This window comes from Planctomycetota bacterium, assembly GCA_016207825.1.
Lineage (GTDB): Bacteria > Planctomycetota > MHYJ01 > JACQXL01 > JACQZI01 > JACQZI01.
Genome location: JACQZI010000026.1, coordinates 1 through 41,557, shown reverse-complemented (window position 1 = coordinate 41,557; position 41,557 = coordinate 1). Strand labels below are relative to the sequence as shown.

The window sequence follows — 41,557 nt, the reverse complement described above, 5'->3', positions numbered from 1 at the left end:
GCCGATTCACATAATAAATCAGGGGTCATAGACGGGTTCTCCTTATAAAAATACTGTTCTCTACAAGTATTTTCGTCTATGACCCTGTTTTACTTTAACTTTTATATCACTCCTCAAAATAATTATTCAACAAAGCAGGGTTGCCCCTACCCTACCTCCGTTTGGATTAAAGAATTTTAAGGGTAACGATTTATTTATGCGAAGGTAACAAGCCATTCTTTCAATGGCAATTCTTAATTCCATCAAAGGCTATGCGTCATTATTTCGCGGGTAATGCCTGATTATTTTAATGGCAACGAATTATTTATGGTCAGGCAACGAACCATTATTTTAGTGGTAACGGTTGATTGCTTCAGGGGCTATGCTTCATTAACCGAATAGCTACATCCCTACCCTACCCCCTATTATTTCCAAAGCCTGAATCTATCATATAGCGAAGAAATTTGGCTTATCTTCGTTATAACGCGCCTAATATTCGTTTATTTGCGCATATGGGGGAATTTGATAAACGAGTTACCTATTAATCTTGAACTTTAGGGCCGGAAATGTAATATAATGAAGATGTAGAAATCAATATAATCGAGTTCCGGGCGTTAAGTTCAAGATTCCACGGCTTAATCTTGAACTTAATAAGGGAGGGAAAATGTCCCGTTGCAACTTTTTTATCAAGCTTTCGCCTGAAGAATCCAAATCTTTAGACGGATTTTTAAAGGATGCCTTAAGCAAAAGAAACATGCGGGCGCGCCGCCGGGGGCAGGCAGTTTACTGGTCTAATTATGGCTGGACGGTTGCTAAGATTGCTCAGCAATTAAAGACAAGCGAACGCAGTGTCTGGAAATGGCTGGATGCCTACCGGAAAAAAGGCGTGGAAGGATTGAGGGGTAAACGGGTATTTAAGAGAATAAAATATTAATTCTATGTTAGATTTCGTAAAACGTGAGTTAAAGAGCCTTCGGCAGGCCGGATTAATCAGGGAATTCAAAGCCATTTCGGCAATCAAAGGAAGCCGGGTTAAGATTGGCGGAAAGTGGTATGTTTCTTTCTGCACGAATGATTACCTGGGCTTATCCCAGCACCCGCGGGTGATAGAAGCCGCCCGGCGCGCCTTAAAAGAGGTCGGCTGGGGTTCGGGCGCCTCGCGCCTGATGGCCGGGACATTCAGCTACCACAAAGAACTGGAAAAAGAAATCGCCCGCTTTAAAGGCGCCCAAAGCGCGCTTCTTTTCACCTCCGGCTACGCGGCAAATCTCGGCGTCATCACGACACTGGTAAAAAAGGATGATATCATCTTCTGCGACGAACTTAACCACGCGAGCCTCGTGGATTCCGCGCGCCTCACTAAGGCACGTCTATACATATATAAACATCGAGATGCTTCCCATCTTGAAGAGGGGCTAAAGAAACTATCTAACAACTATAAACTAAAATCTAATATCTATATTATAACCGACGCCATCTTCAGCATGGACGGAGACGCCGCGCCCTTAAAAGAGATAACCCGCCTGGCAAAGAAATACAAGGCAGTCACGATTGCGGATGAAGCACACGGGACAGGCGTTTTGGGGAAACACGGCCGCGGATTAGCCGAGCACTTAGGACTAGAAAAGCAGGTTGATATTTCCATCGGAACATTAAGCAAGGCGGCCGGAAATATCGGGGGCTTTGTCACCGGAAGCAGGAATTTTATAAGCTACCTTAAAAGCAAGAGCCGTCCGTTTATTTTCACAACCGCTCTTCCCATGCCCGCCTGTGCCGCCGGAATAGAAGGATTAAGAATAATCAGGGATATGCCGTCATTAAGAAAGAAACTCTGGTATAATACGAACTATGTCAAGGAACGATTAAAGAAGTTGAACTTCGATTTCAGGGGCTCGATAACCCCGATTATCCCGATAATGGTCGCCGCCCCGACGTTACGTCGGGGCGAGCCTCGCCACTCAATTAATATAAAAGGGCGGGGCAACGCCAAAAAGACATTAGCCATCTCACAATACCTCTGGAATAAAGGATTATTCATTCCGGCAATTCGCCCGCCGACGGTTCCGCACGGCGAAAGCCGACTGCGCATCACCATCACGGCGATGCATACGAGGAAAGAACTGGATTGGATGCTGGAATGCCTGGTTAAAAGTCTAAGAGACTAAAAGCCTAAGAGTTTAAGAGAGCGCTTTTTCAACTGACGAGAGAATTGTATCCAGGCACGCCAAGCGACCTTCGCCAACTTTCTGGCAGGCTAAGTAACCTTTTTCAGGCGGAATGAATTTGTAGCCTAGCTTTTGCAGTTTCTTTATATTTTCCTGAACTATCGGGTTTTTATACATCATATCGTTCATTGCCGGGGCAATCAAGACCGGGCACTTAACGCCCGCCTGCCGGCGAGGCAGGGACATGACTACGGTGGAAAGGAGGTCATCCGCAATGCCGTGGGCAATTTTGCCGATGATATTCGCGGTGGCAGGCGCTACCAGCAGTAAATCCGCTTCATCGGCTAACGAAATATGTTTCGGGTTAGCTTCGTATCCGCTAAACATTTCCGTATAGACTTGGTTATGGGAAAGCGTCTGGAAAGTAAGGGGAGTGACGAATTCCGCGGCGGATTTGGTCATAACGACCTTGACACTGGCGCCTTTCTGATGGAGCCGGGAAACGATTTCCGCGGCCTTATAGGCGGCAATCCCGCCGGTCACGCCTATCAATATGTTTTTGCCTTTTAATTTCATTTCCCTTTGCCTTTTTTCTCTTCTTCCTCTTTCTTAACGGTAATCTCGCCGGACAATATTTCATCCATTATGGTTTCAATTGACTCATCAACGCTTTTGTTCATCTTGGACATAATCCCGGCGCGCATCATTTCCTGAAGCCTTATCCGGACGACCGATGTCGCCTTAAAACGCCCGTGGGCACTTTCCGTAATTGCGTCTATTTTTTGTATATTCATGCGATTCTCCTTTTCATATCTAATTTATTTAAATAATTTACTGGCTAAAATACCTTTCATCTCTTTCAGGGCCTTTTCCAGATCATCATTTACCACCCGGAAATCGTATTCGCTACTGCGTTTCAATTCCTCGTCAACCCGCGCCAGGCGTTTTTTCATATCACCGGTTGCGGTTTTGCGTTTCATAAGCCTTTCTTTTAACGCCTGGACATTCGGCGGCATAATGAAAATAAAAACGCCTTTATACCCTTTATTCCTTAGGTTTTCCGCCCCGTCAACGTCTATTCTCAACAAAGGATAACACCCTTGGGCAAATATTTCATCTACCGATTTCTTTGGGGTTCCGTAAAACTCCCCGTATAATTCCGTATGCTCTATGATTTCGTCTTTTTCCAGCCAATTCTTAAAGGTTTCTTTGGAGACGAAATAATAATCTTTTCCATCTGTTTCCCCGGGCCGCGGCGCCCTGGTCGTTGCCGTGACGCAGGCTTTCACCCTCGGCTCATCCTTAAGCAACCGGTCGCACAAAGTGGTCTTGCCCACGCCCGAAGGCCCGGAAACAACCAGCACTTTATCGGGATTAGCCATTTTACTTATTCAACCCCGCTTCGATGGTTTCATTTCATTCAACCACCTTCGGAGATTTCGTTTCACTCAACCCGTCTACGAGGGTCTCATTTCATTCGATCCCGCTATGGGGATTTCATTTCATTCAATATTCTGAACCTGTTCCTTAAGCTTGTCTATCTCCGTTTTTAGCGCGATAGTATAATGGGCAATCTTGCTGTCATTACCCTTTGATGCCATGGTATTAACCTCGCGCAATATTTCCTGCGTCAGGAAATCCAGTTTCTTGCCGGATTCGCCATCCTGTTTTATGGTCTTACGGAATTCTTCCAGGTGCGATTCCAGCCGGTTGATTTCCTCGGTAATATCAATCTTCTGGGCGAAAAAGGCGACCTCCTCGGCAATGCGCTGGTTAATATTGTTTGCATCAGCGCATTGATTCGCCCCGACAATTTCCGGTTTTATTTTGGCAAGTATTTCGGCCACTCTTTTGGAAAGCGTCGCCTCATACTGGCTTTTCACTTCGGGAATCCGCTTTCTCACCTCTTCTTTTAAAGACCAGACCCTTTTAAGAATCGCTTCCAATGCTTTCTTCAGGCGGTTTCCCTCGCTTGAACGCATCTTCACCAGGTTTTTCAAAGCACTCCCGATAACTTTTTCCGTACCAGTCCAATCCGGTTTTATTTCCGCAGGTCTCAGTTGAATCAACTGCTGTATTCCTGGTAAGGCAAGCAGTGTGTTTATTGAAAGCGGGTCTTTCAACCCCAGCTTTTTCTGAAGCGCTTTTATCCGGTTATGGTATTCCCTGATAACCGGGATATTGAATTCGTAAACCGGTTTCTGGTTAACCGGCTCAAGTTTTATAGAAAGATTAATCGCCCCGCGCGGGATATACTGGCGTATAATTGCTTCGATACGCGCATTGGAGCCGGAAAATACTTCCGGCAGGTTCAGCTGGCAGTTAAAAAAACGATGATTGACCGAGCGCGCCTCGACCCGGATATTCATATCCTTGACTCGTGCGCTTGATTTTCCGTAACCGGTCATACTACGCATAGTTTATCCTCTATTTCAATCCTCTGGAGCCGGGCTTGGCTACCGGGATTCCTTTTTTACACAAAGGACACTCTTCAGGTTTATAGATAGGCGGATTAACTTTAAGCAGGGCATTGAATTTAACGTTAAAAGGAGATTCGGCTTTGCCGCTTCGGTCAACCAAAGACACCACGCCGACAACTTTACCCTTGTTTTCCTTTATCACCTCTACGACTTCCTGCGCCGAACCGCCGGTAGTTACGACATCTTCTATGACAAGGACGTTCTCTCCATTATTAATGGTAAACCCGCGCCTTAAAACGAGCTTGTTATCAACCCGTTCCAGGTAAATCGCACGGGCTTTGAGCGCCCGAGCCAGTTCGTACGCGCCGATAATCCCGCCCACGGCCGGCCCGGCCACAATATCCACCCGGCTTTTCATCCACGGCTGGGCAAGTTTTTTGCATAACCTGGCGTTAATCCGCGGGTTTTCCAGAATGCGCGCGCACTGGACGTAGGTATCGCTATGATTACCGGAAGTTAACATAAAATGTCCCGTCTGGACGGCACCCAGTCTTTTGAAAGTATTCAATATCGCATCATTATTATGCATGAAAGAATCCTTTTCACAAAATACTAATATTAGGACGGGGTTACCGGCTGTTGAGGCGCCGGTGCCGGAACAGGCTGTTCCGCCGGAGGCGTTGTCGCAGGCGGAGTATTCGGAGAGCTCGCCGGGGCTGGCGGTTTATAACCATCCATCCTTGAAGGGTTTTCATGGGGAATTTTATTAATAATGATAGCAAGTATGAAGAATATTATCGCCAGGATTACGGTAATACGCGTGGCAACGGTAATCGCCTTAGCGCCGAAAAACGAATCGCTTCCGCCGCCGCCAAATGCGCCTGCCAGGCCGCTTTCACTGTGGTGCGGCTGGATTAAAACAATCACGATAAGCAAAATGCTGACCAGCATGAAAATAGCCATCAAGACAGATAGTAGCACCCCCATGTCATTCCTCCTTTAAACAAACTATGATATTATAAATAAACTGTCGTAATGTCCAGTATTTTCCTCCATATTTTATAGTATATGTTGACAGAAACAAGCCCGTTTGATTTAATAACAGTTGTTGGTCTTACATAAAATACAGGCAAGGCATAAAAAATTTCTCTCTGATATTATTTTTTATAAAACTTTGGGGCTTTAAAATTGTATTATATATTAGAAAGGTTGCATCCAAGCTATAAAGAAGGGCTTTTTATATGAAAACAAGGATCGTTTCTGTATTAATACTATGTGTCACAGCAATTTATTTTTTAACGGATTATAGTAATGCTAATTGCCCAAGCGGAGGCAGCGGTGGCAACACCATCACCCCGATTACGCCTCAGGTGCCTCCGGCTCCCACCCGCCCGCCTGCGAATACAGGGCTGGAACCGCTTGTTTTCAACCCGCCTAACACAGGGCCTCTAGGCGCATGGGAAATGTGGTGGATCAGGAACAGGTTAAAACACCTGCCTTTTAAAGAACCTTTGGTGTGGAGAGAAGAAGTAAATGCGGGCGAAAACGAAACAATAGCCCAAAAAATGAACCAGACCAAAGAGATTATAGACGCCATTGCAAACGCCATGAAAAGCGACAAGTTTCCGCTAGCCCGCGGTATGGCGGCCTGGGCACTCGGTAAATTCAAGGATAAATACGGGCTTCAATACCTTAAAGAAGCCTTAAATGACCCTGATTATAACGTAAAGAATATGGCGTATTTATCCCTCGGCGTTTTCGGGGATGTTTCTTCTTTTGATACGATAAAACAATTCCTGTTTTCAAGCGAATCAACGGACATAACCAAAGCATACGCCGCTTTGGCACTCGGTTATATCAAGGATCCCAAATCAACCGAAGCGCTTAAGGAAATATTAAACCCGAATTCCAAAACACCCCAAAACGCAATGTGTTCGGCAATCCTTGCTTTAGGCAACCTTCAGGAAAAAGAATCAATCCCGCTCCTTTCCGGTATTCTTAATGACCAGAAACGGACTATGCAGGAACGCGCCTACGCCGCACTGGCTTTGGGCAGAATCAAAGCCCCGGAGTCCTTACCGGAACTAAAGAAATCCATGCAGGATAAAACAGGGGATATCCGCTCCAGCGTGGCAATCGCACTTGGACTAATCAAATCGCCCGATTCCAAAAACGACTTGCTTAACATGCTTCAAAATGATAAAGATTCCCGTGTTCGACAGTTTGCCGCCGTTTCATTGGCCCAGTTGGGCGATAAATCCGTTTGTGACGCCCTACGAAAAATGCTTACCGATAAAAAGCTGGACTATAACGTTAAAGGGGTTGTTATAATTGCACTCGGCATTATGGGAGATGAAAAATCGGCTGATCTCTTAAGGGAAACCGTTTCAAGCAAAAAAGACCCGTTCCTGCGCCCGGCATCCATTATAGGACTCGGGCTCCTTAAGGATAAAAAAGCCGTCCCGGTGCTGATTAACACCCTGAAAACAGAACAGATGTCAGACCCGGTCGCTTTTTTATATACTGTCCAGGCTTTGGGAATGATCGGGGATGAACAAGCCGTCCCAACGCTCGAAACCCTCTATAAAAAAGCGCAGGAAGATTTAAATATTGCCGTTCCTGTTTATAACAATCTGACGGTCGCGCTTGCCATGCTGGGTAAACGGAAAGAAGTCCTGGAAATATTGCACAAACACCTGAAGGATAAAAAAGCAACTTCCCAGATTCTGCTAAGAGCCATTCACGGAACGGCCTATGTCGGCACCAAGGAATCCGTTACAAACCTAATCAATTGTTATAAGGACGAAAAGAATCAGGATGTCCGGATGTATATCATGTTTGCATTAGGATTTATACTGGACCCCCAGAAAATTAATCCGCTTTATGATATTACTGCAGATAATAATTACTTTATCTGGCTTAATATCATGGATCATATTTCTCTCAATAAACCGGATTAACCAAATTCTTTAGTATAACGAAAAGGAGCGCCTTAATATGATAAGAAAAACCGTCTTACTTACGGCCATGCTGCTTGCCATGATATTGTTTTTGCAAAGCGATAATATCAATCAGGTTTTAGGCTGGTGCCCGAGTGCCGGTGACGAAGGCAATACTCTTCCGCCCCCGGGACCTCCTCCGGAACAAAAAATTACTCCAACGCCGACCCCAACGCCCGCAAGCAGGCCGGGCCCAAGCACAGGGCTCGAACCGAAAGTATTTAACCCTCCGACAAACACCCTTCTGGCCGCATGGGAAATATGGTGGATAAGAAACCGCCTGAATCATCTTCCCTTTAAAGAACCGGTGAAGCTTAAGGAAGAAATAGGTGACGGGAACGAAACCCAAAGCGTAAGCTTGAATGCCGTAAAAGAAATAATCGATACGTTAGCCGATGCGCTAAAAAACGATAAAAACCCGCTGGCGCAGGCAATGGCCGCTTTGGCGCTGGGAAAATTCAGGGAAAAAAACGGACTGCCCTATTTAAAAGAAGCCATGATGCATCCTAACTATGATGTCAAAAACACGGCGTATCTGGCTTTGGGCATATACGGAGATACGACTTCTATCGATGCGATCAAAACTTTCCTTTTTTCCTCTGATTCCACGGAAATAAGCAAATCTTACGCGGCTTTGGCGCTAGGTTATATCAAGGACCCGGCGGCTACGGAAGCCTTGAAAGACGTTTTAAAACAGGATAAAAAGACGCCCATAAACGTAACCTGCTCGGCCATTCTTTCCCTGGGCAATCTGCAGGAAAAATCTGCTATCGCGCTTTTATCGGGGATACTTACCGATACAAAAAAAACGCTGCAGGAACGAGCCTATGCCGCCTTAGCCTTGGGCCGGATTAAAGAACCTGAAGTCCTTCCCGAATTAAGAAAGGCCCTGTCCGATAAAACCGGCGCTATCAGGGCCTCTGTTGCAATAGCTTTAGGATTATTAAAAACTCCTGATGCCAAAAAAGATATCCTTAATCTTCTCCAAAGCGATAAAGACAGCTCGGTTCTTGAGTTTGCCTCCATCGCCCTGGCTCAATTAGGGGATAAAACGGCCTATGACCCTCTGGTCCAGCTTATCAGCTCCAAGAAAACCGATTACATGGTAAAAGGTTTTTGCATAATCGCGCTTGGAATCATCGGGGACGAAAAATCAGCCGCCAAGCTCAGGGAACTGCTCGCCGATAAAAAGGAACGCCTGGTCCGCCCGGCTGTTATTGTCGCGCTTGGGATTCTTAAGGACAAAAAATCCGTCCAGCCGCTTATTAACACGGTTAAAAACGAGCAATACGCCGACCCGGTCTCTTTCATATACGCCATCCAGGCTTTAGGGATGATTGGCGATGAACAGGCTGTGCCGCCGCTTGAAGCCCTTTATAAAAAGGCGCAGGAAGACCTGAATATCGCAAACCCGGTTTATAATAACCTGACCGTCGCTCTTTGCATGCTTGGCAAAAAGAAAGAGGTGCTGGAAATATTGCACAAGCACCTTAAGGAGAAAAAAGCGCCCATGCAGATACTGCAAAGGGCCGCTCACGGGCTGGCCTATGTCGGCAATAAAGAATCCGTGGATACCCTCATTAAAGCCTATAAAAACGAACAGAACATGGATTTAAGGATGTATATCATCTTCGCCCTGGGCTTTATCCTGGACGTCCAGAAAGTCAACCCGCTATACGCGTTGACCGCGGATACTAATTACAATATCTGGCTGAATATCATGGACCATATTGCCGTAAGCAAGCCGGATTAGCTGTTTCTGGAAGGTTGTTTTGAAAGGTCAAGGCGGGCAGCAATCAGTTATTCTTCCGCTGGGTCCATTCATCAAGGGTCATTACCACTTCGCGCGCCTTGCTGTTTTTGTATGCGCCGACGATTCCGACCCGCGCCATCATGTCAACCAATCTTGCCGCGCGCGTATAGCCGATTGCCAGGCGGCGCTGGATAAGCGAAACGCTTCCGCGCTGGGTCTCCAGCACTATCTTGGCGGCCTCTTCAAATAAGGGGTCGGCTTCGATTTCTTCCATGGCATCCTTATTTTCCAGCTCCAGCAATTCGTCGTCAAAGATGGGCTCGCGCTGTTTCTTAAGGAAGTTCATCACCTCGCGGCTTTCCTTCTCGCTCACAAATGTCCCCTGCGTGCGGATGAGGTCGGTTGACGAAGGCTGTAACATCAGCATATCGCCCTGTCCGAGCAGTTTCTCCGCGCCGTTCCGGTCAAGTATGGTGCGCGAATCTATTTTGGAGGCTACCTTAAAGGCAATCCTCGCCGGCATATTGGATTTAATCAGTCCGGTAATCACATCCACGCTCGGGCGCTGGGTCGCCATCACTAAATGAATCCCGACCGCCCTGGATTTCTGCGATATCCTCGTTATGGCCGTTTCCACATCGTCCGATGCCGCCATCATCAAATCAGCCAGTTCATCTATAAAGACCACGATATACGGCAGGCGTATCGGCACATCCACCGGCGCTTCGCCGTCTTCGGAAAGCTTTTCCCTGATTTTCTCCTCGCTCAACTGGTTATAACTTTCTATCTTCTTAACGCCTGTCCTTAAGAAAAGTTCATATCGCTCATCCATCGTCCGGACAATCCATTTGAGAACCAACGGCGCGCGGCGCATATCCGTCACCACCGGGCTGATTAAATGAGGGATATCCTTAAACGCCGAAAGCTCGACCATCTTCGGGTCTATCAAAAGCAACTTCATCTGCTCCGGCGTCTTGGTCATTAATAACGAAAGTATGATGCTGGAAACGCAGATGGATTTTCCCGAGCCGGTCGTCCCGGCAATCAATAGATGCGGCATATCCGCCAGGTCTTTAATCAAAGGCGCTCCCGAAGCGTCTTTCCCGATAAACAAAGGCAGCGCCGCTTTCTGGCTGGCTTCCGGATTGGCAAGCAGGAGCTCTTTGACGCGGACGATTCCCTTAAAGGCATTCGGCACTTCTATCCCGACGGTTGATTTCCCCGGAATCGGCGCGACGATCCGGACATTAGGCGCCTTAAGCGCTATCGCGAAATCATCCGCCATCCCGGCAATCTTGTGGACGCTGATTCCCGGCCCCAACTCTATTTCGTAGCTCGTCACGACCGGGCCCTTTTCCACGTGGGTCACCCGCGCCACCACGCCGAAGTTGCTCAAAGTGGATTCGATAACCAGAATGCAATCCCGTATGGCTTTCTCATCATTGGCGGTATCCAGCGCCTCGGCATCTTCCAATAAATCAATCGGCGGCAGGATAAACTCGGAAATCGGCTGCACTGCCTTAGGCGCCTTTTTGGGCTTCGGCCCTGCGGGAACATCTGCCGTTGCCGCTGGCGCTAATTCTCCCCCGAAAGTCACCCCTTCGGCCTCTTCGGAATCCTCATTCGTTTCTTCTTCCTCTATATTATTCTCTTCCTCATCCTCCGTAGCGACAGCGGAGTCATCCTTATCATCCGCACCTTCCGGTGCGGCTGTAATCACGGCCGTTCCGCCGCCCGAGCCGATAGTCGGAGCGGGGAAGTTAATCACGGGCTTAGGTTTAAAGCGATTGGCTATCTTCGCCATGAGTTTCACGCCCAAAGGCTTTAAGGCCGCCTGGTAGAACCAGAGCGCCACGTAATAAGCTATCCAATCGGTTGCCAGCGTCGCCGCAATCACCATCAGGAATAACGCCAGGATATAACTGCCGAAATATCCGAAATATGCTGTCGCAGTCGAGCTTAACGCCTGCCCGATAAACCCGCCGAAGCTTTCCATCTTAACGGATAAATTCCATGCCGTGAAGCTCTCCGGCGTCATCAAAGCCACCAGCATGCAAGACGAGAATATGAATATGGCCAGGCTGGCTATCTTAATGGCAAAGGAAGGTATTTCCCTTTTGGCAAAACGCAGGATTCCCCAGAACGAGATAAAGATTGCTGCGACAAACGCCACTATCCCGAAAAAGAGAAACGCGTAATACGCCAGAAACGCCCCGATGCTCCCGGCCTTGTTGGCAACGGTCTTATTGACCGGATACGCCACGTCGGCATAATCATGCGGAGAATACGTCACCAGCGAAAGCATCAGGAACAAGCCGAAGCAAAAGAGGAATACCCCTAATAGCCTTTGCTTGCCTACGGATTTCTTATTGTTCTCTTCTTTAGACATTTTTTACTTCAATACAAACCAGATTATCGTTGCCGCGCCCGCGAAAAAGCAATAGAAGCTGAAGTAATGCAGTTTGCTTTTCTGCACCACCCGCATCAAAATCTTTATGGCGATAATGCTGGTAATAAAGCAGGTTATCCCTGCCGTAATTATAGGTATCGGCTGGAAAGTCTCCTTAAATTTACCGAAATCTTTAAGCTCCAGGTATGCCGCGCCCAGAATCACCGGAATCGCCAGTAAAAACGAATATACCACCGCGTCCTTTTTCTTTAAGCCAAAGGCCAGCCCGCCTGAAACGGTCGAGCCGGAGCGCGAAATCCCCGGAATAATGGCGATTGCCTGCGCGATACCGATAAGCAGTGAATTCTTGAATCCGACCTTATCCACACTGGCTCCTTCTCCCCAGCCGCTAATCTCGCCTGCCAGGAGGATAAACCCGTTAATGATTAAGGCTATCCCGACCAGATAGAGATGCGCCGGGTCGAATAACTTATCCACCTTATCATTAAACAAGAGCCCGATAACGCCGGCCGGAATCGTCCCGACTATTACCCATAAAACCGCCTTGAACCTCATTCCAAAGATAATATCCTTTATCTCATCGAACAAGGCGACAAGGATTGCCAGGACGGAAACAAGATGGAGGAATACGATAAAGGCAAGGTTGGCCTCAGGGTCTTTCATACCGAAGACCGCCTCGCCGATAGCCAAATGGCCCGAACTGCTGATGGGCAGGAATTCGGCAATGCCCTGGATGAGGCCTAATATAAATGATTCGAAAAAGGACATATAAAAGTATCGAGTAGTGTGTAGCGTGTATTGAGGAAAGGCTCTCTACTCCATCCTCGCTACTCGCTACTTTTTTCTGCCAGCCTTATAATAAATCTGGCAATGGTTGCCTTGGAGGCTTGCCTGAACTGCTTGATAATACGGCCCTGGCTATCCAGGACCATGGCATCGCTTGAATCCCTGCCGATAACCGACGCCGGATTAGCCACGATATAATCCAGCCGTTTTTCCCGCGCCTTGGCGCGGGCGTATTTAAGGAGATTCTTTGTCTCCAGCGCAAACCCCACTAATATCTTATTTCGGGTTTTGGCGCCGATTTCTTTAAGTATATCGGGGTTGCGCACCAGTTTGAGGCTGATTTTATCCTGTGTTTTCTTCATTTTGCCTTGGAGTGTGTGAGCCGGGCGGTAATCGCTCACAGCCGCGGCCATTATCAGGCAATTCGCCTTTGGAATGTATTTAAGAACCGTCTTGCGCATCTGTTCTGTTGTTTCCACTTTTATTAAACTTACAGATGCTTTTCTCTGTGAGCTCTGTGTCTCCGTGGCTACAGGGCCGCTTATCAATATTACTTTATTCCCTCTCTTTACCGCCTCCTTTGCCAGCGCGTAGCCCATCTTGCCTGAGGAGAAGTTGGAGATATAGCGCACCGCGTCAATCGGCTCGCGTGTCGGCCCGGCTGTAATCAGGAATTTCATAATCTGTTATCAAACAGGATGAATTATATCATCCCTATAAAATCACTAAAAGGGAACGCTTTTACTTATGCCTTACTCATATTACCCTTTACTTGTATATTTGCAATTACAATGCAAACTTACAATAATAAACTTCAAATGTCAAGTAAAGCTTTAACAAGTCTGAACAGTCGTTTAACTGTTCCGGTGTCTTAATGCGTAGCGAAGCGACGTCCTAAGAGTTCGGGGATAGTATAGAATGGCACATAGTCAAGCATGGAAACAAACGATAACTCTTTGTTATATAAGATGTTGGAACTAAAGAGCCTGTTCATAAAATTCCCATTTAGGCCATATTAAAAGTGTCATTCTGAACCATAAGGGCGAACATAGGGGGAATGTTCCGGGCTACCCCCTCCATCATCCGGGCAAACCTTTGCAAGACAGCCCCCATAGGGAATAGGGCAAGGCAGGGAGCTTTATTTTTTAGGGGGTGTATTAGGTAAGATTATCAAGGTGCAGGAGTTAGGTTATCGAGGTTAATGGGTTAGGTTAGCAAGGTGTATGCCTTAGGTTAGCCAGGTGTAGGAGTTAGGTTAGCCAGGTTAAGGCCTTAGGTTAGCAGAGTGTAGGAATACTAATACAAGGGTGTAGGGGTAGCCCCCCTCTTTATAACAGCTTGTATTTATTGGTGTTAGGGGGAAAGCTAACAGCAGGATTCATGAGGGGATGTATTCTTGAGATACGCCAGGCAGAGCCGTCCCAGCATTTTCCTTTAAGTTCTATTTCTACGATTAAATATTAATATAAACGGATTTGAGATAAAAGAGGTCTATAATAAGCCTACATACCTACCTTTGCGTATAAAGTTTCTTAAGCATCAGGGCATCGCCTTCAAGGTTCGGGCTTTCGCAGATGGCGATACCGCCGATTTTATTCGCTTTCAAAGACTCGACAAAATCCTTATAATTAAAATCGCTATCTTTCAAGTTAAGGTGCTCTAACTCGCCCTTAGCCGAATACCTGATGCCGGAAATATGAATTCGTATGTCTTCCAGCCCCTTCGCGCCCAGCGACTTTTTAATCTGTTTCCAGACGCTGTCAAATTCCGCCCTGGTATTAAACGCGCCGCCGCTTCTGGCGTGCAGATGGGAGATATCCAGGCATAAGCCAACGCCAATGGATTCGGCTAGCTCACCACGAGCCAATTCACTTGCCAATCTCAATAACTCTTCAAGTGACCCGAACTGGCTACCCTTTCCGGTAAGTTCAGGAGTAAGCCTGATTTTGATTTTCTCTTTAGCCAAGCCATTCAGTATTTTCTCAAATCCGCCTTTAATCTTCTGATATACCGCTTCCGGTTCGCCCCCTTGGTAAAACCCGGCGTGGAAGGTAACGTTTTCCACTCCCGCTATAAAGCCGATTCTGGCGCTATCCATAATGCGCTTGATGCTGGCTTCGTATTTTGGCTTCTCGTCTGAATTTAGATTAATGAAATACGGAGCATGGCAGGTCAGGCGGATACCGAGGCGCTCTTTGGCTTCACGGACTTTTTCCGCAAGCTGAGATGAGAGATTTACCCCGTGGACAAATTCGAGCTCCATGGCATCGAGACCGAGCTCCTTGATGCGCTCGATACCGGAAATGGTATTTCCTTCTTTAGAGGAGCGGGGTACTCCTGCCGTTCCGAATAACAACATTGAATTTATTTCTTATCCTTACCTTTGCCGTGGTCTTTATCGTCCTTATCCGGTTTATCCTTACCTGGCTTGTCCTTACCGGGTTTATCCCGACCGTTGTCGGGACTGCCGGAATCATTCTTGGTAGGCTTGTCTTTGCCCGGCTCAACCTTATCCGATTTGCCTTGATGCGGTTTGTCCTTGTCAGGCTTATTTTCCCTGCCCGGCTTGTCTTTTCCGGGGCGATTATTGCCGTGCTTTTCTTTATCCTGTTCGTAAGAATGTTTATCCCATTCATGCCCCTTGACTGATTTTATTTTCCTGTCCGAATCAATCTCCCGCCGGACTATTCTATTGAAATCGTCACCACGTTCGTGATGCCTGATGACATCTACGGGTTGTATGTGGAACGCCTCGCAGGTTACCTTGAGGTGCACCAGGTTTATCATATCGTGTTCGGTCAGAACAATGGCGCGCGGATTCTTCCAGTAATGGCCGTATGCCTTCCCGTAAGGCGACCCGAGTTTTGTATCAGGAGGAATATGTGCGAAGAAAATCACCGGGTCAAGCCTCAGGCGGCGCGTGGTGATTTCCACCCAGGAAACGCCTTCCCTGTGCCAACCTATGATAAGCACCGGGTCGACGTGGCTGTGATACGCCAGGAAAAGAATCAGGTTGACATACTCCGGTGAATAGTTGTATGAATGGATTCTGACGACCGTATCGTAATCCCAATCGTAATAATTCCAGACGACCCATTCCATATCCGTGTAAACGAAGTGAGTGGTTGTCGGGTAGTGAGCCGGATGGGAATAAACCACGCAACCAGTCAAGAATAAGGCAATCATTCCCACAAACAGTATCGTGCATAAACGCTTCATAAAACATCCTCCTTAATCGTTATTGATTACTACATAATATCCTTATGAAGTGGGTTTGTCAATCTTTTTCCCTTAGCCACCAAGACACAAAGAGAAATTTAATTTTCTTCTTTATCTTCTTAGCACAGCAAATCATAAATAAGTATCCAAAAAGATCTATGCATGTCCTTACAAAGCAGCGCCCCGACGTTACGTCGGGACACAGATGCCCCGATATCCATCGGGACGCTACACTCTGATTTCGGGCACCTAATTATGATTTGCCGTACTTAGTGCCTTCGTGCCTTGGTGGCAACGAATTTCCTTGACCAGCAGAGAAATAGATAATATAAATTAATTCCATTATGAGTTTCCAAGAGGTTTTAGAATCCGTTAAAGAGAATGCTTTAAGGGAACTTGGCGCAGTGAAGGATTCCGCCGCGCTTGATTCCTTTAACACCAAATACCTGGGAAGGAAAGGTATCCTGCGCGACCTGACCGGCCGCATCCCGCAACTTTCTAACGAGGAAAAGGGGCAGGCCGGACGCCTGATTAACGAGTTTAAGAATCTCCTGACCCAAAAGATAGCGGAAACTGAACCAAGCTTAAAATCAGTTCCCCAGGCTTCCGGAGATTTGCCGGATTTTACCCTGCCCGGAGAGGATAAAAATATCGGACGGCAGCATCCGGTTTACCGCACGCTTGCCGATATCTGTGGGATTTTCTCCCGGATGGGATTTGAAATCGCTTACGGACCGGAAATAGAGGACGAATACCACAATTTCACGGCTTTGAATATTCCGCTTAACCATCCTTCACGGGATGCCTTTGACACTTTTTACCTTAATGTAAAAACCGATGACCCATCGGCCAAGCATGGGAAGTGGCTTTTAAGGAGCCACACCTCCCCTGTCCAGATAAGGGTGATGCAAAACAGGAAGCCGCCCATCAAGGTGCTTGTGCCTGGCAAGGTCTTCCGCCCGGATAAACCCAGCCCCAAGCATTTCCCGATGTTCCACCAGGTGGAAGGATTGATGGTCGGAGAAGGAATTGCCTTTACGCATCTTAAAGGGATTCTCGATGTATTCTGCAAAGAGGCTTTCGGGGCGGCAACCGAGATGCGCTTCCGTCCGTCGTTTTTCCCATTCACCGAGCCGAGCGCCGAGGTGGATATCACCTGTATTATATGTAGTGGCAAAAAAGTAAATGAGAAAAATGAACCCTGCCCTACCTGCCATGGCGAAGGCTGGATAGAAATACTGGGCTCCGGGATGGTCCATCCGAATGTCCTGGAAAATGTCGGCTATGATTCGGAAAAATACACCGGCTTTGCCTTCGGCATGGGAGTGGAAAGAATCGCCATGTTAAAGTATCATATCAACGATATCAGGCTTTTCACGGAGAACCACATCGGATTCCTGTCGCAGTTCTAGACCGCGCCGATCATATAGAAGCTGTCCACCGGTGTTTTATCTAATTCGCCCGAGGCGATTTTTTCGCAGCCGTCAAGCGTCTTTTCCAGAGGCACGTATTCGCCTTTTTTGCCGGTATACATTTCGCTGGTGAAAAACGGCTGGGTGAGGAAGTTAAGCAGTTTCCGGGCGCGCTCGTAAGTCAGGCGGTCTTCCTTGGAAATTTCTTCCAAGCCGATGACCGCGACGATACGTTTTAACTCTTCATATTTATTGAGAATCTTTAGGACATCCATGGCAATACGATAATGCCTCAAGCCCACGACTTCCGGGGAAAGCGAGAAACTGGAAGAAGCCAGGGGATCAACCGCCGGATAAAGGCCAGCCTGGACTTTTTCACGCGAGAGCACGATGATGGAATCAAGATAACCAAAGGTGCAGACCACGGCCTGGTCGGAAAGGTCGTCGCTGGGCACATAGACGGCTTCGATGGCGGTAATCGAACCCTGGGAAGTGGAACGGATACGTTCCTGGAAACTGCTCATCTCTGACAATAAAGTTGGCTGGTAGCCGGTTTCCGAAGGGGTGCGTCCCATCAGGGTGGAAAGTTCGCTCCCAGCCTGGACGAAACGGAAAATATTATCCACGAAGAAGAGGACATCTTTACCGCTTTCCAGAAAGTGTTCGGCAATAGTCACGCCGGTTTGAGATACTTCAAAACGGGCGCCGGGCGATTCGTTCATCTGCCCGAAAACCAGGATGACTTTATCCAGCATTTTACGGCTTTCGAATTCGTAATAAAGTTCGTTTCCTTCCCTGATGCGTTCGCCCACACCGGTAAATATGGCGATGGCTTCCTGTTTTTCCGTGATGTTATGGATGATTTCCAAAACGAGCTGGGTCTTGCCAAGGCCGGCGCCACCCAGAAGCCCGGATTTGCTGCCTTTAACCAGGGGGAACAAAAGGTCAATTACTTTCATGCCGGTTTCGATAAATTCGTTTTTAAGTCCTCGGTGGGTAACACGGACAGTCAGGTCTTTCTGTCGCCTGGCAGGGAGATACTCTTCCGTCTTAATCTCGCCGCGCTTATCAATCGGTTCACCCAGGACATTCATAAGGCGGCCGAATATGTTTTTGCCGACAGGGACTTTGATGGCCGCGCCGCTGGCTTTTACCGGGCTGTTACGTTGAAGGTCGTGGGTCTGCTTTAAGGCAATACATCGGGCGACATTTCCGGTAAGATGTTCTATGACTTCAAGCGGGACATTACGCTTGTCATAAGTTTCGGCGGCGAGCAATTCATAGATTTTCGGCAGGACGTCGTCTTCGCCGAATTTTACGTCAACCACCGGCCCCTGGACAGAAATTATTTTACCTTCATTCATAATATTTTATCTTTTTCAGTTATTTGTCTTTGCCCGGTTGACCGAAATCTTTCCGCCGAATATATCGCGCAAAGTCCGGTCTGTTATTTCACGCTTATTACGAAAATACTGGAAGGACAAAGCCTTTTTGATATCTTCAAGCTCTTTAATACTTCCTTCCAGATGGTTTGCCCGGGCGGCAAACTCGGAAAGCTTACTGTGCCAGAATATATCATAAAGACGGTGGACCAGCCACTTCCTTAAAAGATAATCCGCCGTCCGGTCGATAAACGGCTCATAAATAATCCTATTGTAAAAATCAGCAGCCATTTGTTTAGGTTCGGGCGAAGCAGTTTTATCTTTCTGCTCCTCTCCACTTGTTTTAGCGTCCGGAGATTCATTAACCGGCTCCGGTTTCTGGCGCGGCAATAATTGCAGGGTTTCTATCTCCTGATGGCCGAAAGAGAAAAACTTAGGGTAAGTAATAATCACACGGCCGATTTTATTCCTGATGCAGGTGGAAAAGATATATTGCCCGACCGTTTCCGCCTCGCTTAATTTTACCTCGTCGCTGATGGCCGGCAGAAAATCGTAATCCTTGCCTGAATCTAATAGGTAATCCCTGCCTTTTTCGCCCATGACAAAGAAAACAACTTTATCATTTCGCTTAATATTCCTCATGGCATCATCAATAATCGCCGAATTGACCCCGCCCAGAAATCCCATGTCTGAAGTAATGAGAATGGACATGACGTTTTCAACGGGGTTTACCAAGGCCGGGTGGTGTATCCGGGTGAAATTAATCATATCAAACATGCTTTCCATAAGATGCAAATAGCGTTCCGGAATAGTCAATGTTTTTTTCCTGCTAAACAAAGATTGGAACTGCGAAACGGCGGTTTTCTTTAAAATGTCAATCAACTCGCCCATTTCGCGGTTAAACAATATGTCTTTTTTCAGCTCTATAATGGAACGCATAATTATTTATTAGACCGCCTGCTCTTTTTTGGCTTTTAGGCGCTTCATTAATTCCATCAATGCCTTGTCCAGCTGTGTCGTAATTTCAGGGTTCAATTTCTTGTCTTTCTCAAGAGTCGCCACAAGATAAGGATAATTATCTTTAATCACCTGCAAGGCATTGGTTTTAAAAAGCTGTATGTCCTCAGGTGATAACAAATCCAACATGTGTATTTTGTAAGCATAAAACAGGATAATTTCCTCCACGACCGATAACGGCTTTGATTTATCCTGGGTTAAAAGCGTTGTCAATATCTGGCCCCGTTTTAGTTTGGCTTCCACTTCGGGCGAATAACGGGTCCGCAAACGCGTCATTTTAAGGAGATCGCGGTATTGCACATATTCCAGGCGCAACATCTTGCTGACGTCCCTTATTGCCGGGCACTGGGCCTTGCTGCCGATACGGGAAACCGATAGCCCCAAGTCTATAGCCGGCTTGAACCCTTCAAAGAAAAGCTGTGTGGAAAGGTAAACCTGCCCGTCGGTTATGGAAATAAGATTGGTCTGGATATATCCGGAAAAATCTCCCTGGAGGGTTTCAACAATGGGGAAAAAAGTCATCGAGCCTTCACCCATGGCTTTATTTAATTTACCGGCCCTTTCCAAAAGCGACGAATGCGTATAGAAAATATCTCCGGGATACGCCTCGCGCCCGGGAGAGCGGTCCATCAAAAGCGCCACCTGGCGCCATGCCCAGGCGTGGCGTGTTAAGTCGTCAAAGGTAACAAAAACGTGTTTACCATTGAACATGAAATATTCGCCCAGCGCCGCGGCCGTATACGGGGCGAGATATTGCGCATTGGCCGAATCAGCGCCGGTCGCCGCCACGACAATCGTATAATCCATGGCTTTGTGTTCCTGCAACAATTGTATAATCTTTAAAAGCGAGCTGTGGCTGCGGCCAATACAGCAATATATGCAAGTGACGTCTTTGCCTTTCTGGTTAAGAATCGTATCCAGTGAAATGGTGGTTTTACCGGACATGCGGTCACCGATAATTAATTCCCTTTGACCTCGGCCGATAGGCAAACAAGTATCTATTATTTTAATCCCTGTTTCCAATCCTTCTTCGATAGGCATCCTGTCAATGACACCGACTGCCTCGCGGAATAAGGGATAATAATCGGAAGATTCTATCGAGCCTCTGCGGTCTATGGGCTCGGCCAGGGCGTTTACCACGCGGCCGACAAAGTTTGTCCCGACCGGCACCCTGAAGGGCTCCACCTGGCTTGAGATTTCCTCACCTGAACGGACCGAAGTTCCATCGCCTAGAACCAGAACCATAACGTCCTTTTCATTAAAGCCAATAACAATACCCTTTGCGCCGCCGCTAAAACGGACTATCTGGCCGAAGATGCATGACGGAAACCCTTCAATACGGGCAATGCCCTGCCGGATATCTTTAACTATCCCGGTTTCCTTAATCTCTATAAGGCCATTATGCCTTAGCGCGTTTTGACTTGTTTCCATATTAATAAATTTATACCGGCCCTCAGCGGTCACTCCTAGATTGTGCCGTAACACCACCCTATTCTGGGACTCCCTGCCCCCATACTGCCGAAGGCCCCGATTATTTCCGCCTATGGCGGAAAACGCAGTGGAGCGGGGCCTTTTAATGAATCCACTGTTTGCCTGATTTTATTATAAAGCGTGCCGTCAATTACGACATCGCCGATTCTGATATAAAGCCCTGCCATATATTTTGGGTCAATCTCTTCCTTAAAATCCGTCTTGCGTTTTATCTTGGTCTCCAACTCCTGCTGAAGTTTTCTTTTCTGCTCGGCATCCAACGGATACGGAGAAGTAACATGTACCTCTTTGCCCAATAAATCCGGAGATAATTTTATGGAGGCGAGCTCCCCCAGTATTTTATTCAGGAAATAATCATGGAGAGATTTATTCAACTCCTGGGAAAGCGTCAGCCTGAAAGCATCCCCCATTTTATCCAGGGCGGAAATTTCCGTTTCCTTAAGCGCCTGCGCCTTGATTTCCTTGATTTCATCCCGTCCATCCGCGATGATTTCATTGCGCTCATCATTCGCCCGGCTGGTAATCCTTTCCTTCATTTCCATGGCTTCTTTCTGGGCGGTTTCCCTTATTTTTTCGGCGGTCTTTTCTGCATCGCTTACGCGCTGCTTATAAGTTTTTTCCGCTTCGTCCAGCTTGCGCTTCAATTCAAGCTCGCGCCTGAGGTTTTCTTCATTAAGCTTTTGCAGCCTCTGGACGGCTCTTTCGGCATGGCCTCCCATAATCCGCCTCATCACGAAAATCAAGCCGGCAAAGATAAACACGTTTAAAATGACCACGGCAACAATCATTTCTGTCGGCATTTTTTATTCCTCCATAGGAGGATCCGCCTTTGGCGGACTCCTGCTCAAAAAACTAACTTTTTCCCCTGCCCCATATTGAATAATACCAAAGCGTTACTTCGCCGGCGGCGACGGCAGGAACAAGTTAAAAGCAACAAGCAAAGCAATAATCGCGATTGCTTCGGCAAAGATAAAGGAAACAATCATGGCAAGCTGGATTTTCGGCGCGGCGGAAGGATTACGGCCTAAAGCCTGGATACTCGCATAACCAACCACACCGATGATAAAAGACGGCCCGATGGTAACGGAAAGCAATATTAAAACCGCCAAAATTGCCTGTTCAAAACTCATATTAAACCATTCTCCTTATCCCTTAATTATGCCGTCCCCGAACCGGCAAGAATCACCAATTCATTATTTTCATCGAATTTGGCTATTCCATCACTGATACTAAAAATACGGTCATCAATCCTGACCAAACCTTTTTTCAAGACGCTCATAACCGGCGCGTGGAAAGTTAATATCTCAAACTCGCCGTATTCGCCGGGCAGAAAGACCGATTCCGCCAACCCTTCGTAGAGGATTTCATCTGGTTTTGCCAGCACCACTTTAAGCATACTTTCCTTTGCGGATAGAATCCATCCGCTAAGAACACTTATTTTAATCGGTAAAACCTGTAATAATCCTTATATAATAATATCATTGCTGTAAATTAAGATCAAGCCTAAAATTTAACTTCCGTGTTTTTATCGCTTGCCCTTTGTCCCCACTTGTCCGACTCAGGACTATAGCAATATATATTGATTTAATCGGGTGAATTTACTATGCTATACCCTTATGAACGAGCAACAACAACAACGTATCAAAAACTTGGAGGCAGTAAAAGTATTGGGTTTTGACCCTTTTGGCGTAAAATTTCCGGCAACCACCGCTATCAAAACCATCAAGGATAATTACGAGGAATCCAAGACGGTTACGGCCGCAGGCAGAATTCTCGCCATCCGCAAGCACGGCAAAGCATCCTTCCTCGATATGAAAGACTGGACCGGCAAAATCCAGGTCTATATAAAGAAGGATAAAGTCGGCGACAAACTCTTCCAGCTTTATGAGACTTTCGACCTGGGCGATATCGTCGGCGTTAAAGGTGCGCTTGCCAAAAGCAAGACCGGTGAAATTACTATTTTCGCAGAAGATTTTACCATGCTTTCCAAATCATTACTGCCTCTGCCTGAGAAATGGCACGGGCTTACGGATGTGGATCTCCGGTACCGTCAGCGCTACTTGGACTTGATTGTGAACGATGAGGTCCTGGATGTCTTCCTCAAAAGGACTAAAATCATAAATTACATCCGCAATTTCATGGCTTCCAAAGGTTTTATGGAAGTGGAAACGCCGATGATGCATCCGATTCCGGGCGGCGCTACAGCACGGCCGTTCATCACCCATCACAATACACTTGACATGGATTTATATTTAAGAATCGCCCCGGAATTATACCTAAAAAGACTTTTGGTCGGCGGGATGGAAAAGGTCTACGAAATCAACCGCAATTTCCGCAACGAAGGGATTGACACCAAGCATAATCCCGAATTCACCATGATGGAGGTCTACCAGGCATACGGCGATTACAACGACATGATGGAATTAACCGAGCAGTTATTCGTCAACCTGTCAAAAGAAATCCATGGGGCATACAAAATTAAATACGGGGAGAAGGAGATTGACTTCACCCCTCCCTGGCAACGCCAAAGTTATATGGGACTTTTCCAAAAATACGCCGGATGCAATTGGGAAGATACGGAAAAAGTGCTTGCCAAGGCAAAGGAATTGAGAATAGACATAAAAGGCAAATCTGCCGATGCGATAGCGAATGACTTATTTGAAAAGGTGGTCGAACCGCACCTTGAGGGCCCGGTTTTCCTGACGCAATACCCGACTGCCATCTGCCCCCTGACCAAGGCAAAAGCAGGAACGCCAGAAATATGCGAGCGGTTTGAGATGTTCATTTGCGGGATGGAAATGGCGAACGCCTTTACCGAGTTGAACGACCCCTTAGACCAGAGAAAAAGATTTGAAGAACAACTGGCGCGCAAGGCAGACGGCTCGGTAAAACTGGATGAAGATTTCATCACGGCGATGGAACACGGCATGCCCCCTGCCGGGGGTTTGGGAATCGGGATTGACCGGCTGGTAATGGTCCTGACCAATGCGCCGTCTATCAGGGATGTGATACTGTTCCCTACGTTACGGGATAAGTAATCAAAAAGTATCTAACCTTATGTATAAACTATTCTTAGCCTGGCGTTACCTGCTTTCACGCAAGATTATTTTCTTCTCCATCGCCGGCATAGCCGTGGGCGTGATGGTTTTAATCATCGTTACCTCTGTAATGGGAGGGTTCGTACGGGACGTCCGCCAGAAAATCCGGGGTATTTCATCAGACATGTCCGTTTCGGTATCGGATGAATTCAAGACTTTTTCCAGATTTTTCGGTGATTACAAAGTAGATTCCCAACAGCTTCTTGCGGAAATACGCGCCATATCTTACGTAGCTTACGCCTCACCTAGGCTGGAATGGGGGGCAATGCTTTCAACCAAAGATAACCGCGGCGCTCCGGTAATGGTAATCGGCATAGAACCGGCAACCGAAGATAAAGTCAGCAACTTATCCAAATATCTGGTTTATCAACCAACGACTGATTTCCGCCTTGAAGGCAAAGACCCGAATCCGCCAGGCGCAATCGTCGGACGCTATGTCGGCGCGTTCGAACTGGGCACGGGACAACCTGAAACACAGTTCATAAACTGGGAAAAAGGACAAACCATTGCCCTAACCACAGTATTAAGCCGTGACGGCATGTTACAAACCCAACAAGGAGAATTTACCATCGTCGATGAATTTAATAGCGGACTTTTTGATCAGGACAGCGTCGCGCTCTACCTGCCGTTACACCAAGCACAGTCATTCCTTAAAACACCGGATATAACTAAAATCACTATCCGCCTGACCGATTATAAATACGCTGAAGTAGTTATCCGCCGAATTAACGAAATCCTCGGTAACAGCAAAAGGGAACGTTACTTTCAGGTAAGAACATGGGAAGAAGAAAAAGAAACGTTTCTCACCGCGGTAACTGTGGAAAAAAGAATCAACGCCATCATACTTTTCTGCGTGGTAATCGTCGCCTGCTTTAACATACTGGCAATGCTTACGATGAGGGTGGTGGAAAAAACCAAGGATATCGGAATCCTTTCTTCCTTAGGCAGCACTCGCTACGGCATCATGCAGTTGTTTTTATGCCAGGGATTGATTATCTCGTTCCTGGGATGCCTCTTTGGAGTCGTCAGCGGATATCTTTTTACAATCAATCTAAACAAGATACAATTTCTTCTGAAGAGCTGGTTTGGGCTTGAGGTTTTTCCCACTAATATTTACAGAATAGATAAAATTCCATGGGAAATTGATGTTCCTACAATCATAATAATTACCATCGCAACTGTAAGCGTTAGTATTATTTTCAGTATTTACCCGGCAATCAAAGCAGCCAGGATGGAGCCGGTTGAAGCATTGCGTTATGAGTGATATCATTATACAGGCAAAAAATACAGGGAAAGAATTCCCCAGCGGTGACAGCAAACTGGCTGTCCTCAAGGAAATTTCTTTCCAGATAAGGAAGGGAGAAATTTTCTCCATTGTCGGGCCTTCGGGTGCGGGTAAAAGCACTTTGTTACATCTTATGGGGTTATTGGATAAACCGACGGCGGGAAAAATATTGTTCAAGGAGCAGGATACGGCGCTTTTTTCGGCCTCACAAGCAGCCTTCTTGCGCAATACCACTTTCGGCTTTGTCTTCCAGTTTTACCATCTTATCCCGGAATTAACGGTCGTGGAAAACGCCGTCCTTCCGTTTATGATTAAGCATTCTTACTTTTCTTGGTTTATCAATAAATCAGGTTTATACAAACGCGCGTATGACTTATTGGAAAAACTGGGATTGGGCGCACGTTTAAACCATCGGGCAAACCAGCTTTCCGGAGGAGAGAGCCAGAGAGTAGCCATTGCCCGGGCACTTATCACCGAACCGGAAATAATATTCTGCGATGAACCGACCGGGAACCTTGACCAGACAACCAGCCAGGAAATCCAGGCGCTTATATGGGAAATGAATAAAAACTCCGGACAAACTTTTGTCATAGTCACACATGATGAAAATATTGCCAAAAAGGCGCATCGTATGATAAGATTGGTGGATGGAAAAATAGTTCCGGTCGAAAACCCTATAAAACAATGCGATTAAAAGGAAAGTTTTATGCCCTTCATAAAAGTGGTCGGGGGTGAAGCAAAAGGAAAAACATTCGAACTTAACACGGACAACAAATTTCTTATCGGGCGGGAGCCCAACTGCAACCTGTCGGTTAATGATTCTAAAGTTTCCAGGCGCCACGCCGAAATTTATTACCTGGACGGCAGTTATTTCTTAAAAGACCTCAAAAGCGGCAACGGCACGCTTCTGAACGGCGATCGGATAACCGAATGTTCATTAAAACATAATGACTATTTTAAAATCGGCGACCTAAAAATAGTGTTCGAAGAAAAAGCCCGCCTCCAAGCAGGAACCGAGGCCGATACCAGCCAAGCTGAAATTACGGAAGAAAACGGGGAAGAAAATTATATGGGCAGCTCTACCGTTGAAATACAATTGGATAAAGATAAAACCAAATCAGGCGAGCTGGCCTTAAAAGGCGGAAAAGAATTAAGCGCCCCGAAATTAGCCACCCTTTATGAAATCTCCAAGATAATGTCAACGGAAAAAGATCTTAATAACTTGATGAAACGGATATTAACTATATTAGTTGAAGCGACTAAGGCAGACCAGGGTTATATACTGTTCTGGAATAACATAGACGACAAAATTTCCGCCCGGATGATGCATCCCAAAGAAGTCAAGCAAATGAAAATCAGCCGGACGATTGTTAAACGCGTGGCGCAATACATCCGCCCGCTTCTCACCTCGGATGCCATGCTGGATGCCCGCTTAGCACCCAGCCACAGCGTTATGATGTCCAATATCAAATCCGTCATCTGCGTTCCGATGCTTTCCACCCCTAAAGGCGAGGTGGTCCTTTACCTGGAAAGCGATAAGCTGGAATGGAATTTTTCCGAATCTGATTTGGAGCTTGTTACTATGGCCGGACTTCAAACAGGCATCGTCTTTTCATCCCTTTCCGCCACGGAAAAAGCCCATAAAACATTGATGACCACGGTAAAAATATTGGTTACTGCCAGCGAAATCGGCAACCCAAAATCACAGGGACATGCCGAACGCGTCGCAAACTACTCCAGCGCCATCGCCTTAGAACTCGCCTTGCCTAAAACAGAAGTCCGCTATTTGCATCTGGCCGGCTTGCTCCACGACGTCGGTAAAATCGCTTTAAATAAACCCGGGGAACCGGGTGATACCGGCGCTTTGATGGACAAAGGAGCTCACGTCCTGGCTGCTGAAAAACTGCTGAAGCAGCTTTCCGATGTGGAAGAGATTCTCCCGGCTATCAAACACCATCACGAACGGTTTGACGGCACGGGCGTCCCGGATAATCTTAAAGGGGAAAAAATTCCCATCGGTGCCAGAATCATCGCCGTCGCCAATGTCTTTGATAATCTGATTTCTTACGGCGGCGCCAAAAAACAGGGCATCCCGGTGAAAGAAGCCCTTACCGAGATTCAAAGCCAGGGCGGAACTGAATTCGACCCGAAAGTGGTCGCCGCTTTTAACTCGGCTTATGAAAAGGGGTCGCTCTTTAACCCGCCACGCATCTAACGGCAAATATTTCTATCCCAATCAATCGAACTTGATGATGAATGCTTAGGCAGGATTTATCTTCATTACCGGAGCAGAGGTGTCCGCATTGGCGCCGATTGTGATGTTAACCTCGCTGACCACTCCATCGACGGGAGAATCTATCTCGTTCTGCATTTTCATGGCTTCCAGAATAAACAATATGTCGCCACGCTTGACACTGTCGCCGACCTTTACCCGGATATCAACTATCTTGCCGGGCATCGGAACGTTAACATCTTGGCCTGCGCCCGGAGTTATCCTGACGGTTTTCTCTTCAACTTTCTTTACTTCCGGTTTCGGTTCCGTAATTTTCGGCTTAGCTGCCGGAATCTCCGCCTGCCCCTTGGCGCCTTGAACAGCCTGAGCCGCTACGGACGAATCCAAATTAACTTCGTACCTTTTTCCCCCGAAATCAACATAAACTGAATTCTCCCCGCCGCGCGAAACCGTTACGTCAAATCTTTTATTGCCCAGATTAATAATGTAATCCCTGGGTTCTTTTCCTTGTTTCATCTTAACATCCGACGCCTCTTTTATCTTCTCTTCTCCCGTCGCGGAAGGAGGCATAAACTCGCTTGCCGGAGTCGGACCGATTCCCTGGAGCCGCTTCTTGAAGAAGTCAATCGCCACCTGCGGGAAAAGCGCGTAAGAAAGGGCATCTTCTTCGGTCCCGTTATAAGCCTTGACCGCCTGGCGCGCGGCATCCAGTTCAGGCGCCAAACCGTCCGCGGCGCGGCCTTTAATCGGCTCGGCATCGCCTATTGCCTTCATCTTAATCTCTTCATTAACCGGTCCGGGCGGCTGGCCGTAAAGTCCCCTGAAATAGTCCTTGATTTCTTTCGGGATAATTTTATAGCGCACCCCGGTTAAAACATTAACCACCGCCTGCGTCCCGACAATCTGGCTGGTCGGCGTGACAAGCGGAGGATATCCTAAATCTTTCCTTACCTCGGCGGTTTCTTTCAACACCTCGTCGTATCGGTTGGTTGCATTCTGCTGCTTCAGTTGCGAAATCAGGTTGGAAAGCATCCCGCCCGGTATCTGATGCAGCATTATTTTCGGGTCAACACGTTCGGCAATCGGGTCGAGAATATGCTTATAGCCCTGTTTAATCTTCTGGAAATATTCGGTCACTTCGAGAATTTTTTCCATATCCAACCCGGTATCATACGGCGTATCCTTGAGCGCGCCGACGATGGTTTCAGTCGGCGGCTGGGAAGTGCCCCATGCAAAAGGAGAAACCGTCGTATCCAGAATATCCACCCCGGCTTCGCAGGCGGTGAGATACGCTATCGGCGCCATACCGCTTGAACAATGCGAATGCAGGTGCACCGGCAGTTTCACTTCCTTTTTCAAATGATTCACCAAATCAAATGCCGCGGCCGGAGAAATAAGGCCGGCCATATCTTTGATGCAAATTATATCAACGCCTTGGTCTTTCAATTCCATGGCGAACTTGATGAATTTCTCTATGGTGTGCACCGGGCTGATGGTGTAGGAAATCGCGCCTTCGACAATTCCGCCGACCCGCTTGGCGGCCTTGATGGCGGCGGTCATGTTGCGTATGTCATTGACCGCGTCGAAGATGCGGAAGATATCTATCCCGTTTTCCTTGGCCTTCTCGACAAACCGATTGACGATATCATCCGGATAATGGCGGTAGCCGACCAGATTCTGCCCGCGTAAAAGCATCTGAAGCTTGGTATTCTTAACAACCTTTTTTATCTGGCGCAGACGCTCCCATGGGTCTTCGTTCAGGAACCGCAGGCAGACATCAAAGGTAGCCCCGCCCCACATCTCCAGGGAAAAATAGCCGACCTGGTCGAGCTTTTCCAGTATCGGAAGCATCTCGCCTGTGGACATTCGGGTGGCGATTAATGATTGGTGGCCGTCCCGTAATACCGTTTCCGTAATTTTTACTTTCATATCATACTATTCTGTCATTCCTGCGTAAGCAGGAATCCAGACTAATCTATCTTTCTAGACTCCCGCTTTCGCGGGAGTGACACTTACGGAAAACATATCCAAATTCAAATGTCATTAACTGTTAGTATTTACCTGCTCTGCAACCTGTTAGCAGTAAAAGTCGCCTGCCTCCAGGAAGTCATCTTATCGTTTCGCCTCGAATCGAGGTCCGAAGCCCATTTCCAGCTAGGCGCGCTATATTCAAATCCGCGCTTCTTATCACGCTGCTCCATAACGTCAATCACCCAATCTTCTTCTATCGGGATTTCCAGGTACCTCGTAACCGCCGCTATAACAACCGCAATGTCTTTCTGCGTTTCCATTTTTATATTTGATATTTAATCTTTACTATTATAATGGGATGCTCCCGTGCTTTTTGGGCGGACGGGATTCCCTTTTATTCATCAGGCTTTCCAGGGCGGCAATCAGCTTAGGCCGGGTTTCCTGCGGCTCGATGACCTCGTCGATATAACCGCGCTCGGCGGCGATATAAGGATTCTCAAACTTCTCCGCGTATTCCTCGACCAGCTTTTCCCGGGTGGCTTCTTTATCCTTGGCTTCGGAAATCTCTTTCCGGAAAATAATATTGACCGCGCCTGATGGCCCCATCACGGCTATCTCCGCCGTCGGCCAGGCAAAATTCATATCCGCCCGGACGTGCTTGCTGCACATGACGTCGTAAGCGCCGCCGTAAGCCTTCCTGGTAATCACGGTAAGTTTAGGGACTGTCGCCTCGCAATAGGCATAAAGGAGTTTCGCGCCGTTACGGATAATGCCGCCGTATTCCTGCGCCGTCCCCGGCAAAAAGCCCGGCACATCCACAAAGGTAACTAAAGGAATATTAAAGGCGTCGCAGAAGCGGACGAACCGACCGGCTTTAATCGAGGCGTTTATATCAAGGCATCCGGCAAGAAAGTTCGGCTGGTTGGCGACTACTCCAACCGAATGTCCGTTCAGTCTTCCGAATCCTATGATGATGTTCTTCGCCCAATCTTCCTGCACCTCCAGGAAATCGCCGTCATCAAACACCGCCTTAATCACCTTTTCCATATTGTAAGGCTTATCAGAATCATCCGGAATAATATTCACCAGTTCCTTATCCATCCGGTTGGGCTTATCTTCCGGTTTGGCATAAGGCGGGTCTTCCATATTATTGGACGGGATATAAGATAAGAGCTTGCGGATGAAGGCAAGGGCTTTTTCCTCGCTCTCCGCGGAAAAATGCGCCACTCCGGAGCGGGTCATATGGACGTCTGCGCCGCCCAGGTTTTCAAAACTTACTTCTTCCTTGGTCACGGACTTAATCACTTCCGGCCCGGTAATGAACATGTGGGAAGTCCCTTTGGTCATGACGATGAAGTCCGTCAAGGCAGGCGAATAAACCGCGCCGCCCGCGCATGGTCCCATGATGGCGGAAATCTGCGGGATAACGCCGGATGCGATGGTATTCCTGAAGAAGATTTCCCCGTAACCGCCCAGCGAGACCACGCCTTCCTGTATGCGCGCGCCACCGGAATCATTGATGCCGATGACCGGCGCGCCGACCTTCATCGCCAGGGTCATGACCTTGCATATCTTATTGGCAAAGGCTTCGCCCAGCGCTCCGCCGAATACTGTGAAATCCTGAGAGAAGACATAAACCAATCTGCCGTCTATCGTCCCGTAACCGGTGACTACTCCGTCGCCCGGATATTTCTTGTCTTCCAGTCCGAAGTGGGTGCACTGGTGAACCACAAACATATCGAGTTCGTGGAAGCTGCCTTTATCGAGGAGGTGTTCAATCCGTTCGCGGGCGATTAGCTTGCCCTGCTCATGTTGTTTCTTGATGCGGTCCTTGCCTCCGCCCAGAAGGGCTTCGGCGCGCTTGTCTTTGAATATCTTGATTTTATCTTTCATAAAGCTCCCTGTATTTAATTATGTGAGGAAACATTATATCCACATAAAACATAAAAGGTCAAATAAAATTGATGAGTTGCTGCAAACTGAAACTGTTCGCGAATAGCTACATCACCATTCCGCCGTCGACGACGAGGGTCTGTCCGGTGATATAGCTTGAGGCGTCGCTGACCAGAAACACGACCGCGTCTGCCACGTCTTTGGGAGTTCCCAAGCGCGCCAAGGGAATTCGCTCCATCATCTTTGACTTGACGTCTTCATTCAGAACCTCGGTCATGGCGGTCTGGATAAAGCCCGGGGCAACGGCATTGACATTGATATTCCGCGGGGCGAATTCGCGCGCGGCGGATTTGGTAAAGGCAATCACTCCGCCCTTTGAGGCGGCATAATTCGCCTGCCCGACATTGCCCGCAATCCCGATTACCGAGGCAATGTTGACAATCCGTCCGCTCCTCTGCTTCATCATGTATCTGGAAACTGACTTGGTGCAGTTGAAAATGCCTTTTAGGTTTATGGATAAAACCTTGTCCCATTCGTCTTCCTTCATCCGCATAATCAGGTTGTCGCGGGTGATGCCGGCGTTGTTGATAAGGATATCAATACTCCCGAATTTGGCCATGGCCTCATCAGCCAATTTTTCCATATCAGTGGAACTGGTGACATCGGCCTTGGCAGTCATAGCCTTGATGCCTTTTGATTCTATTTCTTTAGCGGTTTCGGAAAGCGTCTTTTCATCCACATCCACGAGGACGATATTGGCGCCCTGTGCGGCTAAGGCAAGGGCAATTTCGCGCCCGATTCCGCGCCCGCCTCCGGTAACGATGGCAACCTTATTTTTAAGCATAGTTATTTTATCTCCTTGTCTTCTGCTAAACCTTCTTCCTCTTTTTCGCCTTCTGCCACGAGCTTGCACTCAAACGGTTTTGCCTCGACTCGGCAGGCATCGAAGTAAAGATGGTCGTCTTTCATCTTTATCTTTACCTGGTTAAAGTCCTTGAACTCGCCTTTGAGGAGCTGTTCGGACAATGGGTCTTCAACAAACCGCTCGATGGTGCGCTTCAAAGGACGCGCTCCGAAATCAGGGTTGTAGCCTTTATCGATGATAAAATCGCGCGCCGAATCTTCCATAAGGACTTCCAGCCCCCGGTCTTTCATCCGCTTTTTGACGCCCTTCATTTCTATTTCTATCACGCTCTTCAAATCCTCCTTGGTCAGGTTGCGGAAGACGATTACATCATCCAAACGGTTAATGAATTCCGGCCGGAAATGGTGATTAACTTCTTTCAGCAAAACCTCTTTCATGGATTCGTAAGAAGAATCCGCCGTGACCTTTTTAAACCCCAAAGATGCCTGGTTCTTGATGACATCCGCCCCGATATTGGAGGTCATAATCACAATCGCGTTCTTGAAATCAACATGCCTTCCGAAGCTGTCGGTCAGGCGCCCTTCTTCCATTATCTGGAGGAGCATGTTAAAGACATCCGAATGGGCTTTTTCTATTTCATCCAAAAGCACCACGGAATACGGGCGGTGCCTGATTTTCTCGGTCAATTGCCCCCCCTCTTCATAACCGACGTATCCGGGAGGCGCGCCGACCAGGCGGGAGACATTGTGCTTTTCCATGTATTCGGACATATCTATTTGTATCAGGGCGTCTTCATCACCGAACATCACCCTTGAAACCGCGCGCGCCAATAACGTCTTTCCGCAGCCGGTCGGGCCGACGAAGATAAACGTCCCGATGGGGCGCTTGGGGTCTTTTAATCCGGCGCGCGAACGCCGTATCGCTTTAGAAATGGCATGAATCGCTTCTTCCTGGGAGACGACTATCTTATGCAATTCGTCTTCCATCTTAAGGAGTTTTTCCGTCTCGGTCTTTTCCATTCTGGAAAGCGGGATGCCGGTCATGCGCGAAACGGTTTCGGCGATGACGTTTTCATCCACCACGCCTTCGGCTTCCTGATGCTGCGCCTGCCATTCCTTAAGGACGCTCTCCTTCTTGCCGCGCAGGCGGGAAAGCTTGTCGCGTATCTGGGCGGCCTTTTCAAAGTCCTGCGCCCGCACCGCCGCTTCTTTATCTTTTTCCACCTTTAATAATTCCGCTTCCATTTCCTTGAGGTCCGGCGGCTTGACAAGCGACTGCAACCGTATCCTGGCTCCGGATTCATCCATGACGTCAATCGCCTTATCCGGCAGATACCGGCCGCTGATATATCTCACGGAAAGCTCGACGCACGATGCCAGGGCGCCTTCCGTATATTTTACCTTATGATGCGCCTCGTATTTATCGCTCAACCCTTTAAGGATTTCCAGGGCTTCGTCCTTAGAGGGCGGGTCGACCATAATCGTCTGGAACCGCCTTTCCAAAGCGCCGTCCTTCTCGATATATTTGCGGTACTCATCAAGAGTCGTCGCGCCGATACACTGGATTTCCCCTCGTGAAAGCGCCGGCTTTAAAACGTTGGAGGCGTCTATCGCGCCTTCCGCGCCGCCTGCCCCGACCAGCGTATGCAACTCGTCGATAAAAAGAATGATGTGCTTGTTTTTCCTGACTTCGTTCATGACGGCCTTGATACGTTCCTCGAACTGGCCGCGGTATTTGGTTCCGGCAACCATGAGAGCCAGGTCCAGAATAACAATCCGTTTATCCTTAAGGATTTCCGGCACGCGCAGTGCAATAATATCCTGCGCCAGGCCTTCAACGATGGCGGTCTTGCCGACTCCCGCTTCGCCCAAAAGAGCCGGGTTATTCTTTGTCCTACGGCAGAGAACCTGGACAACGCGCTCGATTTCGCGGCGCCTTCCGATGACCGGGTCAAGCTCGTTCTGGCGGGCAAGTTCGGTCAGGTCGCGCCCGAAGGCATCCAGCGCCGGGGTCTTTGACTTTCCGGAAGAACGTGGCATGGTCTTTGATCCGGTACCAGCAGTTTCAGGCTCTTCAGGTGCTTCCTCTGCGGAATCCATCGGAGGCATACCCGCGCCCAGAATATCCAGTATCTCAGCGCGGATATCTTCCAGCTTTACGCCCATGCTTATTAAAGTCCTGGCAGCCAGCCCTTCCTGTTCTTTGAGCAACCCAAGCAACAAGTGCTCGGTCCCGATATAATCATGGCCAAGATTAGCCGCTTCTTCATGGGAAAATTCCAATGCCCGTTTGGCGCGCGGAGTAAAAGGCAATGAGCCGGCAGTGGCCGGTTTCGGTTCGGTTGGAATTTTCTTTTCTATTTCCTGGGCAATTTTCTTTAAATCTATCTCCATGCTTAAAAGTGCGCGCGCGGCAACCCCGCTTCCTTCACGGACCAAAGCAAGCAGTATATGTTCCGTGCCGATTGAATCGTGCCCTAGCTTCTGCGCTTCGTTGCGCGCCAGGCTCATTACCTTGCGCGCACGGTCGGTGAATTTATCAAACATGTTTATTGCTCCTTCTTGTTTGGTTTTGCCTTATACATAACATCTTGAAAACAAAGGAGTTATGCATGTATAAAAACATCTATCCGATAACCAGATTTAAACGGCAGTTATCATAACAAATAAATCCAAAAAGTCAAGAGAAAAATATTGCAATGCAACGCCCGATTATGTAAAGTATGTCCTGTATGAAAATTATTGCCGTAACAAACCAAAAAGGCGGCGTGGGAAAAACAACCACTGCGATTAACCTTTCATATTGCCTGAGCCTGGCGGAAAAACCGTGCCTATTAGTTGATATGGATCCGCAGGCAAACGCCACCAGCGGAATCGGCTCCAAAACGGAACACACTATCGGCGTTTATTCCGTCATAACCGGGGCTAACCAAATCAATAAAGCAATCACCAGCTCGCCTTACAGCGGGCTTGATATCCTGGTTTCCAGCCCGCTTTTAAACGACCTCGAACAACAGGGTCTCTTGCGTCAGATCGGCCCTTTGAGGCTTAAAAATACCCTAAAAGAAGTCGGCAAAATTTATGAGTATATTATTATAGATTGCCCCCCGTCTTTCGGGACATTCTCGCTCAACGCCCTGATTGCCGCGCAGGAAGTTTTGATACCTATCCAATGCGAATATTTCGCGATGGAGGGCTTGACACAGATGATTTCCATTATTGAAGATATTCGCAATAAATATAACCCAGAGTTAAAGGTTAACGGAATTGTCCTTACCATGTTCGAGCCTGAGATTGAATTTTCCAAAGAGGTTGCCGGAGAGGTTATCAAACACTTTCCGGACCTTACGTTTAAAACAAAGATTAGACGTGATGTTTCTTTAGCTGAATCAGCCAGCTTTGGGAAACCCGGGGTAGTTTATAACCCTGTTTCATGTGGAACATTCGGCTATGTCGAACTATCCAGGGAGATTTTAAGCCGTAATTAAGCTAGTATACAGGAGATTGGACTAATGGCAAAGAAACTAGGCAGGGGATTAGGGGATATCATATCTAACCAGCCCAAGATATCAGCTAAACCTGAGATGATACCATTCCTAAATAACACCAGTATAGCACCTCTACCTAGGCCAATTAGCATAAAACTTGAGGCTAAACCAGAGTTAAAAGACACCCACTCACCTGAAAAGGTATTACCGACTAAGGTTACTAGTGGGGTAGATACACTAAACATAGCTGATATTATCCCTAATAGATTCCAACCCAGAAAGGAATTTGACCCCCAGGCATTAAACGAACTCGCAGAGTCCATTAAGGCAAGCGGTGTTATACAACCTTTGTTGGTCAGAGCCGCGGGTAGTAAATATGAACTGATAGCTGGGGAAAGGCGTTGGAGGGCATGCCAGATTTTAAAACTGGAGAAAGCTCCTGCCATAATAAAACAGGCCGATGACCGGACCATGCTTGAATGGGCAATTATTGAAAACACCCAGAGGAAGGATTTGAACCCGATTGAAAAAGGAAGGGCGTATAAAGATTTCGCGGATGTCTTTAAACTAACCCATGAAGAGGTTGGTAAACGGATTGGCTTGGATCGCTCAACCGTAACTAACTTTATTCGGCTCTTGGAACTGCCCAAGGAAATCCAGGATGAGGTTTCACGTGGAACTATTACGATGGGGCATGCCAGGGCGCTACTCGGAGTCAGCGATAAACAGACCCAGATAAAACTCGCCCAAAGGATCAAAAAGGAAGGAATGTCCGTCCGGAAACTTGAATATAATATCAGTTATCTTAACCGCAAACAAACTCAATCCGCACAGCCACCATCGCAGAATTTATACCTGAAAGAGCTGGAGGAAAGATTGCGGAGAAAATTCGGAACCAAGATAACCATAACAGCTTATAAATCAAAGGGTTATATAGGGATACACTTTTTTACCAATGATGATTTCCAGCGTATTTTGGAACTGCTTGAATCTAAATAACACTTTAATTAATAAGGACTTGTATTAATATGATTGGACTGGGTTTTGATATCCACCGCTTGGTCAAAGGACGCCCTTTGCTGTTGGGTGGATTAAAGATTAAACATACTCACGGGCTTCTCGGCCATTCAGACGGCGATGCCCTTCTACATGCTATATGCGACGGAATTTTAGGAGCGGCGGGAATGGGCGATATCGGAGACCTCTTTCCGGATACCGACCCGAGATTCAAGGGAATCGACAGCAAGATTTTCATCCGGGAGATCCTGGCGATGCTTTCCAAACGGAAGCTGAAAGTCAATTCCGTTGACACCATCATATTCGCCGAAGCGCCGAAGCTCGGGCCCATTAAGCGGAAAATAAGTGAATCCGTCGCCCGGATATTAAAACTCAGCAATGGCAAAGTAAATATTAAGGCAAAGACCATGGAAAGACTTGGTCCGATCGGCGGGAAAAAGGCCATCGCCTCGCTTGCCTTGGTAACGATTATCCCTACCGGCAGGTCGGGTAAAAAATCCAATAAAACTTGAACTTCCGCAACTATATCGTTATTATAGTGTTACTTATATTATGGTAGAAGAACTAAAAGATTCGTTTATAGGCAGGGACCTGGGCACTTGCGAACTCATGAGAAAGATCGGGGAAGGAGGCATGGGCGCGGTTTATCTTGCCCACCACAAGCGGCTGGATAAAAACGTAGCGGTTAAAATACTGCCCGTTTCCTTCTCCAAGGAAGAAGACCGGGTCAAGCGCTTCGTACGCGAGGCGCGTTCCACAGCCAAACTTGACCACCCGAATATCATCCAGATTTTCGATATCCAATTGGCCAAACCGGGCGGCTTTTATTTCATCATCATGCAATATATAGATGGCGACAATTTGGATATGCGGATAAAAAAACAGGGAAAGCTTCCTATTCCAGAAGCAATCCGGATCATCAAGTCAGCCGCAAGCGCCCTTGGCGCTGCGCATTCGATGGGCATCATCCACCGCGATATCAAAGCCGAAAATATCATGCTTTCAAAGAACGGTGAAATAAAGCTCATGGATTTCGGACTGGCAAGAATCGGGGATTCCTCCAGCAGTATTTCCTCTGCCGGCGACATCATGGGAACGCCGCATTACATGGCGCCTGAGCAGGCAAAAGGCGAACCGATTGACCACCGGGCTGATATTTATGCACTCGGAATAACCTTTTACTATGCCCTTACCGGCAAACGTCCGTTTGACGGCGCCACTCCGGTAACCGTAATCATGAAACACCTGAACGAAGAACCTCCTGACCCCACTCTTTTCGCACCGGATATTCCAAAAAACCTGGTAAAAATACTCCTTAAGATGATGGCTAAGGATCCGAAATCACGTTACCAATCAGCACAAGACCTGCTAAATGATTTGGATAATTTCATCATAGAAACTCCGTCTGCGATGAGTTCTACCGCCAAGACGGTTACTTATACGCCACTGCCGACCACCAAAACCTCTGCGCCTAAACTAAAAAAGGGATTGAAGATTGCCGGCATAATTATTTTGGTGTTATTGGCGCTTATGTTTATATCCAAAATAGGCCGAAAACGCGACCAAAAACCAGACCAGAAACCGCCTGATACGGCTCAAAAAGAACCGGAAAAGAAACCGTCTTTCCCCGTTAAAAAACCTTTCAACGATATGCTCAAAGAAGCAAGGGATTTCCTCGACCAAAACCCGACTAAATACAAGGAAAGCATGGATAACTTCGAGGGAATTCTTTTGGCATATCCGGACGACCCGCTGGCTCCGAAAATAAAAGACGAAATCAGCCGCCTTAAAAAAGAGTATGAAAAGCATAGAAAACAAAAGCAGCTGGAAGCGGCTTTGCTCACCCGTTGTAACGGCTTTTGTGAAGCATTCAAGAACGGCAATGACCGGGCAATGCTTTCCTATTTCAACAGCGATAAACTAACCAGATTAGCGCTTAAAAAGCTGGAAGGATTCCTTAAACGGGTTGTCGATTATTTCAAATCACACCAGATTGAAATAGAAAAATACACCTTGAGCAAAGATGAACTTAAATTGGATTTAAACGCCCCTACGCCCATCGCGGAAATAAACGTTATCTATCACTTCAAAAAAGATAATAAACGGGACACTAAACTCCAAACCCTGCAGTGGGTTTTCCAATCAAATGAGTGGTACTTGATGCCCGGCCAGCAACACGATTTGCCTTTTGCTTCCGCTGAACCACCTGAAAAATAATTGCTATCACACTGCTTTAATGCTATATTAACCACATGATTTCCGATAAGCTTGTGTTTTTGCTCATTATGGACGGCTGGGGCGTGAATTCCAAAACAGAGGGCGCCCCCGACGCGGTCGGGGGACTCCCTATCGTCCCGCGGAGCGTAGCGGAGCGGGGCAACGCCATCCGTCTGGCCAACTGTAAAAGCATTTCACTCCTTGAGAAAACCTACCCCCATACCGAGCTTTCGGCCTCCGGATTCGATGTCGGTTTGCCGAGGGGTTTGATGGGAAACTCCGAGGTCGGGCACCTGAACCTGGGCGCGGGAAGAATTGTCTGGCAGGAAATTACACGCATAGATAAAGCTATAGAAGAAGGCACTTTTTTCACCAATCCGGAGTTGGTTGCCGCCATGAATCATGCTAAAAAGAATAATACTAACCTGCACCTTATGGGTTTAGTCTCTGATGGAGGAGTCCACAGCTCGGACCGCCATTACTTCGCCCTTCTGGAAATGGCGAAAGAGATGGGACTAAAGTCCAATCAGGTTTTCTTCCACGCCGCAATGGACGGACGCGACACGCCCCCGACCAGCGGTGTCGGTTATATTGAAAAGATTATTGCTAAGATGCGGGAACTTGATATCGGACGGATTGCCACCATATCAGGCAGGTATTATTTGATGGACCGCGACAAACGCTGGGAACGGGTCCAACTGGCTTATGACGCATTAACCAATGGCGATGGAGTTGTCGAAGACGACCCGATTACTGCCATGAAAAACGCCTACGCGCGCGGGGAAAACGACGAATTTATCAAGCCCATTGTTCTAAAGAATACGAGCCGAATCAGGGATAATGATTCCGTTATCTTCTTCAATTTCCGCGCAGACCGGGCAAGGGAAATTACCAGAACGCTTACAGAGCCAGGGTTCGCCCCATTCGATGATTCTAAATTATCGGGCGTCCCCGAACCCCGCCCCAGCGGGGGGAGCGGGATAGGATTTAAGCGCAAGGTGTTCCCAAAGGTTTTCTACACGACCATGACCCAGTATGAAGAAGATTTTACTCTGCCTACCTGCCCGACTGCGTCGTTCAGGCGGGTTGCCTTTAAGCCGGTGCGCCTCAAAAACATATTGGGGGAGCTATTGGTTCAGAATAACCTGAAACAACTGCGCATAGCCGAGACGGAAAAATACGCCCACGTCACTTACTTCTTTAACGGGGGAGAAGAAACCCCGTTTAAGGGAGAAGACCGGATGCTCGTGCCTTCACCCAAGGTCGCGACCTATGATTTACAGCCGGAAATGTCCGCACCGGAAGTGACGAGAAAGGTATTGGAAGCAATTAGCTCTAGGAAATATAATGCTATTGTCCTTAACTTTGCCAACTGTGATATGGTTGGGCATACGGGAATTCTGGAGGCAGCGATAAAGGCGGCGCAAACCGTGGATGAATGCGTCGGAAAGATTGTGGACGCGGTAAAAAAGGTCGGTGGAATAACATTAATAACCGCAGACCACGGCAATGCCGAGGAGATGATTGATATTGAGCACGGTGGGGGAGCACATACCTATCACACGACAAATCCGGTTCCGTTCACACTGGTAAGCGACGGGCATAAAGGCCGAAGGCTCCGCTCCGGGGGCAAACTCTGCGACGTCGCCCCGACTATTCTTGAACTCCTAAACATCCCCAAGCCAAAAGAAATGGATGGCCAAAGCCTGCTAATATAAAAAAGAAGAGGGCGGATTTTACCCCGCCCCCTAACTTGTAACCTGTAACCTTTAACTTTTAACTTCCGTTAGACCTGAGAAACCTTAACCGACAGGAACAACTGCTCATTCTCTTTAATGAAATCAAGGTGGCTCGCACCGCCCGGAGTGAAGGATTCAAGCCCTAATGCAGGGTCAATGAACCCCTGAATAAGAGAATTATCCAGAGTATTCATCGCCGTGATTACCGGCATGGAAAGCGAGGCGTGCATAATCGCCATTCCGCTTTGTATCAACCGTGAATTCACCAGCGACCTCAGTGAGTTTCTCTGCTCCACCTTTGTAATATTGAAAGGCTCGCTTGGGACGATTATCCTATCCGCCTGCCGGAGCAATCCCCTGCCTTTGGGGTCGCCGGTCAACCAATAAACGGCAATCCTTATCGGTCCACTTTCCAGGGATTTCAATCCGGTAAAGGCAAGTGTGCTTCCGCTTATCTTTTCCGCAAACGTATCTTCAGCGGCTTTTACGCTGTCCTTAAAGCGCTTTGCCGGGACGCCGTCAACGGTCTCAAACTGGTGGGCCCAGTTCCGTTTATACTTCTTCCAGGCGTTCTTGGATTTATAAGCCTGCGTGATGTTAATGCTGTTCAAATCCTTGCCTGAACGGCTGATAAAGGCAGGATTGAGCACACTGCGGAACGCCTGTTCCGAAGGCTCGGCTATCTTGGATAGATAGGTAACCTCATCAGGAATACTGTC

Annotated in this window: 37 protein-coding genes; 14 read left to right on the top strand and 23 right to left on the bottom strand. The window is 47.6% G+C overall.

The features are described from left to right. Positions 1-643 precede the first annotated feature (643 nt). Positions 644-913 carry a helix-turn-helix domain-containing protein gene (locus HY811_09690; GenBank protein ID MBI4835073.1) on the top strand — a complete coding sequence of 90 codons (270 nt, stop codon included), beginning with the start codon at positions 644-646 and terminating at the stop codon, positions 911-913. 4 nt (positions 914-917) lie between these two features. Beyond that, on the top strand, positions 918-2,144 hold the full coding sequence (locus HY811_09685; GenBank protein ID MBI4835072.1) for an 8-amino-7-oxononanoate synthase: 1,227 nt from the start codon (positions 918-920) through the stop codon (positions 2,142-2,144). Positions 2,145-2,156: 12 nt separating this feature from the next. On the opposite strand, the gene coaBC is transcribed toward HY811_09685, so the two are convergent. The 6 genes from coaBC to secG all read right to left on the bottom strand — a co-directional run bounded on the left by coaBC (position 2,157) and on the right by secG (position 5,551). Beyond that, positions 2,157-2,720, bottom strand: a complete 564-nt coding sequence (gene coaBC, locus HY811_09680; protein MBI4835071.1) for a bifunctional phosphopantothenoylcysteine decarboxylase/phosphopantothenate--cysteine ligase CoaBC — start codon at positions 2,718-2,720, stop codon at positions 2,157-2,159. After that, entirely contained in the window at positions 2,717-2,938 is a 222-nt protein-coding gene (locus HY811_09675; GenBank protein ID MBI4835070.1) for a hypothetical protein, read from the bottom strand. The genes coaBC and HY811_09675 overlap by 4 nt, the downstream gene beginning before the upstream one ends. A 24-nt stretch (positions 2,939-2,962) precedes the next feature. Next, the gene (gmk, locus tag HY811_09670) at positions 2,963-3,526 is read right to left on the bottom strand and encodes a guanylate kinase (GenBank protein MBI4835069.1); all 564 of its coding nucleotides are present in this window, start codon (positions 3,524-3,526) and stop codon (positions 2,963-2,965) included. 120 nt (positions 3,527-3,646) lie between these two features. Then, on the bottom strand, positions 3,647-4,561 hold the full coding sequence (locus HY811_09665) for a YicC family protein (GenBank protein MBI4835068.1): 915 nt from the start codon (positions 4,559-4,561) through the stop codon (positions 3,647-3,649). A 10-nt stretch (positions 4,562-4,571) separates the two neighbouring features. Next, on the bottom strand, positions 4,572-5,153 hold the full coding sequence (locus HY811_09660) for an orotate phosphoribosyltransferase (GenBank protein MBI4835067.1): 582 nt from the start codon (positions 5,151-5,153) through the stop codon (positions 4,572-4,574). A 29-nt stretch (positions 5,154-5,182) separates the two neighbouring features. Next, positions 5,183-5,551, bottom strand: coding sequence for a preprotein translocase subunit SecG (secG, locus tag HY811_09655; GenBank protein MBI4835066.1), 369 nt, complete (start codon positions 5,549-5,551; stop codon positions 5,183-5,185). A gap of 254 nt (positions 5,552-5,805) precedes the next feature. On the opposite strand from secG, the gene HY811_09650 reads away from it, so the two are divergent. Together HY811_09650 and HY811_09645 are read left to right on the top strand one after the other, a co-directional pair. After that, positions 5,806-7,524, top strand: coding sequence for a HEAT repeat domain-containing protein (locus HY811_09650; protein MBI4835065.1), 1,719 nt, complete (start codon positions 5,806-5,808; stop codon positions 7,522-7,524). 37 nt (positions 7,525-7,561) lie between these two features. Further along, positions 7,562-9,316: a HEAT repeat domain-containing protein gene (locus HY811_09645; GenBank protein ID MBI4835064.1), complete on the top strand. Its 1,755-nt coding sequence runs from the start codon at positions 7,562-7,564 to the stop codon at positions 9,314-9,316. 43 nt (positions 9,317-9,359) lie between these two features. On the opposite strand, the gene HY811_09640 is transcribed toward HY811_09645, so the two are convergent. The 5 genes from HY811_09640 to HY811_09620 form a co-directional block, all read right to left on the bottom strand. Next, complete coding sequence (locus tag HY811_09640) at positions 9,360-11,705, bottom strand: DNA translocase FtsK (protein MBI4835063.1); 2,346 nt, start codon at positions 11,703-11,705, stop codon at positions 9,360-9,362. Between the two features lie 3 nt (positions 11,706-11,708). Continuing rightward, a complete protein-coding gene (locus tag HY811_09635; GenBank protein MBI4835062.1) occupies positions 11,709-12,494 on the bottom strand; it encodes an undecaprenyl-diphosphate phosphatase in 786 nt (261 codons plus the stop codon). A gap of 59 nt (positions 12,495-12,553) precedes the next feature. Next, a complete protein-coding gene (locus HY811_09630; protein ID MBI4835061.1) occupies positions 12,554-13,192 on the bottom strand; it encodes a phosphopantothenoylcysteine decarboxylase in 639 nt (212 codons plus the stop codon). An 830-nt stretch (positions 13,193-14,022) separates the two neighbouring features. Beyond that, on the bottom strand, positions 14,023-14,871 hold the full coding sequence (locus HY811_09625; protein MBI4835060.1) for a TIM barrel protein: 849 nt from the start codon (positions 14,869-14,871) through the stop codon (positions 14,023-14,025). A 5-nt stretch (positions 14,872-14,876) separates the two neighbouring features. Beyond that, positions 14,877-15,731 carry a hypothetical protein gene (locus tag HY811_09620; protein MBI4835059.1) on the bottom strand — a complete coding sequence of 285 codons (855 nt, stop codon included), beginning with the start codon at positions 15,729-15,731 and terminating at the stop codon, positions 14,877-14,879. A gap of 344 nt (positions 15,732-16,075) precedes the next feature. Here HY811_09620 and pheS point away from each other — a divergent pair, with 344 nt between their 5' ends. Then, positions 16,076-17,143 carry a phenylalanine--tRNA ligase subunit alpha gene (gene pheS / locus HY811_09615; GenBank protein MBI4835058.1) on the top strand — a complete coding sequence of 356 codons (1,068 nt, stop codon included), beginning with the start codon at positions 16,076-16,078 and terminating at the stop codon, positions 17,141-17,143. Here pheS and HY811_09610 read toward each other — a convergent pair. From HY811_09610 to HY811_09585, 6 genes are all read right to left on the bottom strand, one after another. Then, positions 17,140-18,507, bottom strand: coding sequence for a F0F1 ATP synthase subunit beta (locus tag HY811_09610; GenBank protein ID MBI4835057.1), 1,368 nt, complete (start codon positions 18,505-18,507; stop codon positions 17,140-17,142). The genes pheS and HY811_09610 overlap by 4 nt on opposite strands. 15 nt (positions 18,508-18,522) lie before the next feature. Further along, on the bottom strand, positions 18,523-19,464 hold the full coding sequence (locus tag HY811_09605; GenBank protein ID MBI4835056.1) for a F0F1 ATP synthase subunit gamma: 942 nt from the start codon (positions 19,462-19,464) through the stop codon (positions 18,523-18,525). Positions 19,465-19,473: 9 nt separating this feature from the next. Beyond that, on the bottom strand, positions 19,474-20,973 hold the full coding sequence (locus HY811_09600; protein MBI4835055.1) for a F0F1 ATP synthase subunit alpha: 1,500 nt from the start codon (positions 20,971-20,973) through the stop codon (positions 19,474-19,476). Between the two features lie 110 nt (positions 20,974-21,083). Next, entirely contained in the window at positions 21,084-21,833 is a 750-nt protein-coding gene (locus HY811_09595) for a F0F1 ATP synthase subunit delta (protein ID MBI4835054.1), read from the bottom strand. Between the two features lie 93 nt (positions 21,834-21,926). Beyond that, positions 21,927-22,163, bottom strand: a complete 237-nt coding sequence (locus tag HY811_09590) for a hypothetical protein (GenBank protein MBI4835053.1) — start codon at positions 22,161-22,163, stop codon at positions 21,927-21,929. A gap of 26 nt (positions 22,164-22,189) precedes the next feature. Continuing rightward, a complete protein-coding gene (locus tag HY811_09585; GenBank protein MBI4835052.1) occupies positions 22,190-22,429 on the bottom strand; it encodes a hypothetical protein in 240 nt (79 codons plus the stop codon). A gap of 220 nt (positions 22,430-22,649) precedes the next feature. Here HY811_09585 and lysS point away from each other — a divergent pair, with 220 nt between their 5' ends. The 4 genes from lysS to HY811_09565 are packed head-to-tail and all read left to right on the top strand — an operon-like array spanning position 22,650 to position 27,631. Further along, entirely contained in the window at positions 22,650-24,071 is a 1,422-nt protein-coding gene (lysS, locus tag HY811_09580) for a lysine--tRNA ligase (GenBank protein MBI4835051.1), read from the top strand. A 19-nt stretch (positions 24,072-24,090) separates the two neighbouring features. Further along, positions 24,091-25,395, top strand: coding sequence for an ABC transporter permease (locus HY811_09575; GenBank protein ID MBI4835050.1), 1,305 nt, complete (start codon positions 24,091-24,093; stop codon positions 25,393-25,395). Next, on the top strand, positions 25,388-26,110 hold the full coding sequence (locus HY811_09570; GenBank protein ID MBI4835049.1) for an ABC transporter ATP-binding protein: 723 nt from the start codon (positions 25,388-25,390) through the stop codon (positions 26,108-26,110). Before HY811_09575 ends, HY811_09570 begins: the two co-directional genes overlap by 8 nt. A 12-nt stretch (positions 26,111-26,122) precedes the next feature. After that, the gene (locus HY811_09565; protein ID MBI4835048.1) at positions 26,123-27,631 is read left to right on the top strand and encodes an FHA domain-containing protein; all 1,509 of its coding nucleotides are present in this window, start codon (positions 26,123-26,125) and stop codon (positions 27,629-27,631) included. Positions 27,632-27,676: 45 nt separating this feature from the next. Here the strand turns inward: HY811_09565 and oadA are convergent, their stop codons facing one another. From oadA to HY811_09540, 5 genes are all read right to left on the bottom strand, one after another. Beyond that, complete coding sequence (gene oadA / locus HY811_09560) at positions 27,677-29,578, bottom strand: sodium-extruding oxaloacetate decarboxylase subunit alpha (protein ID MBI4835047.1); 1,902 nt, start codon at positions 29,576-29,578, stop codon at positions 27,677-27,679. Between the two features lie 128 nt (positions 29,579-29,706). Further along, complete coding sequence (locus HY811_09555) at positions 29,707-29,940, bottom strand: hypothetical protein (GenBank protein MBI4835046.1); 234 nt, start codon at positions 29,938-29,940, stop codon at positions 29,707-29,709. A 28-nt stretch (positions 29,941-29,968) separates the two neighbouring features. Next, a complete protein-coding gene (locus HY811_09550) occupies positions 29,969-31,513 on the bottom strand; it encodes a methylmalonyl-CoA carboxyltransferase (GenBank protein MBI4835045.1) in 1,545 nt (514 codons plus the stop codon). A gap of 106 nt (positions 31,514-31,619) precedes the next feature. Further along, entirely contained in the window at positions 31,620-32,357 is a 738-nt protein-coding gene (fabG, locus tag HY811_09545; protein MBI4835044.1) for a 3-oxoacyl-[acyl-carrier-protein] reductase, read from the bottom strand. A gap of 2 nt (positions 32,358-32,359) precedes the next feature. Then, positions 32,360-34,924, bottom strand: coding sequence for an ATP-dependent Clp protease ATP-binding subunit (locus HY811_09540; protein ID MBI4835043.1), 2,565 nt, complete (start codon positions 34,922-34,924; stop codon positions 32,360-32,362). A gap of 185 nt (positions 34,925-35,109) precedes the next feature. On the opposite strand from HY811_09540, the gene HY811_09535 reads away from it, so the two are divergent. From HY811_09535 to HY811_09515, 5 genes are read left to right on the top strand one after another with little or no spacing between them, the layout of a single operon-like run. Continuing rightward, positions 35,110-35,865 carry a ParA family protein gene (locus HY811_09535; protein ID MBI4835042.1) on the top strand — a complete coding sequence of 252 codons (756 nt, stop codon included), beginning with the start codon at positions 35,110-35,112 and terminating at the stop codon, positions 35,863-35,865. Between the two features lie 24 nt (positions 35,866-35,889). Next, positions 35,890-36,864, top strand: coding sequence for a ParB/RepB/Spo0J family partition protein (locus HY811_09530; GenBank protein MBI4835041.1), 975 nt, complete (start codon positions 35,890-35,892; stop codon positions 36,862-36,864). 29 nt (positions 36,865-36,893) lie between these two features. Next, complete coding sequence (locus tag HY811_09525; protein MBI4835040.1) at positions 36,894-37,394, top strand: 2-C-methyl-D-erythritol 2,4-cyclodiphosphate synthase; 501 nt, start codon at positions 36,894-36,896, stop codon at positions 37,392-37,394. 40 nt (positions 37,395-37,434) lie between these two features. Continuing rightward, positions 37,435-39,099 (top strand): serine/threonine protein kinase, encoded by a 1,665-nt coding sequence (locus HY811_09520; GenBank protein MBI4835039.1) that lies wholly within the window; start codon positions 37,435-37,437, stop codon positions 39,097-39,099. Positions 39,100-39,137: 38 nt separating this feature from the next. Further along, positions 39,138-40,817: a 2,3-bisphosphoglycerate-independent phosphoglycerate mutase gene (locus HY811_09515; GenBank protein ID MBI4835038.1), complete on the top strand. Its 1,680-nt coding sequence runs from the start codon at positions 39,138-39,140 to the stop codon at positions 40,815-40,817. Between the two features lie 68 nt (positions 40,818-40,885). Here the strand turns inward: HY811_09515 and HY811_09510 are convergent. After that, a partial coding sequence (locus HY811_09510; GenBank protein ID MBI4835037.1) for a hypothetical protein occupies positions 40,886-41,557 on the bottom strand: 672 nt, incomplete at its 5' end.

What these genes read in the sequence shown, in the direction of transcription:
- HY811_09690 (MBI4835073.1), top strand. Translation starts at nt 644, where the DNA reads ATGTCCCGTTGCAACTTTTTTATCAAGCTTTCGCCTGAAGAATCCAAA.
- HY811_09685 (MBI4835072.1), top strand. Translation starts at nt 918, where the DNA reads ATGTTAGATTTCGTAAAACGTGAGTTAAAGAGCCTTCGGCAGGCCGGA.
- coaBC (MBI4835071.1), bottom strand. Translation starts at nt 2,720, where the DNA reads ATGAAATTAAAAGGCAAAAACATATTGATAGGCGTGACCGGCGGGATT.
- HY811_09675 (MBI4835070.1), bottom strand. Translation starts at nt 2,938, where the DNA reads ATGAATATACAAAAAATAGACGCAATTACGGAAAGTGCCCACGGGCGT.
- gmk (MBI4835069.1), bottom strand. Translation starts at nt 3,526, where the DNA reads ATGGCTAATCCCGATAAAGTGCTGGTTGTTTCCGGGCCTTCGGGCGTG.
- HY811_09665 (MBI4835068.1), bottom strand. Translation starts at nt 4,561, where the DNA reads ATGCGTAGTATGACCGGTTACGGAAAATCAAGCGCACGAGTCAAGGAT.
- HY811_09660 (MBI4835067.1), bottom strand. Translation starts at nt 5,153, where the DNA reads ATGCATAATAATGATGCGATATTGAATACTTTCAAAAGACTGGGTGCC.
- secG (MBI4835066.1), bottom strand. Translation starts at nt 5,551, where the DNA reads ATGGGGGTGCTACTATCTGTCTTGATGGCTATTTTCATGCTGGTCAGC.
- HY811_09650 (MBI4835065.1), top strand. Translation starts at nt 5,806, where the DNA reads ATGAAAACAAGGATCGTTTCTGTATTAATACTATGTGTCACAGCAATT.
- HY811_09645 (MBI4835064.1), top strand. Translation starts at nt 7,562, where the DNA reads ATGATAAGAAAAACCGTCTTACTTACGGCCATGCTGCTTGCCATGATA.
- HY811_09640 (MBI4835063.1), bottom strand. Translation starts at nt 11,705, where the DNA reads ATGTCTAAAGAAGAGAACAATAAGAAATCCGTAGGCAAGCAAAGGCTA.
- HY811_09635 (MBI4835062.1), bottom strand. Translation starts at nt 12,494, where the DNA reads ATGTCCTTTTTCGAATCATTTATATTAGGCCTCATCCAGGGCATTGCC.
- HY811_09630 (MBI4835061.1), bottom strand. Translation starts at nt 13,192, where the DNA reads ATGAAATTCCTGATTACAGCCGGGCCGACACGCGAGCCGATTGACGCG.
- HY811_09625 (MBI4835060.1), bottom strand. Translation starts at nt 14,871, where the DNA reads ATGTTGTTATTCGGAACGGCAGGAGTACCCCGCTCCTCTAAAGAAGGA.
- HY811_09620 (MBI4835059.1), bottom strand. Translation starts at nt 15,731, where the DNA reads ATGAAGCGTTTATGCACGATACTGTTTGTGGGAATGATTGCCTTATTC.
- pheS (MBI4835058.1), top strand. Translation starts at nt 16,076, where the DNA reads ATGAGTTTCCAAGAGGTTTTAGAATCCGTTAAAGAGAATGCTTTAAGG.
- HY811_09610 (MBI4835057.1), bottom strand. Translation starts at nt 18,507, where the DNA reads ATGAATGAAGGTAAAATAATTTCTGTCCAGGGGCCGGTGGTTGACGTA.
- HY811_09605 (MBI4835056.1), bottom strand. Translation starts at nt 19,464, where the DNA reads ATGCGTTCCATTATAGAGCTGAAAAAAGACATATTGTTTAACCGCGAA.
- HY811_09600 (MBI4835055.1), bottom strand. Translation starts at nt 20,973, where the DNA reads ATGGAAACAAGTCAAAACGCGCTAAGGCATAATGGCCTTATAGAGATT.
- HY811_09595 (MBI4835054.1), bottom strand. Translation starts at nt 21,833, where the DNA reads ATGCCGACAGAAATGATTGTTGCCGTGGTCATTTTAAACGTGTTTATC.
- HY811_09590 (MBI4835053.1), bottom strand. Translation starts at nt 22,163, where the DNA reads ATGAGTTTTGAACAGGCAATTTTGGCGGTTTTAATATTGCTTTCCGTT.
- HY811_09585 (MBI4835052.1), bottom strand. Translation starts at nt 22,429, where the DNA reads ATGCTTAAAGTGGTGCTGGCAAAACCAGATGAAATCCTCTACGAAGGG.
- lysS (MBI4835051.1), top strand. Translation starts at nt 22,650, where the DNA reads ATGAACGAGCAACAACAACAACGTATCAAAAACTTGGAGGCAGTAAAA.
- HY811_09575 (MBI4835050.1), top strand. Translation starts at nt 24,091, where the DNA reads ATGTATAAACTATTCTTAGCCTGGCGTTACCTGCTTTCACGCAAGATT.
- HY811_09570 (MBI4835049.1), top strand. Translation starts at nt 25,388, where the DNA reads ATGAGTGATATCATTATACAGGCAAAAAATACAGGGAAAGAATTCCCC.
- HY811_09565 (MBI4835048.1), top strand. Translation starts at nt 26,123, where the DNA reads ATGCCCTTCATAAAAGTGGTCGGGGGTGAAGCAAAAGGAAAAACATTC.
- oadA (MBI4835047.1), bottom strand. Translation starts at nt 29,578, where the DNA reads ATGAAAGTAAAAATTACGGAAACGGTATTACGGGACGGCCACCAATCA.
- HY811_09555 (MBI4835046.1), bottom strand. Translation starts at nt 29,940, where the DNA reads ATGGAAACGCAGAAAGACATTGCGGTTGTTATAGCGGCGGTTACGAGG.
- HY811_09550 (MBI4835045.1), bottom strand. Translation starts at nt 31,513, where the DNA reads ATGAAAGATAAAATCAAGATATTCAAAGACAAGCGCGCCGAAGCCCTT.
- fabG (MBI4835044.1), bottom strand. Translation starts at nt 32,357, where the DNA reads ATGCTTAAAAATAAGGTTGCCATCGTTACCGGAGGCGGGCGCGGAATC.
- HY811_09540 (MBI4835043.1), bottom strand. Translation starts at nt 34,924, where the DNA reads ATGTTTGATAAATTCACCGACCGTGCGCGCAAGGTAATGAGCCTGGCG.
- HY811_09535 (MBI4835042.1), top strand. Translation starts at nt 35,110, where the DNA reads ATGAAAATTATTGCCGTAACAAACCAAAAAGGCGGCGTGGGAAAAACA.
- HY811_09530 (MBI4835041.1), top strand. Translation starts at nt 35,890, where the DNA reads ATGGCAAAGAAACTAGGCAGGGGATTAGGGGATATCATATCTAACCAG.
- HY811_09525 (MBI4835040.1), top strand. Translation starts at nt 36,894, where the DNA reads ATGATTGGACTGGGTTTTGATATCCACCGCTTGGTCAAAGGACGCCCT.
- HY811_09520 (MBI4835039.1), top strand. Translation starts at nt 37,435, where the DNA reads ATGGTAGAAGAACTAAAAGATTCGTTTATAGGCAGGGACCTGGGCACT.